The following is a 57,671-nucleotide window of genomic DNA, read 5'->3' on the forward strand; positions in this document are numbered from 1 at the left end:
ACTATTAGCTTTTCTGATTTATTCGTTGCATTGGTTTGATTGACATTACATCCTGATAAGGATAGTGTGATCGCGGCTAAGCCGAGGTAGATCGACAATTTTTTCATGAGTTCCTCCTAATATAAAAGCTGAGCGGGCTCGTTTGGTTCTGACAGAAAAATAAGGAAATATGACTGAGGTATTTTTTTCCTCATTCGTATTTCATCTTTTTTCCGAGGAACAAGCCCGATAAGCTAGATAATATAAAAGCTGAGCGGGCTCGCTTGGTTCTGACAGAAAAATAGGGAAATATGACTGAGGTGCTTTTTGCCTCATTTGTATTTCATCTTTTTTCCGAGGAACAAGTCCGATAAGCTGGATAATATAAAAGCTGAACGGGCTCGCTTGGTTCTGACAGGAAAATAGGGGAATATGACTGAGGTGCTTTTTGCCTCATTCGTATTTCATCTTTTTTCCGAAGAACTGAATCGCTCAACTCAATAATGTAAACCAAGTCTACCAAGCAAATGTTACAGAAAAATGCCAAAAGCAAATAAAAAGTGAGTGGGACATAACTCTTCGAGTCATATCCCACTCACGTGGAATCCAGATAAACGGTGGGAGCAGAAGCAATCCCTTCGGAAATAAGCAGAAATTTACAAAAATTTGAAGAGCAATTTTCGTGAATTTCTGCTTATTTCTCGGGATTAAACATTCCTGTCCCAACCTCTTTCAGGTTTATAAAAATGTAACACAAAGATCAAGGTCTGATGAACTAATCTAGCTTCAATCGTAAATCCATGTTCATCCATAATCGATTGAACGATGGATAAGCCTAACCCTGTTCCAGACAAGTTTTTATTCCGTGATTTTTCATGAACGTAAAAGGCTTCCCAAAGTTTATTTATATCAAAATCAGAGGTTAGAGAGGTTTGATTACTAATCGTAAATTCAATAAATGCTTCTGTTTCCCGCCAACTTGCTTGAATTTCTTTGTCAGTGGTATATTTGAGACTATTCGTTAGTAAGTTTTCAAACACTCGCTTGATTAAGATTGGATCAGCTTCGATTAATGGAAGAGGTGAGTCCGTATTTGCTTCTAACAATAGAATCTCCTCTTTTTCTAGGGTGGGTGTCAGCTCCATAACCGTTTGCTTCCAAGTATCTGATAATTGCATAGGAACTTTATTGATGGGTTGTTGTTGCTCTAATTTTGCATAATCTAACATCTGATCGACAATATCATTTAGACGCTGGGTTTGTTGTAAGATCACTTCTAAATAAGTTCCATCGTCTAATCCGTCCTCAATACCTGAACCATATGCTTTGATTAGAGCGATAGGTGTCTTCAATTCATGTGTCAAATCTGCTGTAAATTGTTTTAGCTGTTCATTTTTAGCAAGTAAGTTCTTTTGATAGGTTGCTAAGGCGTAACTCATTTTATTGATGCTGAGCGCTAATTCGCCGATTTCATTTGCTGGAATATCATCCGTTGTTACAAAAGTCAGTGTCGTGATTTCTTCTGCTACTTTCTTTAGGTTGACTAAAGGATCGGTTATTTTCCGGACAGAAACATAAATCAGTACAATGATTAGAATCAGTGTTAGGCTTAATGAAATAAAATTAAATGTATTGATCAGATTGGCTGTTTCAGAAAAATTCACAGTGGAGACGCCAACTAAATAGAAGGTGTTGTCGATTACCTGCATCTCAACCAAAAAACTAGATTTCTGTTTGCCTTGATCAAAATTTCGCTGAATCGGTTCAGGGGTATTTTTGAGCTGATCTATTGTTTCTTGTGTAACCCAAAAACGATTCAATGCGACTTTTTTTCTATTTAGTTCTACATTCAAGGACTCATTAAAATCATCAAGTGAAGTACCATCTAACTGTCGTGTGATGATGGTGACTTGATTGCTTTCTTCCAATTCTGCTAGTTGTTGTTCTGAACTAGCATGTTGTTGAATATCGGTCATAACCGAGGTGACTTTATGGTCCATTTTTGAAAAATAGTAATAAGGAACAATCAGACTATTTAAAAGAAACATGACGATAAAGCTGCCTATGATAATCGATGAAAAAGTCAAGGTGAGTGTAGTACTGATTTTTCTAGTTTTCTTTTTCAATGAGATAGCCCACTCCTCTTTTGGTGGTGATGATCTCATCGCCAATTTTTTCACGAAGTCTTCTAATATGTGTATCAACCGTTCGTTCTACACCCTCATAGTCCATTCCCCAAACGCCAACTAAAAGTTGTTCTCTTGTTAAAATACTTCCGCGATTATTGATGAGCATCATCAACAAATCAAATTCTTTTTTTGTTAAATCTAATGGTTGGTCATCTTTCCAAACGTTTAAATTAGTTGGTTGGATCAGCAAGTTTTTTACATAGAATGAATGGGTTAGGCCAAGCAATTTTTTGACGCGCAGTAATAGTACTTGTGGATGAAATGGCTTTGTGATGTAGTCATCAGCACCGCTGGATAAAGAAAGAAATTCATCTTCACCTGTTGATTTTGCCGTTAGCATGAGAACTTTCAATGAACTTTCAGCTTTGATCTTTTTAATGACTTCGATTCCATCCATTTTTGGCATCATCCAATCGATGATTGCTAAATCTAATTTTTCTTTATAAAAAATATCTAAAGCAGCTTCACCATCTAGCGCGGTAAATACTGTGAATCCGTCTTTTTTTAAATAGGCACTCACGATTTGTACCATTTCTGGACTATCATCTGCAACTAAAATATTCACATACAAAACTCCTTTTACAGCTTCGTTATTTTTTGTTTGAGTAAGAGAAATTGACACAGTAGTAAAAATGAAAAAATTCCGATCAACGGTAAATCTGCAAACATGACGAAATGGCTTGGTGCATACAACATATCTGAAAGCCATGAGTTGGATTGCTTAAAAAATAGTGTATAGAGATATTCTGTTATAATCAAGCCTAAAACACTACTGGGAATAATAAGTAATAAAGGTTCTATAAAAAGCTCACTAGTTACTTGGAGAGCTGTGCTACCTAACATTTTTTTGATAATCAGTTCTTTTTTATCCAATATCATGCTTCTTTGAAAAGAGATGAAAAGATAAAAAACGCCGAATAAAAACAAACCAATACTGAAAATAAGGAATGCGATGTTTAAACTATCCAATAAAGTAATTAAATTTTCGCTAGTATTTGATTGAGTAAAAGCGTCTAGCGAATCGATTTCTTCTATTCTTCTTTGTTCCTCTATTCTTCCGAAATGAACTGCGGTAATCCAACTATGGAGCAAAACGCTCAAAACAAAAAAATAAAGAACAGTAAAAATGCTTTTAAAAAAAGCAGCCCCCTTGTTTCGCAGGAGGCTATTGCCACTATCTTTTAAAATGTAGTAAACGTTATTCATCTCAATAATCTCCCAACAACAAGCATAACAACCTAAGATACGAAACAGTCTTTAATATGCTTTACTTATTTATCGTACTTATATAATTTAAATTCTTCAATTAATTGAATCAATTTTTCTGCATAGTCTGGGTCGGTAGCATAACCACCATTTTGCAAAGCAACAGCAGCTTCTTGATAATTCTTACTGGTTTTGATTCCTTCGTATGTGCCACCTTTTAAAAATTCCATGTGATCGACCATTGATTCTTGAACCGTCTCATATTTTTTAAACGAATCATCGATCGTAATCCGTTCACCATCAATAAACTCATCTGTGGGCATGATGCTAGACTGTTCATTAAAAGCTCCTTTGATCCCAAATAGATTTTTCGCTTCTACCGCTAAATCACTACGGCCCCAGTCAGATTCTAAAATTGCTTGAGCAATGGTGATACTGGCGAATAAATGAGTTTGTTTTTGTAAAATTTTGGCTTCAGATGCTATTTCATCAATAAAAATCTGCTGATAAGCAGTTGCTTCATCTTGGATTGGTTGTTCTTCTTTATTAAAAATAAGGAAAAGGCTAGCAAATGAAAGAAGTAGAATCAATAGTAATGGTAAAATATTTTGTTTTTTTAGAATGCCTTGATTCATGTAAGAACCTCTTTTCTTTTAGTGTTACATTCAGTATAGAGGTTCAATGTTACAAAAATATGCCAAAGAAGTTAATATTTGTTTGGCTTTCTTAAGAATTGCTTCAGTTTGGTTAAATTGATGCCTGTACAAAGGATGATAGAACTGGAAAAAGACGAGTGATAAGAAAAGTTGGAGTATTCTTTTTATTGATATGAACGAAATAGTATTTTTTTAGAGCTCCAAACAAACCCCTTTACAAGATCAGAAAAATCATTTATCATAACTCTTGTAAATACCCCTAAGGGTATAAAGGAGGAGCATATGTTTTCATTTTTAAAAGGAAATTCAATTAATACTACTGACCTTCAGCAAATGCTAGATTCAAAACCAATCATGATTGATGTTCGCGAAAAGAGTGAGTTTACGGCTGGTCATATCCCAAACGCTAAAAATGTTCCATTAAGTAAAATTTCAACCTATCAATCAAAAGAAAGCCAACCAGTTTACGTGATTTGTCAATCCGGAATGAGAAGCCGTCAAGCAGTCAAAAAATTAAAAGCAAAAGGGATCGATGCAATCAACGTCAAAGGCGGAATGAGTGCTTGGCGTGGCGTCGTCAGAGGAGGAAAATTATAATGCGTGTAGTGATTATTGGTGGTGTAGCAGGTGGCATGTCAGCCGCAACCAGATTAAGAAGACTATCAGAAGAGATAGAGATTATCGTTTTAGAAAAAGGTCCCTATGTTTCATTTGCAAACTGCGGATTACCTTACTATGTATCAGGAGAAATCAGTGAACGCTCAGAACTGATCTTGCAAACACCAGAACAATTGAAGAAAAGATTCAATATTGATGTTTATCCTGAAACAGAAGCAATTAAAATCAATCGAATAAATAAAACAGTATTAACAAACACAAACGGTAAAGAGAACACGTTCAGTTATGACAAACTGATCCTTTCACCAGGTGCGCAACCAGTGATACCAACAATTGAAGGGCTAGATGAAGCAACAAATGTCTATACCCTAAGAAACGTTCCAGATGTCGATAAGATCGTCGCAACTGTTAAAAATGAACAACCAAAACAAGCTGTTGTGATCGGTGCAGGATTCATTGGCTTAGAAATGGCGGAGAATTTAAGTCACCTAGGTATCGATGTTACGATCGTAGAAGCAGCTCCACAAATTTTACCGCCTTTAGATGAGGAAATGGCTGCCTTTGTTGAAAAAGAATTAAAGGCAAAAGGAATTACTGTTTATACTGGAGCTGGGGCAACAGCATTTAAAGAGGCTGGTCAAACAATCGAATTAAGTTCAGGTGAAACAATTTCAAGTGATTTCACAGTGCTATCGATCGGTGTTAAACCTTCTAGTGATTTAGCTGTTGCAGCGGATTTGAACACAGGCTTACGTGGTGGGATTCTTGTAGATGAAACCTATCAAACCAATGATCCAGATATTTATGCAGTAGGCGATGCAATCGTTGTGAAACAACAAATCACTGCAGAAGATGCGTTGATTTCGCTTGCGTCACCAGCTAATCGCCAAGGGCGCCAAGTAGCAGACGTGATCGCAGGCGTTGCTCGGAAAAACCAAGGAAGTATCGGGACGGCAATCGTTCGAGTATTTGATCTTGCTGCAGCAAGTACAGGATTGAGCGAGCGCCAATTACGCAACAGTAATCTAGAATATAAAGCCGTTCATACAACATCCAAAAGCCATGCGGGGTATTTTCCAGGAAGTCAGCCAATTGTGATGAAGTTACTTTTTCATCCTGTAACAGGTAAAATTTACGGAGCACAAGCGATTGGACAAGATGGTGTAGATAAGCGGATCGATATTATCGCGACTGCAATCAAAGCGGGAATGACCGTTATGGATCTGCCAGAGTTAGAATTTACGTATGCACCGCCATTTGGCTCAGCGAAAGACCCTGTTAATATGATTGGTTATGCTGCAACCAATATTGTAGAAGGTTTCTCTGACAATATTCAATACTACGAATTAAAAGAAGCATTGGCGAACGGAGCCTTTTTACTAGATGTGAGAAATCAAGGAGAGTTGAAGAACAATGGTTCATTATCTCAAGCTAAAAATATTCCATTGGACGAATTAAGAGAGCATTTAGCGGATCTTCCAACGGATAAAGAAATCATTGTTAGTTGCCAAAGTGGACAAAGAAGTTATTTAGCTGAACGTATTTTAAAGAATAATGGTTTCAATGTTAAAAATTTAGATGGAGCATTTCAAATATATAGTGCAATTTACCCTCAGGAGGTTATTAAATAATGTATAAATCAATCATGATCGATGAATTTGAGCAATTAGAGAAAAGAAATGAACTAGCTATCATAGATGTGCGTGAAGAAGATGAATACGTTTCAGGACACATCAAAGGCGCAAAAAGTATGCCACTAAGCATGCTACAAGAGACGGCAGAATCGTTGGATAAAAGCCAACATTACTATATTATCTGTCATGCTGGTGGTCGTTCACAAATGGCAAGTGAATATTTTGCTTCATTAGGGTATGATGTTACTAATGTGATGGGCGGTATGTCTGCCTGGAGAGGAGAAGTTGTGGATGGCTTGTGATCCTAAACTAGCGAACCGCTTAAAGCGTTCAGAAGGACAAATTCGCGGGATTTTAAAAATGATGGATGAAGGAAAAGATTGCCGAGAAGTTGTAACCCAATTGATGGCAGTTCGTTCAAGTATCGACAAAGTTATTGGACTTGTCGTAACTGAAAATCTAAAGCAGTGTATGGAAGATGAAAATATCGATCTGGCTGGCGAGGATATGGCGAAAGCGCTAGAAATGATCGTAAAAACGAGATAAATAAAGGGTTGCTTCTGTTTCCACCTTTTATTCATAAAGAAGTCGAAAATCAGTATGCTGCTGATTTTCGACTTCTTTATTTTAAAGTAATGGGAACTTTCTTTTTTAATAACCAGCCTTCTTTTTCCAGTTCACTTAAAGAAATTGACACTCTGGATTGTGATGTACGGCAGAATTTTGATAACACTTCTTGTGTAATAAATTTTGGTAATTCTAGTTGTTCATTCTCAGTTAAGATACCAATATGATCACTCAAATAGGTCAGTGCATGTTTAATTCGTTCTGTAGTTGGTAAATGAAGAAAATTGAAATAACCATAATGCCGTTGGAAGATATCAGCAAAATTAGATAGGAGTAATTCATAAAAGAGCGGTTCTTCATTTAATGAATGGAGAAGCCGTTCTTTTGATAAGCAAAAAACCGTAGCGTGTTCGCTAATCACTCGAATGCTGTGTTCTTTTTGTTTAAAAGTAGAAAAACTATCTAAGCCAAAAAAATCATTTTGAAAAATAAAAGAGGAGATATAACGTTTGCCATCATTAAGAATTTCAACACAAAGAACACCTTCGACAACATAATAGATATTTTCAGTTTTTTCATATTCATCGATGATCAAAGTGTCTTTCACATAAGTTTTTTCTGTCCAGTTATTCTGTAAATCTTCTTTTAAATAGTTTATTAAGCTCAGATTATCTTTATATAACTCGATTGTTTAGTCCTCCTTTTAGGTGAAAATAATTAAAAATTTTAAGTATAAAAAGTATAGCATAAACGGCTAGTTTTTTTGAGTTTATCCCATAAAAAGTCAAGAGTAGGCAATTTATATCATTGATATAAATTGTTTTTTTTGTTTCCTCTAAAATAGGATTTACCAGCTGAGTGTGTGGCTGATGTGGTACAGCATACAACTAGGAAAGGGAGGATGTAGGTGAATTATGACGGGAATAGACCCATCTACCAACAAATTATCGAGCAGGTCGAACATTGGATCGCTAGTAACCAATGGCAGCCAAATGAAAAAGTACCATCTGTCAGGCAATTGGCAGAAGATTTAGATGTAAACCCAACAACGGTTCAACGGGCTTATAGCGTTTTAGAACAAGAAGAAATTTTAATTAGTCAGAGAGGAATTGGAAAATTCGTGACAGATAAAACAGATAAGATCGCAGATTTACGCTTGCGATTGATCGAAGCACATATAGAGGCTTTCATCACTCAATTACAAAAACTTAATTTAACACAGAACGAAAAGGAGCACATCATTGAACGGATTGTGAGGAGTGCAAATGAATAAACTACAAGCAAAAAATATCGGGAAACGATATCAAAAAAATAGTTTTCAAGAGTTGTCTTTTACCTTGAATGAAGGACAAATTCTCGGCATTCTCGGAAAAAATGGTACAGGGAAAACAACGCTATTAGACTGTATTTCTGGACAAAAACAAATCAGCACTGGGATGATTCTGTATAATGACCAACCACAAAGTAGCACTGTATTTAAAACGAGCATAGCTTATGTTTCAACGATAAACTATTTTGAAGATTCCCAAACGATTAGACAAATATTGAGTGAGTATACATTGTTGTTTCCAGGTTTTCAGTTAGAAAAAGCCGTGGAGCAGTTGGAAATCTGGCATATCTCAGCGAAACAAAAATGGCAGGAACTTTCAGAAGGCAGTAAAGTCAAAGTTAAAATTGCTTGCGAATATGCTAAAGCAACCAGCATTTTTCTTTTGGATGAACCTTTTGCTTATTTAGATTATTCTTCCCGGATACAAGTGAAAAAAATGTTGAGGAAAGCTAGCGGTGAAAACAAAATAATTTTAGTTTCGACTAATTTTATTGAAGAGATGGATACTTTATTTACAGATGTATTGTTTATGAATCCCAATCGCTATTGCGAAGTAATCAATTTGGAAGACCTGCGGGAACGAAAAAGTTTGTCCCTAAAAGAAATCTATGAGGAGGAAGCCAATGATACGTTTATTTAATTTTTATCATGAAAAAAGTAAGAAGTTCTTTTTAAGTAGTTTGCTTTTGATCTTAACCAGCTATTTTGCTAAATATGTTTTTCAATTAACAATACCCGAATCTCAATGGGAACGTTTGCCGATTTTGCTCTCTGTTGTGGCATCTGTTATTTTAACTTGGCGCATCAATCAACTAGACATTCAATCGAATCATCGAACGTTAGCTAGTACGGCTAATCAGTCAACTTTTGAGAAAATTGTTGCAAAATATTTACTTTCCTATGTTCAGGTGCTTGTGATCGGTGCAATCAATTTAGTGTTTAATTTTACAACGATTTCTCTTGGTTTAGGGGAGCTGCTGCTATTGTCGCTAGAGTTAGCGGTTTACTTAGGAGGAATGATTAGTTATTTGATTTTACTTAGAGGTGTTATCTCTAAATTGTGGTTGCCAAACTTTTCCAAAACATTTGTAGTAGCGATTGCTTGGATCATGATCGTTTTATTGAATGACGTGGCACGTTATTATTTCCCTCAAAGCATAAATGTTACATTGCCAGTTAATAATGGAGCGTTTTACCCAAGTACATTTATTCTAAATGCGTGTCTATCAGCGGCCATTATATTTGTTTATCTTTGGCTAGACAAAAATCAATTGAAAGACAATGAATAGGGGGAGAAACATGTATCAACTAAAAAAAGTATCGAAAAGCTTTACGATCGATAACAAAAAAGAACCTGTCTTACATGACATAACGACTACATTTAAGGCTGGCGATTTTGCTTTGATATTAGGTGCAAGCGGCAGTGGTAAGACGACTTTGTTAAATATTATTAGTGGGTTGGATACAGATTATGAGGGAGACATTCTTTATGAAGGACAAAATTTAAAAACGGAAAATATGGATGATTTCCATAAAAATGAGATCGGTTTTGTTTTTCAAAGCTTTAATCTAGTTTCACATTTATCGGTACTTGAAAATGTCAAAAGTGCCCTTTATTTAGATAAAACACTAAGTCCATCTGAGCGTACAGATCGAGCGATCCAACTTTTGACCAAAGTTGGTTTAGCTGATCATTCAAATAAGTATCCTAGTCAACTTTCAGGAGGACAAAAGCAACGCGTAGCAATCGCCAGGGCCCTTGCTAATGATCCTAAAGTGATCATTGCAGATGAACCAACAGGGGCTCTTGATTCAGTAACAGCAGCTTCAATTATTGAATTATTAAAACAATTGAGCAATGAAGGAACATTAGTGATTACAGTGACTCATGATGAAAGTTTGATACGCTATGCCACTAAAATTTTAAGAGTCAAAGATGGTCGTATCTTAAGTGACGATCGCATCAAAGAACCGAATAGTAGTAAAAATCAGTCGCAAAAAAAGGTTCCATCAAGAGTCTCACTCTCTTTAGGTGCTACCTTACAGCTTGTGAGTAAAAATTTTTTTAGTCGGATTTTGAGAAATTTGTTAGTTGCTTTTGGAACATCCATTGGTATTACAGCCATTTTGTTGGCCTTAGGTATTGGCAATGGAATTACAGGAGTGTTGGGGGATTTTTTTCAAACAGCCTATTCTCCAAACCAAATCACTTCGTACTATCAAGATCCTGAGCGTGGCGGACCGCCGAGACCGTCAGAATTATTGAAAAATGAAGAAATCAAAATGCTGAAAGAGTTATATGAAAGTGAAGGAATCACAGAAGTATACGAGAGAGGCAATCTTGCAGGCATTCGTTTTAAATATGAAGATCAGTTGCTCGAAAAACTAGCACCAAGTCAAATGGATGAAGCAAATCTAAATAAAGAAAGATACAAAACAAATACGGTGGAAGAGGGTTACCTGTTAGCAGGGACATTTATCACAGCAGATAAACCTGGAATTGTTTTACCTGCGTCTGCGGCACGAGAAATAGTCGGATTGAAAAATTCAGAGTTAACTGAAGAAAATGTTAAACACTTGATCTCAAAACCAATCACTTTAGTTTATCAAGGTAGAGAACAAGGAATGACGAATACTCCAGTTGAAATTGAGACCGTGATTACAGGAATCACCTCACCAGAAGAAGAAGGCTTTGTTCAAGGATTTATGGCATCTAGCCAAACGTTTGATGAAATGGTCAAACGTATTGGTATCGAAAAACCAATTTATACGGTAGATGCATTTGCAGAAAATCCAGAAACCGCAGAAGCTTTTATTGAAAAATACAAAGACGATCCCAAATATGAAAATTATGCAATTACGAATGCTTCTTCATTTTTGGATACGTTCAAACAATTTACGGATATTATTGTTTACTTATTAGCCTTTATTGCTGGACTTTCTCTGATCGTTGCAGGTGTGATGATTGCAGTTGTTTTATATATCGGAGTGGTGGAAAGAACTAAAGAAATTGGTGTTTTACGCTCTATTGGTTATAAAAAAGGATATATCAAACGGTTATTTAGGATGGAAGCAATCTATATTATGCTCTTATCTAACGTTATCTCAGTCGTTTTTGCTTACCTAATCCAATTTATAGCAAATCCATTGATTGAATCCAATATAGGCTTTAACCAAGTTATTCAAATCGCCCCTCTTAATGCATTAGCTACATTAACTATTACTGGAATCCTAGGCGTGATTTTCGCTCTGTATCCAGCGGCAAAAGCAGCAAAATTAGATCCAATAACAGCTCTACGCTATGAATAAAAGAAGGAAAGTAGGAAAAATAAATGAAAAAGTTATGGAAAAATAAGCTATTTAAATATGGATTGATTAGCATCGTTTTAGTGGTATTAGGAGCAGCTGGATTTTTAGGCTATTATCGTATGGTCAGAGTTCAAGGAGTTCTTTCAAGTTATACAATCAATGAGACGTTAAAAGAAAAGTCAAATGCTCATAGAGCTGTTATTTACACCCAAGATCGTGCATTTAAAAATCAAGTAATCGAAGAACTTAAAAAAAATCTAGTGGACGAAAATATCTATGTGGAAGTGAAACCAGTTGAAGAGGTTGGAGAGAACAGAATCGAAGAATGGGACAAAGTGCTCATCTTATCTACAGTTCAATCAAGTGATCCTCCTAAAGTTGCATTAGATTATATTAATAAACATAAAAATGAAAAGAAATTAAGTGTGTATTTAACCGCTGATTCAAGTACATGGTCAAAAGATCCAGGACATCTTGACGTGACAACTGCCGCATCTAAATCAGAAAATGTCACCGTATTTAGTAGAAAAATGAAAGAATTTTTGTTGTATTAAGAGAGAAGAGTTAGGAAAAATAAACTAAAATTTATTTCGCTGTAGAATTGTCAAATCTAGTCCAATATTTCCATAAAATTCTTTTTCTATGAACAGTATGAGTTAAGATAATCTCCCTCATATTTAGTTTTTGAGAACGCATATAGATCTTAACTCCAGAAGAAATGCGCCAAAAAAAATGGCCACAAACTCAAATTGATGACTGAAAAATATTATTAAGTGCGTTTCTCAAAGCTGACAGACTGTTGTCAAACCTCCATGATAATATTGTTCTTGTAAGACACTTGTATCTAAATCAGGAGGATATTAAATGAAAAATAATAATGAATTTCCAACACCAACACTTATCGCAGTGAATGGAGTAGAGCTAGAGGTTTTTGAAGCTGGTCAACAAAATTTGGGGCGTCCTATCGTTCTCTGCCATGGATGGCCAGAGCATGCCTATTCTTGGAGACATCAAGTGACGCCGCTTGTAGAAGCAGGTTATCACGTTATTATTCCGAATCAACGAGGGTACGGGAAATCTTCTTGCCCTAAAGAAATCACAACATATGATATTGAACATTTAACGGGTGATCTTGTAGCCTTATTGGATCATTATGAATACAAAGATGCTATTTTTATGGGACATGATTGGGGGGCAAGCGTTGTCTGGAGCATGGCATTACTGCATCCAGAACGTGTTTATAAAATGATTAACTTATGCTTACCTTATCAAATTCGAGGTGAGAAACCTTGGCTTGATTTTATGGAAGAAGTGTTTGGAGATGATTACTATTTTGTTCATTTTAATAAACAACCTGGAGTTGCAGATGCAATATTAGATGAAAATACCTCACAATTTCTTCATAACTTATATCGAAAAAACGCGCCAGCACAAGGTCATGGTGAAGGAATGGAAATGATTAATCTAGCTAAAGCAACTAAACTATTAGGTGAACCTGTTATGAGCGATGAGGATTTTGCTGTTTATATTTCAGCATTCAATAAAACAGGTTTCACGCCAAGTATCAATTGGTACAGAAATTTAAATCGTAATTGGCATTTATTAGCCGATGTATCGCCTATCCTTCATCAGCCAACATTGATGGTTTACGGCGAGAAAGATAGTATTCCGCCACTTCCAAACATCAATAACTTTGTACCTAATATAGATATTAAGACTTTAAACACAGGTCATTGGATTCAAGAAGAAAGCCCTGCTGAGCTTAATCAAATGATTTTGGAATGGCTAGAATAATGAGTGAAGACTTATTTTTTAGTAATCAAACAGAATTTATTGATTGGTTGACTATTCATCATCAAACAACTAGTGAAATTTGGGTAGTTTTCTTTAAGAAAAAGACCAATAAAACAAGTCTTACTTGGTCTGAATCAGTAGATTGTACGCTGACGTTTGGTTGGATTGATGGGATACGAAAAACAGTGGATGAATCTAGCTATAAAATTCGATTTACTCCACGTAAGTCTAATAGTCTCTGGAGTGGAGTTAATGTGCAAAAGGTGTATAAATTGATAGAACTCAATCAAATGAGACCAGAAGGATTGGCTGTTTTCAATCAAAGAAAAGATCAAAATGGGTATTCAGCAGTTCATAGAAACATTATTCTAATGAAAAAATATGAGGATAAAATCAGAATAAATCCGAGTGCTTGGGAATTTTTCAATCAACTTCCGTCTTCTTATAAAAGAGATTCCATTTGGTGGATAATGAGTGCAAAAAAAGAAGAGACCAGACTAAGAAGACTGGAACGATTAATTGATTCATGGGAAGACGGAAAGAGGTTAAGACCTTAGAATTTTCACTTTGCTTTATTTTCGCTGAAACGGTCGTATATAAGAGAGTATGTCAATCAAAAAAACAATGGTTGTGAAATGAATAGACCTTGAATAAAAGATTAAGAGGCATGAACCCTAAAATTCTTTCGATAGCATGTCATTTAGTTTTCTTTGAGGCATATCTTTGTTGAATTAATTGATATAATCTTCGACTTATTCTATCTATACTTGCTCATTCGCTGCTTGTTTAAGAGAAGTTGTTCTAATTCTAGATGAGGCAGCTTCTCTAATTAGTTTTTTTATAGAGTAAGGATTTTTCTTATACTTCTTTAGCGATACTTTTATTTTTTTGCACATAAATTATACATTCTAGCTTGTAAAAAGAACATATGTTTGGTATCCTATTATTCATAAGGAGGGATAAGTATGAGTGTAGCATTTAGTGTAACAAAATGGGATGAAGAACCAATAGATAAGTCAAAGACTGACTTTCCAGTGAATCGGGTTCAGGCAGAGTACGAACTGGAAGGTGAGCTACAAGGAAAAGCTTGGGTGGAGTATCTTCTCTATTATTTGGAAAGCAACAAAGAAGATGGACACCTAGCAACGGCAAGAATCACGGGATTTCTTCACTTTGAAGGCGAATATAAAGGAAAAACAGGAACCTTTACAGCCGCTGAAAAAGGAATTTTTGATAAAGGCTCACTTGACTTTCCTGGTATGATCATTAAAAGCACTGGAGAGTTACAAGGGCTGACTGGTTCCTATCAATATGACTTTGTTGGTGAAAATAGTAAGCTGATTTTGGATTTTAAGGACAATGAATAATCTATCAAGATTGTTTTATATTATGCATTATCTGACGATGCACAAGAAAGCCAAGGCAACAATACTAGCAGAACAACTGGAAGTATCGACACGCACGATTTATCGAGATATTGATACGTTGTCTGCGTTAGGCTTTCCAGTGTACGCTCAAAGCGGACGGGATGGTGGGATTCGCTTGTTGGACACTCATCATTTGTCCGCTACTTTTGTGGATGATGAAGAGCAAGACCAAATTATATTAGCGCTGCAAAATTTAGCCGCGACTAATTTAAAAAGTGTTACTCCTTTAGTCAATAAGCTATCCTCCTTATTCAAAAAAGAAGTAGAACAATGGATCGATATTGATTTTTCCACTTGGGGACGAGAAGATGAAGCGAAAGCGATCGGATTGATTACCAAAGCTAAAAATCAAAAAAAGTGTATCATTTTTTCTTACACCAACGGAAAAGGAAATAAGACCACAAGAGAAGTAATGCCGAATAAATTGATTTTTAAACAAAATGCCTGGTATTTAGCAGGTTACTGTTGTGTTAGAAATACGACTCGGTTATTTAAATTAAGACGAATGACCGAGCTTGTAATTTCCGAAAATGATATTGATGAAGCCAATTTGATTAGAGATTATCAACCAGAATTTTCCAAGATATATGTAGAGTTTAAAATAAAAAATGAGCTATTTTATCAGGTAAAAGAAGACTTACTAGATATCGAAATAGAGCAAGATTCAAAATATACAATTGTAAAGACTTGGCAATCGGAAGGTTCTTGGCTAACATCTTACTTATTATCCTTTGGTGCTTCTGTTGAAGTGGTAAAGCCAGTTGAATTAAAAGAAAAAATCAAAGAAGAGGTTACGAAAATCAATCAGATTTATTTTTGATTCGTTTGTTCAAGCCTTTTTCAAGATACCTCTTGAAACAATGACTATTGATTGAGATAATAGCAAAGAAAAGAGGGATCATTATGGGACAAATTTGGCTTGAGCGATTGCTTCGCTGGAATGCAAAAATTCAAAAATTATTGGTGGGAAGATATGCTCGGATGGATCAATTGAACAATACCCTAATGAAAGGGAGTTTGGTCTTATTACTGCTTAATCTATTTTTACCGACATCAATCGCTTTTTGGCTAGCAGCGGCACTTTTATTATGGATAAATTATCGCTTTTTCTCGAAAAGAATTTATCCACGCTCAAATGAAAATACCCGCTATGTTTTAAAAGTACAACAATTAAAAAAGAAACTTAGTACGACAAAAGAAAAATTCCAAGAGCGTAAGACGTATGCTTTTTTCAAGTGCCCCAATTGTAAACAACAATTACGAGCACCTAAAGGAAAAGGGCTGATCAAGGTCACTTGTTCAACCTGTAAAGAGCAATTTAATAAAACGGTTTGAGTAAAAAACTTCTGAGAAGGTTCGGTAGATCTCAGAAGTTTTTTTGCTTGGAAGAAAAACGAACAATCATCCATTCCTAAAGATATTTGTTCTGTTTTTTTGTTATTAAATGAAAAACTTATGATATAATAGGAAAAACTTATTCAGGATTGTATTATCTAGCCTCATATAGCTATATGAGGCTGGATCCTCGGAAAAATGATTGTGGCAAGTAACGCCACCTTCATTTTTTGATCGGGGTAAATCAGAATGTTGTTACCATTTAAATTAGGAGGAAACGATATGCGCGCAGTATTGACAGTTATCGGTAAAGACAAGGTAGGAATTATTGCAGGAGTCAGTCAAAAATTAGCTGAATTGAATATGAATATTATTGATGTTTCCCAGACGATTATGGATAGTTATTTTACAATGATGATGGTATTGGAAATTTCTGAAGACAATAATAATTTTGAAGCAATTCGCTCTGAGCTAAATACTCTAGGAGAACAACTAGGTGTGACAATCAGTATTCAAAATGAAGAAATCTTCAATGTTATGCATAAACTATAGGAATTAATTTTGTGGTACTAGTTTTTATATTACTTAGCTTCAAGAGCTAATCTTTCGGGAAAAAGATAAAAAAATAAATGAGACAAAGAACGTCTCAGCCATTTTTTTCCTATTTTCCAGTCAAGGCTGACCAAGCTCTTTCAGCTTTTAAATTTAGGAGGAAACTTTTTGGAAACGAATCAGATTTTGGAAACGATCCGCATGATTGAAGAAGAAAATTTAGATATTAGAACCATCACAATGGGTATTTCATTGTTAGATTGTATTGATAGTGATAGTGACCGAGCCTGTCAAAAAATTTATGACAAAATCACTCGCTTGGCGAAAAATCTAGTTAAAGTTGGCGAAGAAATCGAATCTGAGTATGGGATTCCTATCATTAATAAGCGAATCTCCGTAACACCTATCGGAATTATTGCCGCTGCGAGTCCAGACAAGGATTATGTGAAATATGCTAAAGCTTTAGATAGTGCAGCTCAGGCTGTTGGCGTCAATTTTATCGGCGGATTTAGTGCGTTGGTTGAAAAAGGTTATCAACATGGCGATGAAATCTTGATTAATTCAATTCCGCAAGCCTTGGCGGAAACAGAATTTGTTTGTTCTTCTGTAAATATAGGTTCAACAAAAGCTGGAATCAATATGGACGCTGTTCGTCATATGGGACATGTGATCAAAGAAACTGCAGCAAAATCTGATATGGGCTGTGCTAAATTAGTTGTATTTGCGAATGCGGTGGAAGATAATCCATTTATGGCGGGTGCTTTTCACGGTGTTGGTGAAGCTGACTGTGTAATCAATGTGGGCGTTAGTGGACCAGGTGTTGTCAAAAGAGCTTTGGAAAAAGTCAAAGGTGAACCGTTTGATGTTGTGGCAGAAGTTGTCAAACAAACGGCATTCAAAATCACTAGAATGGGCCAACTAGTTGGGAAAATTGCGTCAGAGCGATTGAATGTTCCTTTTGGGATCGTAGATTTATCTTTAGCACCAACACCAGCCGTAGGCGATAGCGTCGCTTATATTTTAGAAGAAATGGGCTTAGAAAGTGTAGGGACTCATGGTACTACTGCTGCTTTAGCTTTATTAAATGATGCTGTCAAAAAAGGCGGCGTGATGGCTTGCAATCATGTTGGCGGATTATCAGGTGCATTTATACCTGTGTCAGAAGATGCCGGAATGATCGCTGCAGTTAATAATGGTGCATTGAATTTAGAAAAATTAGAAGCAATGACAGCCATCTGTTCGGTTGGCTTAGACATGATTGCTATACCAGGTGAAACTTCAGCTGAGACTATTGCAGCAATGATAGCAGATGAAGCTGCGATTGGTGTGATCAATCATAAAACGACTGCTGTTCGGATCATCCCAGCTAAAGGGACAAGTGTTGGTGATATGGTCGAGTTTGGCGGTTTGCTGGGTAGAGCGCCAGTTATGAAGGTCAACGACTATGCTTCAACCGATTTTATTCTCCGCGGTGGACGCATTCCAGCGCCAATTCATTCGTTTAAAAATTAAATTAGAAAAATGAGTATAAGTATTTGTGATAAAAAGATGTATGGTATAATAAAAAACATAGATAGACTATGTTTTGCCCAGTTTTTACCGGGTCTCAATAATAGTTATTGAACTTAAAAAAAAAGGAGATTTTAATTCATGGAAATAAAACGTCAACAAGAAGTCGTAGAGGCTTTTCATTACGATATGCGTACGCAAGATATGGAAGAAGTAGAAACAGATCTTAGAGTGGGCTTTTCTCCAATTGAATCAACAGATGAAAATTACCCAAAAGAAAATTCAATTATCGCAGCTCGCTTGGAGTTTCGTCTTGTTTTTGAGGAGTATGTTTTATCAGGTTCAGTGAGTCAAATCAACCACGTGATCAATCATAAAATTGAAAAACAAGAAGATATTTCACAAGAAGAAGTAGATGAATTAGTTAGTCCATTATTTAGCATTGTTCAACGTATGGCCTATGAAGTGACTGAAATTGCTTTGGATAAGCCGGGAATTCAGTTAAACTTCCAATCTGCTCCAGAATAATAAAGTCAGATTTTAAAATCGAAGAGTTTGTGATAGTTTTAAACTATCACAAACTCTTTTTTTCTATCATTACGGAAACAAAATAATATCTTTTGACCTATTAAATCAGGTACAATAGACGTATCACTGAAAATGAATTCATTTTATTTTTAGGGCGGATCATTGAAGAATGCTCCCCGGGAACCTTTACTTCCTTTGATGTACTTGTCATTTAACTTAAATTTAGGAGGGAAAAAAATGACAACACTCATCACTGTTTTAGTGGTCCTTGCATTTCTTGCAGTGTTATACGTCTTTTATCGTATGCAAGCAAAACACTATAAGTTTTCAACTCGTGTTTTTGCCGCATTAGGTGTCGGTATTGTATTAGGTGGAATTATTCAATTCGCATTCGGTACCCAAGACAAAGTCACAACGCAAGCAATGGAATGGATCAGTATTGTAGGTAATGGATATGTAGCGTTTTTACAAATGCTCGTAATCCCCTTGGTATTTGTTTCTATCGTAGGAGCATTTACTAAGATGAAAGAATCCAAGCAAGTTGGAAAAATTAGCTTTACTGTCCTAGCGACCTTGTTAGGAACAACGGCTATAGCAGCGTTGGTTGGAATTGGAACAACATTATTGTTTGGACTACAAGGTGCAAAATTTACAGAAGGAACGGCAGAAACGGCACGGATCGCAGAACTTGCGACACGACAGGAAACCGTTGAAAACCTATCGATTCCTCAACAAATTTTATCTTTTATTCCTAAAAATGTTTTTGCAGATTTTGCTGGTACTCGTCCAACTAGTACGATTGGTGTGGTGATTTTTGCTGCATTCGTTGGGATTGCCTATTTAGGTATTAAAAGAAAAGCACCGAAAGAAGCAGAATTTTTTGCAAACTTGATCGACAGCCTTTATAAAATCACGATGCGTATCGTAACATTGGTTTTACGCTTGACACCTTATGGGGTTTTAGCGTTGATGACCAACGTTGTTGCGACAAGTGATTTTGATGCAATCCTTAACTTAGGAAAATTTGTATTCGCTTCTTATACCGCATTGATCATTGTGATGCTGGTTCACTTAGTAATCTTGATGGCAGTCAAAGTAAATCCTGTAAACTATTTGAAAAAATCGTTTCCAGTGTTGAGTTTTGCTTTTACTTCAAGATCGAGTGCAGGAGCAATGCCTCTAAATATTGAAACACAAACAAAAGCTTTAGGTGTTGATGATGCTACAGCAAACTTTGCTGCAAGTTTTGGTATGTCAATTGGACAAAATGGCTGTGCAGGGGTTTATCCTGCGATGTTGGCAACAATCGTTGCACCAACTGTGGGAATCAATGTCTTTAGTTTAGAATTTATTTTAATGTTAGTTGCAATCGTAACAATTAGCTCATTCGGCGTTGCTGGTGTCGGTGGTGGGGCAACATTTGCTTCATTGATTGTATTAGGTGCGATGAATTTACCAGTTGCAATCGTTGGATTGGTTATTTCTGTAGAACCATTGATCGATATGGCTAGAACAGCAGTTAACGTTAGTGACAGTATGGTAGCTGGTATTGTGACTAGTTCACGCATCAACGAGCTAGATCGTGATGTTTTAAACGATAGCAATCTAGTTATTGAAGAAAATGCCTAAGAAGTGATTCACTTCTCTTCCCCAAGAGAGTTAAAAAAAGTAAGGTATGATCATTATTGATCGTACCTTACTTTTTAGTTTGAGTAGAGCAAATTTATTTTCATAAAACTTAGCATACGCTATGATAGAAAGTATATAATAGAAAAGAATGATATAAGAATAGGGGAGAAACTATGTTTACCAACCAAATCAAAATAATGTTATATGTAACGAATGTAGAAGAATCAAGCCAATTCTGGCAAAAAATTGGCTTTGTAGAAAAGGAAAGAGATGCTGTTGATGGCACATTAGTTGTAGAAATTGCACCAAGTGAAACCGCGGAAACAATGATTGTGTTATACGACCTAGAATTTATCCAACAACATTCACCAGAAGTTGCAGGAAATACACCTTCGCTGATGTTTTTTGCAGATGATGTCATTCGTTTATACAAAAACATGAAGGATGCTGGCGTGCGCGTCGGGGAACTAGTTCAATTACCTACTGGATTAGTGTTCAATTTTGCGGATAATGATGAGAATTATTTTGCGGTATCTGGACAATAAGAAGGAAACAAAACAGCCCAGGCTTTTCTTTTTGAAAATCCTGGGCTGTTTTGTTTCCTGACCTGTGCATTTATACACAAGCAAATAGCTCGCTTTTCTTATTTCTTTTTTTATATACTAAATACGTATGAATAGAAAAAGAGAACTGTATAGTTATTATGGAGATAGCAAAACAGTTTCTAAGAAAAAGGAGAAAGATAAAATGGATTACCGCGTATTACTTTATTATAAATACACGACAATTGAAAACCCAGAAGAATTTGCAAAGGAGCATTTAGCTTTTTGTAAGTCGTTGAACTTAAAAGGAAGAATTCTAGTAGCAACTGAAGGAATTAATGGGACTCTTTCAGGGACGATTGCGGATACTGATGCTTATATGGAAGCGATGTTAGCTGATGATCGTTTCAAAGATACCTATTTCAAGATCGATGAAGTAGCAGAAAATGCCTTCCATAAAATGTTCGTTCGTCCTAGAAAAGAACTTGTTTCTTTAAGCTTGGAAGAAGATGTGAATCCGTTAGAATTAACTGGGAAATATTTAGAACCGGTGGAATTTAAAGAAGCATTGCTAGATGAAGATACAGTTGTAATCGATGCTAGAAATGATTATGAATATGACTTGGGTCATTTCAGAGGGGCTGTTCGTCCTGACATTCGTAACTTTAGAGAATTACCACAATGGATTAGAGACAACAAAGAACAATTTATGGACAAAAAAGTTGTCACTTACTGTACTGGTGGTATTCGTTGTGAGAAATTTTCTGGCTGGTTGATCAAAGAAGGCTTTGAAGATGTCGCTCAACTTCATGGTGGAATCGCTGTTTATGGAAAAGATCCGGAGACAAGAGGCGAATTATGGGATGGAAAAATGTATGTTTTTGATGAACGAATTAGTGTTGAAATCAATCATGTTGATAAAAAAATCATCGGTAAAGACTGGTTTGACGGCACGCCTTGTGAACGCTACATCAATTGTGCCAATCCGTTCTGTAACAAACAAATTTTAGCATCAGAAGAAAACGAAGCGAAGTATCTTGGCAGCTGTTCAGATGAATGTCGCCATCATCCTGCCAATCGTTATGTAATGAGAAATGAACTGTCAGAACAAGATGTGAAGGCTAGACTTGAAGCCATTGCAAATTAATTAATTTAAATCCAAAACAATATTTCAACATAAAAACACCGACCTCTAAACGTCAGATTTCAGATTGAACGTTTGGGGGTCGGTTTAGTTTATTATTACTTTGCCTTGCTTTTTTATAATATAAAGCCAAAAAGCATGATGAAGAACAGTAAAAATACTACGTTTATGGCAGTAAACTGCCAAAGAAAAACTTTTGATTGTTTAGGATAGTACTCTTTATATAGTTTAAAACCAATCAAATTAGCTAATGAAGCAATGATCGTTCCTAAGCCTCCCACATTAACACCCCAAAAAAGTGCCTGAGATTGATCTGTAAATGGTGCAATCAAAATAGCAGCAGGAACGTTACTGATGATTTGGCTAACGAGAATACTACCAAAAAATGTTTGTGTATTGGTGGTGAATTGTTCTCTAATGAAAGTCGAAAGCAGTTCGATCTGAGCAAAATTACCCACAGCAATAAAGAAAAAGATAAAGGTCCATAACAGTTTATAATCAATTTGTCTAAGTACATTTTTATCATAAATGGTTAGGATGATCACGGCAATCGGAATTACAACATAATATGGGAGTATGTTAAAAATCCCTAAAAGAATGGAACAGCCAATGAAACTAAAAAATGGTATTTTTCTTTTGTCGATCTTGGGAACCAGAGTGTGATGTTTTGGAAGTACTCTTTTTTTTATGAATAGAAATGAAATCAATAAAAATATAATTGAAGAAATGAGTAGTACGATGGACCATTTAAAAAATGTCACAGTGGAAAGTGAATAATAAGAAAATAAGAACAGGTTTTGTGGGTTGCCAAAAGGAAAAAAACTACTACCTAAATTTGCGGCAACAATCAACAGGACGGCACCAAAAATTTTGTCGCCCATTTCTGGAAACTTCTTGATAATCGTGAGATAAATCGGCATCAATGTAAGAATCGCAACATCGTTTGTTAGGATCATAGAGCTGAAAAACGATAAAAAGACAATATTTCTGATTAGGTCACGAGAGGTCGAAGAAAAATCAATCATTTTATCAGCAAAATAGGTTAGAATACCAAATTTTTCAAGATTTTTTATGAATAGCATCAAACCAAGTAAACAAAAAATAACTTTAAAATCAATTGAATGTAACGAGAATTTACCGAAATAACAACTAATAATGGCTATCAAAAAAGACAGAGAAAATAATAAATCCTCGGTAAAAAAAGTATATAGTCGTTTCATTACAAGGCTCCTTTTTTGAGAATTATAGTCTAAAGACTGTTCAAATTTACTTTAAAAAAGAATAATTATCAAGTATAAAGTAAGTTCAAGCAATTTAAAAATGGATCACTCATTCATGAAGAGCGATCCATTCTTTATTTCTAAATATTAAGTACTTTATCCAAGAAATCTTTCGTCCGTTCATTTTGTGGATTTTCAAAGATTTGTTGTGGTGTACCGTCTTCTAAGAAATTACCGCCATCAATAAACATGACGCGATTGGCTACTTCTTTTGCAAAGCCCATTTCGTGTGTTACGATAACCATCGTCATTCCTTGTTTGGCTAATTTTTTCATAACATTCAACACATCACCGACCATTTCAGGATCGAGTGCAGATGTTGGTTCATCGAATAGCATGATATCAGGATTCATTGCTAAGGCACGAGCGATTGCTACACGTTGCTTTTGTCCGCCCGATAATGATTCTGGGTAACTATCTTTTTTATCGGCCAAACCAACAGTATCTAAAAGTTTGATGGCTTTTTCTTCTGCTTCTTTCTTTGACAAGCGGCCTAGATCCGTTGGTGCCAAAGTAATATTTTCTAAGATTGATAGGTGAGGAAACAAATTAAAATGTTGGAAAACCATTCCAATATGCTGACGCACTTTGTTGATATTCGTATTTTTATCCGTTAAATTTGCTCCATCGATGATAATATCACCGCTAGTGGCTTCTTCAAGCTGATTCAAACAGCGAAGAAAAGTACTTTTACCAGACCCAGAAGGACCAATGACACAAACAACATCGCCTTCTTGAATGGAAACGTTGATGTCGTTCAGTACGGTGTTATCGCCATATTTTTTTACTAAATGTTCTACAAGAATTTTTTCAGCCATATTATTTCACCTTCTTTTCTAAAACTTTCGCTAATTTCGTCAAGGCTGTAATCAAGATCAAGTACATCATTGCGATCACGAAGTATACCATAGTACTTTGTAAGTTTCTAGCAACAATGATTTTACCTGTTTGTAGTAGCTCAATCAAACCGATTGCAGATAGAATCGTTGTATCTTTTAAAGAGATAACAAATTGATTGACGAAAGAAGGAATCATGATTTTGATTGCTTGCGGTAAAATGATTTTTTGCATGGTCCGATTATAAGAAAGTCCTAAACTACGAGAAGCTTCCATTTGTCCAACGGGTACTGCATTGATCCCACCACGGACGATTTCAGAGATATACGCACTTGCGTTTAAGGTCAGAGTAATGATCCCTGCAAGAAAAACAGGAATGTTGAAACCTAAAATACCTGGTAAGCCGAAGTAGATGAAGAAGGCCAATACCATTAAAGGAATACCGCGAATGATATCTACATAAATAGTGGAGATCACGCGTAATGTTTTAGAAGGAGAAGCGCTGAATAACCCAAAGATCACTCCAACGATCAACGCTAAAATAAATGAAATCAGTGTTAACTGAATAGTCATCCATAAGCCGCTTAATAGACGTTTCCAGTTATTTTGAATCATACCAGTGAAGGTTGATTCATCGACTTTATTTTCGGTAGAACCATCTTTTACGTATTTTCCGATGATTTCGTCATACTCGCCAGTACGTTTTAATTCAGCTAAACCTTCGTTGAACATTTGAACCAATTCAGGATTTTTGCCTTTTTTGACTGCGAAACCATATTTTCCACCTTCTTCACGAGGAATCGGTGTTGCTAATGGTTGTTTTTGAGCGACGCCATAGCCGATTACTGGATAGTCATCCATCATTGCATCGATTTCACCTATTTCAAGCGCGCTATACAACGCATCCGTTGTATCTAAATATTTGACTGAGTAGCCATATTTAGTTTTATTCGCTTCAAGAAAATCAGCACTTTCAGTTCCAATTTTAGCACCAACTTTTTTGCCTTTTAAATCTTCGTATGAGTGAATATCATCATTGCCTTTTTTGACAGCGATTTGAATGCCGCTGTTAAAATAAGGAGTAGAGAAGTCAAATGATTTCTCACGTTCATCTGTGATTGTCATTCCAGCGATCATAGCGTCTGCTTGTCCAGATTCAACTGCTTGGACGGCAGAACTAAAACCGATAAATTTAAATTCGATAGTAAAGTCTTGTAATTCAGCAATGCGGTTAACTAAATCCACATCGATTCCCTCATACTTACCATTCGAATTTTGGAATTCAAAAGGAGCAAAAGTCGAATCACTTGCGATTACGTATGAGTCTTTTTTAGGTTGAATCTTCTTCATTTTAGAGTCAGAATCGGTTTTTGTCTCAGTTCCAGTAGAAATATATTTAGCTAAAATATCTTCATACTTACCTGAGCTTTTTAGTTCTTTCAAACCAGCATTGAACTTTTCGATCAATTCTTTATTTTGTCCTTTTTTTACAGCAAAGCCGTAAGAACTGCCTGTTTCTTTTTTACCAACTAATTGTAGATTTTGACCATTTGTTACGGCATAACCTAAAACGGGATAATCATCAAAAATCGCATCTGCTTCGCCATTTTCCAGTGCTTGATAAAGTCCTGTTGCATCATCAAAGTTTTTGATCGTATAATTATATTTATCTTGGTTTTTTTCTAAGAAAGTGGCACTTTCGGTTCCCACTTTAGCTGCTACCGTTTTTCCTTTTAGATCTTCATAGCCTTTGATTTTGTCACTGCCTTTTTTGACAGCCATCTGCAGACCACTATCAAAATAAGGTTCTGAAAAGTCAAATGATTTTTTTCGTTCATCTGTTATACTCATTCCAGCAATCATACCATCCACTTGTTTTGATTGGACGGCTTGGATGGCACTATCAAAGCCAAGAGGTTTTAAGTTTACTTTAAAGTCCTGATTATCAGCAATCGCATGAAGCAAATCCACATCGATTCCAACATACTCACCTTTAGAGTCTTGAAATTCAAAAGGTGCAAATGTCAAATCTGTTCCTATAGTATATGTTTTTTCCTCAGCCTGCGCATTCTGCCCAAGGGTAAATGTTAGTAGACTTACCATCATTACAACGAATGAAAGTAAAAAATGTTTCCTTTTCATAAAATACCTCCTATATTTGCATATTGGATAATTATATAGTAATAAAAGGCAAAAACACAAGTCATTCACAATGGGAAAGTCAAAAAAAAATGATTTTCTAACATTGTATGTAAAAAGACCTAACATGGTAAGGGTGCTTTTTAGATCAGAAATGGCATCTAATACATATCATTTCAAAAAGTATGCAAACAAAAGATTAAATAAAATGTAAATTAGCGAAAATTACATATACGCAAACTATTCTAAAACTAGCGAAAATATGTTCGGTATGTTAAAATAATTGTAGAAGTTTCTTTTCAATTTTAAAGTGAAAATTCTTCTATAACTAGAATAATTGATCAAGTCAAAAAAAGTTTTTGTGGTGGTGGTTCATCACAGATTCTTTGTTTAGACTAGTAATTTTCCTTGTTTTGATTGAATTGAATCAACAACTATTTAAGGGAAGAGGAGGATGTTGGATGATAGAAAGAGAGACCTCCAATACATTTGACTTAGTATCGAAATATAAGCCGGATGGAGATCAGCCAGAAGCAATTAAAAGGTTAGTCGAAGGAATTGAAGGCGGGGAAAAAGCACAAATTTTATTAGGTGCTACAGGAACGGGTAAAACATTTACAATGTCCAATGTTATAAAAGAAGTAAATAAACCGACATTAGTCATTGCTCATAATAAGACATTAGCTGGACAGCTTTATGGAGAATTTAAAGAATTCTTCCCGAATAACGCGGTCGAGTATTTTGTTAGTTATTATGATTATTATCAACCAGAAGCATATGTTCCTTCTAGTGATACATATATAGAAAAAGATGCCAGTATCAATGATGAAATCGATAAATTACGGCATTCGGCAACCAGTTCATTATTAGAAAGAAATGATGTGATCGTCGTTGCATCCGTTTCTTGTATTTTTGGATTAGGAGATCCTAAAGAATATAGTGAACAAGTGGTTTCTATTCGCGTAGGAATGGAAATGGACCGCAGTCAGCTATTGACTGATTTAGTCAATATTCAATTTGAGCGAAACGATATAGACTTTCAACGTGGACGTTTTCGTGTAAGAGGAGATGTTGTTGAAATTTTTCCTGCGTCACGAGATGACCATGCTTTACGAGTTGAGTTTTTTGGTGATGAAATTGAACGTATTAGAGAAGTAGATGCATTGACTGGAGAAGTAATGGGGGAGACCGAACATGTAGCGATTTTCCCTGCAACCCACTTCGTAACAAACGAAGATCATATGGAACATGCCATTTCTCAAATTCAAGAAGAGTTAGAAGATCGATTAAAAGTATTGCATAGCGAAAATAAATTATTAGAAGCGCAACGCTTAGAGCAACGGACGAATTATGATATTGAGATGATGAGAGAAATGGGCTATACATCTGGTATTGAAAACTATTCTCGCCATATGGACGGACGCTCCGAAGGTGAACCACCATATACGTTAATCGATTTCTTTCCAGATGATTTTTTGCTTGTGATCGATGAGTCTCATGTATCGATGCCTCAAATTCGTGGCATGTATAATGGGGACCGTGCTAGAAAGCAAATGCTAGTAGATTACGGTTTCCGTTTGCCTAGTGCTTTGGATAATAGACCTTTACGTTTAGAAGAATTTGAAAAACATGTCCATCAAGTTGTGTATGTGTCGGCAACTCCGGGGCCTTATGAATACGAACAGACTGATACCGTCATTCCGCAAATCATTCGACCTACAGGGCTGTTAGATCCATTGATCGAAGTACGTCCGATCATGGGACAAATCGATGATTTAGTTGGTGAGATCCATGAGCGTGTAGAAAAAGATCAACGTGTATTTATTACAACTCTAACCAAGAAAATGTCTGAGGATTTAACCGATTATCTTAAAGAGTTAGGGATTAAAGTTAAGTATCTTCATAGTGATATCAAAACATTGGAACGAACAGAGATTATTCGTGATCTGCGTTTAGGTGAGTTTGATGTATTGATTGGCATCAACTTGCTTCGTGAAGGATTAGATGTACCGGAAGTATCCTTGATTGCCATTTTAGATGCAGATAAGGAAGGTTTCTTGAGAAGCGAGCGGTCATTGATTCAAACAATAGGACGTGCAGCAAGAAATGCAGATGGTAGAGTCATCATGTATGCAGATAAAATGACAGACTCTATGCAAAAAGCTATTGATGAAACTGCTCGTCGTCGCTCGATTCAAGAAAAATACAATGAAGAACACGGCATTATACCGAAGACGATCATTAAAGATATTCGTGAGCTGATTTCGATTTCTAAGACGAATGAAAAAGGTGAAACGATTAAGATCGATAAGTCTTATCATGAATTGAGCCGTCAAGAGAAAGCTGATTTATTGATGAAACTAGAAAAAGAAATGCGAGATGCTGCTAAAGCATTAGACTTTGAGACTGCGGCAACTTTACGTGATACCATATTAGAATTAAAAGCAGGAGAGTAAGAAATACTGTGACGCTAAGGGAGTTAAGATTCTTATAAGGACATCGATTGAGATGGTTAGAAATTATAAGGATCAACATTCCAAATGGTCACCTCACACTGTTTAAGAATGTCTATCTAGGACGAGTCTTAAATGAGATAGCATCAACTTATAAGAATACTCGCTGTCTTTCACAGCAAAGGAGAGAAGTAATGGCAAATGATAAAATCGTCATTCATGGCGCACGCGCACATAATTTAAAAGATATAGATGTTACGATTCCTCGTGACAAAATGGTAGTAGTGACTGGATTATCTGGTTCAGGAAAAAGTTCGTTGGCTTTTGATACGCTATATGCAGAAGGTCAGCGTCGATATGTGGAGAGTCTTTCAGCTTATGCAAGACAATTTTTAGGTCAAATGGATAAACCCGATGTCGATAGTATTGATGGATTAAGTCCAGCGATTTCGATCGATCAAAAGACAACAAGTAAAAATCCCCGTTCAACAGTTGGAACAGTTACAGAAATCAATGATTATCTAAGACTGCTATTCGCTCGTGTTGGGCATCCGATTTGTCCTAACGACGGGACTGAAATCACCAGTCAATCTGTTGAACAGATGGTAGACAAAGTCTTAGAGTTGCCAGAAAAAACCAAGCTCCAAGTATTAGCACCAGTAGTTGTTAAGAAAAAAGGGCAGCATAAAAAAGTATTTGAAATGATTCAGCGAGAAGGTTATGTTCGGATGCGGGTTGATGGTGAGACGTATGACGTAAGTGAAGCACCTGAACTCGAAAAAAATAAAAAGCATGATATTGCGATCGTGATTGATCGTATCGTGGTAAAAGAAGGGATTCGTTCTCGTTTATTTGACTCGTTTGAAGCAGCGTTACGATTAGCTGATGGTTATGCATTAGTAGATGTGATCGATGGAGAAGAAATGCTGTTTAGTGAACATTATGCATGTCCTTACTGTGGCTTTACAGTGGGGGAACTAGAGCCAAGACTCTTTTCATTTAATGCGCCATTTGGTGCATGCCCTGATTGTGATGGATTAGGGATAAAATTAGAAGTCGATCGTGATTTAGTGATTCCAGACTCGACGAAAACTTTGCGTGAAGGCGCAGTCGCACCTTGGAATCCGATTAGCTCTCAGTATTATCCTCAAATGCTAGAACAAGCAGCTGACAGTTTCAATATCGATATGGACACACCGTTTAACGAACTACCAGAAGAACATCAAGATATCATTTTAAATGGATCGAATGGCGAACCATTCCATTTCCATTACGAAAATGATTTTGGTGGAGTTCGTGATGTGGAAGTACCATTTGAAGGAGTTTTAACCAATATCAAGCGTCGATACCATGAGACAAATAGCGACTTTACTCGTGACCAAATGCGTTTATATATGACTGAGTTAACCTGTCAAACATGTAAGGGATATCGTTTAAATCCTCAAGCATTATCAGTCAAAATCGATAATACGAATATTGGTCAAGTCAGCGAATTAGCAATCAAAAATGCTGTACAATTCTTTGAGACAGTTACATTATCTGAACAAGAACAAATGATTGCAAAACCTATTTTAAAGGAAGTTGAGGATCGTTTGAACTTTTTGAAAAATGTTGGACTGGATTATTTGACCCTTAGCCGGGCAGCTGGAACACTATCTGGTGGAGAAGCACAGCGAATTCGTTTAGCAACGCAAATTGGTTCTAATTTATCTGGAGTATTATATATATTGGATGAACCTTCAATCGGACTCCATCAAAGGGATAATGATCGTTTGATCGAATCCCTTAAGAAAATGCGAGACTTAGGAAATACATTGATTGTAGTAGAACATGACGAAGATACGATGCGAGCATCTGATTATTTAATTGATGTTGGACCAGGTGCTGGACATTTAGGTGGTGAAATAGTAGCTTCTGGAACACCAGATGAAGTAGCCAAAAATCCAAATTCTTTAACGGGGCAATATCTTTCAGGAAAAAAAGTGATTCCTGTTCCTAAAGAACGACGTACAGGCAATGGAAAAAAAATCAAAGTAACCGGTGCTGCTGAAAATAATTTAAAAAATGTTACAGTAGAATTTCCACTAGGAGAATTTGTAGCGGTGACGGGTGTTTCTGGTTCTGGAAAGAGTACCTTAGTCAACCAAATTTTGAAAAAAGCTTTGGCACAAAAAATCAATCGTAACTCGAATAAACCAGGGAAACATAAGAGTATTACTGGGTATAAACATATCGAAAAAATAATTGATATCGATCAAAGTCCGATTGGTCGTACACCACGGAGTAATCCTGCAACCTATACGAGTGTTTTCGATGATATTCGGGATTTATTTGCAAAAACCAATGAGGCTAAAGTCCGTGGCTATAAAAAAGGTCGCTTTAGTTTTAATGTTAAAGGCGGACGCTGTGAAGCATGTCGTGGCGACGGAATTATTAAAATTGAAATGCACTTTTTGCCAGATGTCTATGTACCTTGTGAAGTTTGTCATGGGAAACGATATAATTCTGAAACCCTAGAAGTTCATTATAAAGGAAAGAACATTTCTGATATATTAGATATGACGGTTGAAGATGCAGTAGAATTCTTTCAACATATCCCTAAAATCCATCGCAAATTAAAAACAATCGTTGATGTAGGATTAGGCTATGTCACTTTGGGACAACCAGCAACTACATTGTCTGGTGGCGAAGCTCAACGGATGAAACTAGCTAGCGAACTGCACAAAAATTCAAATGGTAAAAACTTCTATATACTTGATGAACCGACGACCGGACTTCATACAGATGATATTGCACGTTTACTAGTTGTTTTGGAAAGATTAGTTGAAGCTGGAAATACAGTCCTTGTGATTGAACATAATTTAGATGTAATTAAATCAGCGGATCATGTTATTGATTTGGGACCAGAAGGTGGCGACGGTGGGGGAACGATCGTAGCAATTGGGACACCGGAGGATATTGCTAAAGTTAAAGCGAGCTATACTGGTAAATATTTGAAACAAGTATTGTAAATTGGTATACTCCATTTTGAAACAGTAGTATTGTTTTTAAAGAAAGTATGAAGTTTGAAATAAAATGATTTATTGCTATTGATTTCTTTAAGTCTTTAAAGTAAAATCACATTCAGATAGATATATTGTTCAACCTAATTGGTATATATCTTTCCTTCTATAAATGATCCGTTCAAAAAGAAAAGCGCAACCTTCACTGATGAAGGTTGTCTTTTTTTTGAACTTTTATATTTGTGAAAAATATAATATAATTATTATATAAATAAAAATGAGAATTAAATGATAAGGTAAATGAAAACTTATGTTTTTTAATCACTTTAATTTAAAATAAGTCAAAAAAAGAAAGTATTTATACGTAAGTTGAATGATATTTTATTGAAAAGCATGATATTCTATAAATATCAAAAGAGTATGAAAGGATGATTTTTCTTGGAAAAAAGAGAAGTAAAGATTGGTGAACATTATGTTTGTCATGGATCAAATTTTTCTTGGTTTTTTGTAGGGGAAGCAATCTCCAAAAAGGAAAAAGATGTACAAATTAAAGTGATTAAATGCCATCCTTCTGATCGTCCAGTCATAAGTTGTGATGATCCTATTTTGAATTTAGCATACTTCGATGTAATTGAAGGAGCATAACAAGATAAAGAATACGTAATTAAACTTATTTTATTTGGGCAAAATATAAACAAGAGATCAAAACAACTATTTGTTTTGATCTCTTGTTTATATTTTTGTGATTATTTTAATAATATTTACTCGAATAATTAATTTTTTTATTATTTTTTAATAAGAAGTCAAAAGTACTTTGATGACTAGTCGATGCATGACACTGTGGATTATATTCTACTTTTGTAAGTTTATTAATTGATAAAAAGAGAATACTAGGCGCTATTACTTCTAGTAGATAGCCAAAATAAGAAGGAGTTATTTTTTAGTTGATGTTACGAATAACGTACACTTTAAGACTGCATAGAATGACACGACTGATCTATATGGTTAAGGATTAGGAAATCAACAAAAAGTGAATCATCAAAACTCTTTAAGCGAAAATGTTATTAATACGAGTAATATCAATACTGGCTACAGATGGCAAACAGATAGTATCGAAATAATGAACAGGTAAGTGAATAATAATTTTGAGCAAAACAACTAGACAGTCTTGCAACGTTTTATTGAGTTCGATTCATAAGAAAGCCTGAATAAAATGGTAGAATTGTTTGAAAAGCTTTCTTTGATACGCCCGGGATGCTATAATTAGTAAAATGTTTCCAAAGGAGCGCTAAAAAATGGCTGATAATTTACAGTTAGTAATAATTACTGGAATGAGCGGAGCAGGTAAAACTGTCGCTATTCAAAGTTTTGAAGATATGGGGTATTTTTGTATTGATAATATGCCTCCTAGTTTGATTCCAAAGTTTTGGGAGTTGATCAAAGAATCTGGAAAAGTAACGAAAATAGCATTAGTGATCGATTTACGTTCACGTAACTTTTTTAGAGAAATTCAAGATATGCTAGTTGAATTGGAAAACACCAATTTGATCGATACAACTATCATGTTTTTGGATGCGACAGATGAAGAACTTGTTTCACGCTACAAAGAAACTCGTCGTGCCCATCCATTAGCTATGGATGGTCTAATTACAGAGGGCATCAGAAAAGAGCGAGCGATACTTGAAGAAATCAGAGGGGATGCTCAACTGGTAATCGATACAACTGATTTATCTCCAAGGCAGTTACGCGAAAGAATCAACGAAGAATTTAAATCGAGAGATACACACGAATTTCGCGTTGAACTTGTTTCATTTGGATTTAAATACGGGTTACCAATTGATGCCGATATTGTAATGGATGTTCGCTTTTTACCAAATCCACACTATATTCCAGAACTGAGACCGCTGACAGGCCAGGATCAGTCTGTATATGATTATGTTATGAGTTTCCCCGAGACTGAAAATTTTTATACGCGATTTATTGATTTATTAAAAAATGTGATGCCAGGTTATGAAAAAGAGGGGAAATCAAGTATAACGATTGCAATCGGTTGTACGGGAGGTCAACATCGTTCAGTTGCACTAACAGAGCGTGTTGGTAAAGAGCTTGGTAAAGAGTATCATGTCAATATTACGCATCGCGATAAAGGAAAGAGAAAAGAGACGGTGAACCGCTCATGAAAATGAAAACTTATCGTATTAGAAAACCTAAAATTGTTGTTGTTGGTGGTGGAACGGGGTTACCAGTCATCTTAAAAAGTTTACGGAATCAAAGTGCTGATATCACGGCTGTCGTAACGGTAGCAGATGATGGAGGAAGTAGTGGTGAAATTAGAGAATCGATGAATATGACACCACCAGGAGATCTCCGAAATGTCTTGGTGGCCTTATCTGATATGCCACAGCTTTATGAAGACATTTTTCAATATCGTTTTGATAAATCAGACAACTATTTTGCCAATCATGCCATTGGTAATTTAATCATTGCGGCAGTGTCAGAAATGCGTGGCAGTACGTATGAAGCAATTCAACTGCTTTCAAAAATGATGCATGTTGATGGTCATATCTATCCTTCGTCAGAAAGACCATTGACCCTTCACGCTGTTTTTAAAGATGGTACAACTGCTGTTGGAGAGTCCAGTATTGCTGTTGATCGAAAAACAATCGATCATGTTTTTGTTACCAATACCAATGACAATGAACAACCTAAAGCTGCTCGAAAAGTTGTTAAAGCAATAGAAGAAGCGGATATGATCGTTTTAGGACCTGGGAGCATGTTTACAAGTATCTTGCCTAATTTGGTGATCGACGAGATAGGGGATGCGATTATCAATGCGGAAGGGGAAGTAGTTTATATTTGTAATATCATGACACAAAAAGGGGAAACGGAGCATTTTACGGATGCTGATCATGTTTGTGTGTTACATGAACATTTGAATAGTAAATTTGTTGACACTGTTTTGGTCAATACTGAAAATGTTCCTGACGATTATATGGATCCAGAAATTTATGATGAATATTTAGTTCAAGTAGAACATGATTTTCAAAAATTACGTGATGAAGGTTGTCGAGTCATTTCTACGGACTTTTTAAAATTACGTGATGGCGGAGTGTTTCATGATGGGGATAAAGTTGTAGATGAATTATTCCGGATTGTTTTTGGTGCAAGGTATTAACGAGTAAAAATAAGAGAGGAGGTGCTGAGGTTGTCTTTTGCAGCAGATGTGAAAAAAGAACTGACAACATTAGAAGTACATCGTGAACATGCTAGAGCAGAATTGGCTGCCTTGATTCGAATGAACGGGTCATTAAGTATTGTGAATCAGCAATTTGTTTTGAATGTTCAAACAGAAAATGCGGCCATTGCCAGACGAATCTATTCTCTTTTGAAAGATCATTATGATGTTCGATCGGAATTGCTGGTCCGAAAAAAAATGAAACTTAAAAAAAATAATGTTTATATTGTACGACTAAAGCAAGATACAAAAAGTATTTTGGCAGATTTAGATATATTAGATGGGATGATGTTTAATACTCATGTATCAGAGGATATTATTGGAAATGCTCAAAAAATGAGATCCTATTTGAGAGGAGCTTTCATGGCTTCTGGATCAGTCAATAATCCGGAAACGAGTCGTTATCATCTGGAAATATTTTCAATTTATGAAGAGCATAATGATGATATTTGTCAGATGTTAAACTATTATGACTTAAATGCTCGAACATTGGAACGGCGAAATGGGTATATTTCTTATTTGAAAGGTGCTGAACGAATTGCCGATTTCTTGACGTTGATCGGTGCAACTAATTCAATGTTAAAATTTGAAGATGTTCGAATCGTTCGTGACATGCGTAATTCAGTGAATCGATTAGTTAACTGTGAAACTGCCAACCTGAATAAAACTATTGATGCTGCATCGAAACAAATTGAAAATATTCAGTATATCGAAAGTGTTGTGGGACTCTCAGCCTTGCCAGAAAAATTACAGGAGATTGCTGAATTACGTTTAGAATATCCTGAAGTTAGCTTGAAAGAGTTGGGAGAAATGATTCCTTCAGGAGCGATTTCAAAATCAGGCATTAACCACCGAATCCGTAAAATCAATGAATTTGCAGAGAAATTAAGAGAACAAAGTGCATGAAATCCTCAGAATTTTTGTGATTAAATGATAGTTATAAAGTAAATAAGGTGAGAGTTTAGCGGAACGCTTTTGTAGAAAAGAAGATGTGGATCTGGTTTTAAATTTAGGGCAATATACCCCAAATAGGTTGAAGATGTCGTAGAGAAAAGTTGTACTCTAATTATGAAAAATAAACAAAGTGAGTGGGATATAACTCGAAGAGTTATATCCCACTCACGTGGAATCCGGATAAACGGTGGGAGCAGAAGCAATCCCTTCGGAAATAAGCTGAAATTGCTGTAAAACACAACGAGGAACGAGTTGATGTTGCACAGTACCTACTTGGTCACAAAAATTTGAAGAGCACCGATTAGGAATCATTCAACATCTGAATTAAAAATTCCGTGTTTCTTGTCATTTTCGTGAATTCCTTCTTATTTCTCGGGATTAAACACTTCTGTCCCATCCTCTTTTGTTTAATGACCTTCGATGTAACGAATTAATTCTTCTTTAGTCACTGATTCATCAAAAATGTGCTCTCCAATTATGATTGTTGGGACAAATTTGATATTAGCTGCTTCTGCTTCTGCAATGATCTCTTGAATGATCTTAGGTTCTTCTTTTTTTGATAACTGTAGATTATCTTCAGCAAATACCGCGACATCTTCTAAAGAAAGATTTCCCCACTGATCTTGTGTATCATACATTTGTTTCAAATCAGTCAAAGCTTTTTCAGGTAAATCATAGTTGATATGATGATGCATGACATTTCCGCGTTGCAAACTTTCTTTCTCTTTATCAAAGAGTTTAATGATTCGTTGAACTTTGCCATCTTTAACATACTCATTCAGCAAATCAAAGGACTCTTCAAACCACTTTTTACAATAAGGGCAGCGGACGTTCATAAATTCTACCATTTTTATTGGCGCTGAGTCTTGTCCAATTGCCAAACCATTTTTTGTTGTTACTTTTGTTGCATCAATAACTGAAATATCCATCTTGTTAACATCCTTTCATTTCTTCTAATCTAAGTGTATCTCTTTTTATCGTTAGATTAAATAAAAATGCCCAAAATTTTCAAAAGAAATTTTGGGCAAGTTATTATTTGCTTAAAGAGCTACTATTTTCCATAACTTCATCGATCAAACCGTATTCTTTTGCTTGTTGAGCAGTCATAAAATTATCACGATCTGTGTCTCGTTCAATAACTTCAAGTGGTTGACCAGTGCGTTCTGCTAAAATTTTATTTAGACGGTCGCGAGTGTCAAGAATGTGTTTAGCTGCGATTTCAATCTCAGTTGCTTGACCTTGAGCGCCACCTAATGGTTGATGGATCATGATTTCAGCATTAGGCAAAGCAAATCGTTTGCCTTTTGTACCAGCGGTTAACAAGAAGCTGCCCATAGAAGCGGCCATACCAAGTACAATTGTTTGCACATCGGCTTTAACAAAGTTCATCGTATCGAAAATTGCTAATCCAGCAGAAACACTTCCACCTGGTGAATTGATATAAATATAAATATCTTTTTCAGAATCTTGTGCATCCAAAAATAATAATTGCGCAATGACTGAGTTGGCAACATTATCATCGATTGGACCACTCAACATAATGATTCTATCTTTTAATAAACGTGAATAAATATCGTAGGCTCTTTCTCCACGAGATGATTGTTCAATGACTGTTGGTATTAAATTCATAGTATATTCCTCCTATATAAAAAACTCTTCAAATCATTTTATCACAAAGCATACCTGAATGCTTAAAAAAAGTATACTTTATTGGTCAAAAAAGGTCAACGTTAATGCTCGTAAAAATTCAATAGATTTAATGTTTAAATCTTTGTTTTTCTTCTCTTATTTTTTTGCGCATATGAAAGAGTATGTTATACTAAAAAAACAAGAACAAAAAGAGTGAGGGATCCGAATGGTTGTTTTTATTGCAGGGATAACGGGCGTTTTGATTGGAGCAGTTATTGTATCAGTAGGTGTAGCTTTACGCGTAACCTATGAAGAACGTAAATCGGTACGTTATCGAGAGTTAGAAAACTTTGTTAAGGAAATAGAGACACTGAATTTGTTGAATAAAAAAATCAATGAGATTTTACAAAAAAGAGATATTTATGTAGATAAATCAGTGAACTTTATTTCAATGGATGATTGTTATATCAGTATTGATGATTTTATTTATCTAGAATCATTTTCGGCTCAAAATAATTTTTATTTGCCTACATATTTGATTGAAGAGTTTTTCAAGAAAATTGCACACAGAAAAGTCATTTTAACACCAGATGAAGTAATTTCAATGGGCGGTAGTACGTATAAAGGCGGTCGTGTTATCTTAGAAAGCTTTTCTGAAGAGTTACTTTCTATCATTGAAGACAAGAAAAGACAAATGAAGCGTTTAACACATAAACCGTTATATTATTTTCAAAGAGGTTAAATCTAACTGTCCCTCCAATTATTTGGAGGGGCTGTTTTTTTATAGTCAAAAAAGACTGAATAAGAATAGAAAGATTTTTTGTTTTTAGAATTTTCTGAATCTTTTTATCAAATTTTATTGACATTCTCATTTTTTAGGTTTATAGTTAACAAAAGCTTTTGTTTATCACATGATATTTTAATCTTTATAGATTTTTTGGAAAAAGGAGACCATTGCCATGAAAAAGACAAACAACAATCACGTATTAGTCATTATTTTATCGTGTAGGACTTAGAACACTGAGAAATTTCGCAGATGTTTGAGTCCTGTTTGTCTTTGGTAGATGGGGTTCTTACTAAGACATCCCATTTAATTGATGGGGTGTTTTTTTTGTAGAAAGAGCTGTAAAGAAACAAAAGGAATAAAGAAAAAAATCATAAGAAAAATAAATATGTTCTTTTGATGATAACAGAATTGGAGTGGATGAAAAATGCGTAGTGACCAAATCAAAAAGGGGATAGAAGCTGCCCCGGCTAGAAGTTTGCTTTATGCAACTGGACAGGTAAAAAATGCTAAAGATATGAACAAACCATTTATTGCAATTTGCAATTCTTATATCGATATTGTTCCAGGTCATGTGCATTTAAGAGAGCTGGCTGATGTCGCAAAAGAAGCGATCCGTGAAGCAGGAGGTATTCCTTTTGAATTCAATACGATCGGTGTTGATGATGGCATTGCTATGGGACATATCGGTATGCGTTATTCATTGCCAAGCAGAGAAATCATTGCGGATGCTGCAGAAACTGTGATTAATGCTCATTGGTTCGATGGTGTTTTTTACATTCCAAACTGTGACAAAATTACTCCAGGAATGTTGATGGCTAGTGTTCGAACCAATGTTCCAGCAATTTTTTGTTCTGGTGGACCGATGAAAGCAGGTGTTGATCCAAGAGGACATACCACGACATTATCGAACATGTTTGAAGCAGTTGGTACCTTTAAAGAAGGCAAAATGACTGAGGAAGAATTTAATTTTATGGAACAAAATGCTTGTCCGACTTGTGGGTCATGTGCTGGCATGTTTACTGCCAATTCTATGAATTGTTTGATGGAAGTATTAGGAATGGCTCTTCCTGGAAATGGCACGATTTTAGCAGTATCAGATGAACGTAGAGAATTGGTTAGACAATCTGCTTTTCATTTAATGGATCTAGTTAAAAAACAAATCAAACCAAGAGATATTATTACGAAAGAAGCTATTGATGATGCTTTTGCATTAGATATGGCAATGGGCGGTTCTACAAATACTGTATTGCATACTTTAGCAATTGCTAATGAAGCTGAGATTGATTATAACCTGGAAGAAGTTAATGCAATTGCGGAGCGCGTTCCCTATCTTTCTAAAATAGCGCCATCATCTGCGTATTCAATGCATGATGTTCATGAAGCTGGAGGTGTTCCAGCTATTATGAAAGAACTGGTTGATTTAGGAGACGCGATTCATCCAGACCGAATTACCGTTACTGGGAAAACAATTCGGGAAAATGTTCAGGATGCAGTGATCAAAAATGAAGAAGTTATTCATCCAAAAGAAAATCCGTATAGCCCGGTTGGCGGCTTATCGATCCTTTATGGAAATATTGCACCAAAAGGCAGTGTCATCAAAGTTGGCGGAGTGGACCCTTCAATTAAAAAATTTGTAGGTAAAGCGATTTGCTTCAGTTCTCATGATGAAGCCGTAGCTGCAATCGATGATCATACTGTCAAAAAAGGGCATGTTGTCGTGATTCGTTATGAAGGACCAAAAGGTGGTCCAGGCATGCCTGAAATGCTTGCTCCAACATCAAGTATTGTGGGCCGTGGTTTAGGGAAAGACGTTGCTTTGATTACGGATGGTCGTTTTTCAGGCGCAACACGAGGAATTGCTGTAGGACATATTTCACCAGAAGCTGCTGCGGGTGGTCCAATCGCATTAGTTAGAGACGGTGATGAAATCGAAATTGATTTAATAAACCGAACGTTAGAATTACATGTGTCTGATGAAGAATTGGCAAAAAGAAATGACCAATTGCCGCAATTCAAAGCGAAGGTGAAAACAGGATACCTAGCTCGTTATACGGCATTAGTGACTTCAGCACATACAGGAGGAATCATGCAGATTCCAGAAGATTTGCTAGACTAGAGGAGGGAAGCTCATGGCAGAACAACAGAGAAAAATGAAAAATGGTTCAAAAATTTTGATTGATGCGTTGTTGAAGCAACAGGTAGAAATGATTTTTGGTTATCCCGGTGGAGCAGTTCTTCCTTTATATGATGCCTTGTATGACGGTGATATTCCTCATATCTTGACTCGCCATGAACAAGGAGCCGTTCATGCGGCAGAAGGTTACGCCAAAGCGACTGGTAAACCTGGCGTTGTGATTGTAACAAGTGGACCTGGTGCTACAAATGCGATCACAGGCATTGCAGATGCGATGAGCGATTCGATTCCATTGGTTGTTTTCACAGGTCAAGTGATTACGGATGGTATTGGAAAGGATGCGTTTCAAGAGGCAGATGTGATTGGATTGACGATGCCGATTACTAAAAATAATTATCAAGTTCGAGAGACTAAAGAACTACCAAGAATTATAGAAGAGGCCTTTCACATCGCAACAACGGGTAGAAAAGGACCTGTTGTAATCGATTTGCCAAAAGACATAACGATAATGGAAACGGACGTAGAAACTGATGTAAAGTTGAACTTGCCAAGCTATCAGCCAACCGTAAAACCAAACAAACTTCAAGTAAAAAAACTCATGGAGGCTCTAACTAAGGCTAAAAAACCTTTAGTATTGGTTGGTGCAGGTGTTTTACATGCGGATGCTGGTAAAGAATTAGTAGAATTTATTAATAGATACCAAGTGCCAGCATTGAGTTCTTTACTAGGATTAGGGGCTGTTCCGACTGACAATGAATTATTCTTAGGAATGGGTGGAATGCATGGCTCATTTGCAGCTAACATGGCATTGACAGATTGCGATTTGCTAATCAATATTGGTTCTCGTTTTGATGATCGATTAGCCAGTGCACCAAAAGAATTTGCTTCAAATGCAATTATTGCCCATGTGGATATTGACCCAGCAGAAATCGGTAAAATTATAGATACTCAAATTCCGATCGTGGCCGATGCCAAAGAGACCTTAAAAGAAATGCTGAAAATTGACGCAGAATGTATCGATACAACTGATTGGAAAAAACTAAATCTTTCCAGAAAAAGATTACATCCGTTCAAATATGATAATGAACAAAGCGTGGAAATCAAACCTCAGAAAGTAATTGAGTTCATTGGGGAGTTGACTAACGGAGAAGCGATTGTAGCAACGGATGTAGGTCAGCACCAAATGTGGGCAGCGCAGTTTTATCCATTTAAAAATGAGAAGCAACTAATAACAAGTGGTGGACTAGGGACAATGGGCTACGGTGTTCCTGCTGCAATCGGTGCAAAACTGGGCTGTCCAGAGAAAGAAGTCGTTCTTTTTGTTGGTGATGGTGGATTCCAAATGACAAATCAAGAATTAGCTATTTTAAATATTTATAATATTCCAATCAAAATCGTGATTTTAAACAATCAATCTTTAGGAATGGTTCGCCAATGGCAGGAAAGTTTTTTCAATGAGCGCCGTTCAGAATCAGTTTTCGAAACTCAGCCGGACTTTGTAAAAATGGCAGAAGCCTATCATATCAAAGGTGTTAGACTTGAGGATCCAGCAACTGTTGAGTCGGACTTGGTGGAAGCTTTTAAGGAAACTGGTCCCATTTTGATTGAAGTGATGGTTTCACCGACGGAACATGTATTACCGATGGTTCCTGCGGGAAAAGCAAATTATCAGATGCTGGGGGTGGACTAAGATGAGACGTATCATTACCGCAACAGTCAATAATAATTCCGGTGTTCTAAATCGCTTTAGTGGAGTATTAACACGTAGGCAAGTTAATATAGACAGTATTTCTGTTGGACCAACAGAATTAGACAATGTATCACGAATCACGATTGTGGTCCAAGTCGCAGATTTGAACGAAGCAGAACAAGTGATCAAGCAATTAAATAAACAAATTGATGTAATCAAGGTCTCTGATATTACGGATGAGCCGCATTTAGAAAGAGAATTAGCATTGGTTAAAGTAAATGCCCCCGCAGCCGTTCGAGCTGAACTATTTTCAGTGATCGATCCATTTAGAGCAAATGTTATCGATGTCGGTACACGCTCTGTAGTGATTCAAGTCACAGGTACCAGTGAAAAAATCAGTGCGTTCGTTGATGTTGTTGCACCATATGGCATCAAACAACTAGCGCGAACAGGTGTTACAGGTTTTACTAGAGGAAACAACTAAAAACGGGTCTTAAAGCATACGCTTATAAGCATAAAAAATTTGGAGGGTTCAACAATGGCAAAAGTATATTATGATAACTCAGTAGAAAACAATCAATTAGAAGGAAAAACAATCGCAATTATTGGTTACGGTTCACAAGGACATGCACATGCGCAAAACCTTAGAGATAATGGTAATCAAGTAATCATCGGAATTCGTGAAGGAAAATCAGCAGAAGCTGCTCGTAATGATGGTTTTGATGTATTATCAGTTGAAGAAGCATCTAAAAAAGCAGATGTAGTCATGATTTTAGCTCCTGACGAAATTCAAGGAGATCTTTATGACAAAGAGATTGCACCAAACTTAGAAGCTGGCAATGCGTTAGCATTTGGTCATGGTTTCAATATTCATTTTGATGTAATTACCCCACCAAAAGATGTGGATGTTTTCTTAGTTGCTCCTAAAGGACCAGGCCACCTTGTTCGCCGTACTTTTACAGAAGGATTTGCGGTACCAGCATTATTTGCAGTATATCAAGATGCAACAGGCAAAGCGAGTGATGTAGCCTTATCATATGCTAAAGGAATCGGTGCAACACGTGTTGGTGTATTAGAGACAACATTTAAAGAAGAAACAGAAACAGATCTATTTGGTGAACAAGCAGTATTATGTGGTGGTTTAACAAGCTTGATTGAAGCTGGATTTGAAACACTGACAGAAGCAGGTTACCAACCAGAATTAGCATATTTTGAAGTATGCCACGAATTGAAATTGATCGTTGACCTTATTTATGAAGGAGGATTTGAGAAAATGCGTAACTCTATCTCAAATACTGCAGAATACGGTGATTACGTTTCAGGTCCTCGCGTTGTTACAGCAGAAACAAAAGCGAATATGAAAGACGTTTTAACAGATATCCAAAATGGCAAATTTGCTAAAGGATTTATCGATGATAACAAAAATGGTTTTAAAGAATTTAATCAAATGCGTAAAGAAAATGCTGGACACCCAATTGAAAAAGTTGGAGCAGAATTACGTAAAATGATGCCTTTCGTTTCAAGAGAAGACTAAATTAGAAACTAAACAAGAGGCTGAGAAACTAGCTGAATGCTTCCATCTCAGTCTCTTTTTTTATTACATAATAAAGGTGGGGAGAATTTGTTGAAACTAACAAAAGCAAAAGTTGAAGAAGCATACGATACGCTAAAAGATGTAGTAACGAAAACACCATTACAGTACGATTTGTATCTATCGCAAAAATATCAATGCAATGTTTATTTAAAAAGAGAAGATTTACAAAAAGTTCGTTCATTCAAATTAAGAGGGGCGTATTATGCGATTAAACAAACTCCTCATGATATGTTAAAAAATGGTGTTGTTTGTGCTAGTGCAGGAAACCATGCTCAAGGAGTAGCATTTACTTGTCATGAAATGAAAGTTGCTGCTACGATTTTTATGCCAACGACAACACCTCAACAAAAAATTTCTCAAGTAAAATTTTTTGGAGGAGATGAAGTAACTGTAAAATTGATTGGAGATACTTTTGATGCTTCTGCAAAAGCGGCCAAAGAATATGCCCAAACCAATAACCAAGCATTTATTGATCCTTTTAATGATTTAAATATTATGGCTGGGCAAGGAACTGTGGCAGTTGAAGTATTTCAAGAAGCAAAAGAATCTGAATTTCAAGTAGATTACTTATTAGCAGCAATCGGCGGTGGTGGATTAGTTAGTGGAGTTTCAACCTATACCAAAAGTGTCAGTCCTACCACAGCTGTAATTGGCGTAGAACCACTTGGTGCTCAATCAATGCGGGCTGCATTTGATGAAGGCAAACCAGTAATGCTAGATAGTGTGGAAAAATTTGTTGATGGAGCAGCAGTTAAGCAAGTTGGAAATTTAACGTATGAACACGCGCTTGAGTATGTTGATGAACTGGTGGCCGTTGATGAAGGACAAGTGTGCTCAACGATTTTAGAACTCTATACCAAACAAGCAATCGTTGTAGAACCAGCTGGTGCGTTAAGTGTCTCAGCTTTAGAGTTGATTAAAGACGATATTAGAGGGAAAAATGTGGTTTGTATCATCAGTGGAGGCAATAATGATATTAATCGTATGGAAGAAATTGAAGAACGTTCATTGATCTTTGAAGGGTTGAAACATTATTTCGTCATAAACTTTCCTCAACGTCCAGGCGCATTGAGAGAATTTGTAACAGATATTTTAGGACCAAATGATGATATTACCCGTTTTGAATATACAAAAAAAGTTAACCGTGGTACTGGGCCAGTTGTTTTGGGAATTTTACTACAAGATAAAGAAGAACTACCGAATTTACTACAAAAAATGGTAGCATTTGATCCAAAATACATTGATCTTAGCGATAATCCATCATTGTATGCACTACTTGTTTAACTATTAAAAATACGGTAAACAACTACTGGTGAAGCGTGAATGCTACATTAAAGAATCCCAAATAATCAAGGAATAGTTGAAGAGCCATTAACTGACCGATCAAGTCTGAGGTTTTAGATTGAAACACTAGCTTCACTAAAAACAGCAGTCTCACTTTAAGAGGAAATCAAACAGGAACGGCTATTTTTCTGTGGAGGTCAGTATAGATGAACTTGCGTTGTTTGGACATTGAAAAATAGATCGTAAATAACAAGGCAACATGTTAGCTGAGATTGGATAATTTACTTGAGTAACTTCTTGTAAATTATTCAATTTTTTTGTATAAAAAAAATTGTCTAAAATTTACTTAAAAAAGAAAAAAATGGAGAGAGAGTTCTTGCCATTTTACAAGAAAGAACGTATATTTAACTTACTACATTAATTCGGTCAGAAAAACACCGACCGTCAAAGATCATGAGCCCGATAGAAATTTTTTTACACTTCAACAGACCACCTTTTTCTGGTCAAACACGACTTATTTTTTCTATCACCTATCATTTTAATCATGCATCCTTTGTTAAAATTTACTCGAAAAATAAAAAAGAATATTAGTAAAGTTGGAAAATATAAATGAATAATAATAAAAGATTAGAAAATCGCCGTTATATTACCGGGTTCGATGGGATTCGAACGATTGCGGTTGTTGGCGTGATTCTGTATCACTTGTTCCCTAATATAATGCACGGGGGCTATTTAGGTGTCCCTATCTTTTTTGCAGTCTCTGGTTATTTAATTACTGATTTACTTAGGCAAGAATGGTTACAAACTGAAACAATCGATATCAAAAGTTTTTATATTCGCCGTATGAAACGGCTCTATCCAGGCTTAGTTGCCATGCTGGTAGCAGCTTCAGCCTATATTGTATTTTTCCAGCAAGATTTACTCAATAATTTACGTAGTGTGTTTGCCAGCAGTGTATTGTACTATAATAATTGGTGGCAGATATTTAGAGGGTTTTCCTATTTTGATCGATTTACAACACAGTCTCCCTTTACACATATCTGGTCACTAGCCGTTGAGGCACAGAATTATTTGATATGGCCTTTGTTATTTATTGTTCTTAAAAAGTACGTGAAACACAGCGGTAAAATAGTTGGTTTGATTATGGCCATGGCAGTCGGATCGGGTATCTTGATGGCAGTGTTGTACACTCCAGGTGCAGATCCAACAAGAGTTTACTATGGAACGGACACAAGACTATTTTCAATCTTAATGGGAAGTGGATTAGCTTTTGTTTGGCCTAGTTTTCGTTTGAAAGAGGAAATTCCAGTAAAGGCCAAGAACTTACTAAATGGAGTGGGCATTGCCTCATTAGTTGTCATCTTGATGTCCTTCTTGTTTTTAGCAGACCATCTAGCTTTTGTTTATTACGGCGGAATGTTTATTGTCAGTATTTTTGCTACGATTCTAGTGGCAGTCACAGCTCATCCAGGGGCTGATTTGAATCGTTGGTTAACGAATCCTGTATTTACCTGGTTTGGAAAAAGAAGTTATGGGATTTATCTATATCAATTTCCTGTTATGATCTTTTATGAAGCGAAGATAAAGAATTTGAGCGATCATGTATTTTTACATTCATTGATTGAGATTGCCTTGATTTTAGGAATCAGTGAATTGTCATATCGATTTATTGAAAAACCCCTAGGGAAATTTTATTATCAATACACTTGGTTTGCTATTAAAGATTTTTTCCGCAAACCGTGGGTCACTGTACCAAAGATTACCGCGTTGATTAGTGTAGTTTTGTCTTGTTTTGCTCTTTTTGCTCTTGCTATTGCACCTTCAAATGAAGTAACTGCTGACCAAAAGCAACTACAAAAGAATATTGAAACAAATAAAAAGAAGGCAGAGCAAAGAAAAGCTGAAGAAAAAGCCAAAAATGAAGGTAAAACTTCAGATTCAACAAGTCGATCAACTCAAGTACCAGAAACTAACTTCGATTTAACGGTGGAAGAAGTTAAAAAAGCACAAGAAATGGAAATCACTGCTTTTGGAGATTCGGTCATTTTAGATGCTGCAGCTGGATTGCAAGAAATTTTTCCTAAATTAATCGTTGATGGTGAAGTCGGCAGACAACTTTATACGAGTACACCGATTATTGAAAAATTAGATAAAGAAAAGTTATTAAAAGAGAACGTTTTAGTTGGTCTTGGAACGAATGGTTCCTTTACTGAGGCTCAATTTGATGAGTTCATGACAGCAATCGGTTCTAAACGAAAAGTTTATTGGATCAATGTTCGTGTCCCAACACGTAGATGGCAAAATGAGGTCAATGCTATGTTGGAAACGATGAAAAAGAAATATAAAAATCTGGAAGTTATTGACTGGTATGGTTATAGCAACGAACATGATGAATGGTTTTACGATGATCGGGTTCATCCGAATGTAGATGGTCAAGTGAAATATTCAAGTTTTATTGCAAAGCAGCTTGTAAAATAAATATTAATGAGGATGGAGCAAAACGGATGTCTAGTTTTATTCCATCCTCTTACTTTATCGTAAAACTGACATCCAGTGAATAATTAGCAACTATGTTTAATACGAAAAAAACTAGTTAGTAAAGGCTTTTTTTATAGCTAGAAGAATAAGAAAGGTCCAATAACTAAAAACACTGAAACAAATGTCCTATGATTTGTTTCAGTGCTTTTAGTTAGCTTAGTATCAATTGATATGCGATTCGATCACCATCCAGAACGGGTAATAAAATTTCTCCTTGATAGTTGAAACCTGCTTTTTTTATTAGTCGTTGCATTGTGTCATTTTTGGGGTGTGTGTCGATTCGAACATCTAGATAGTTATTTAGTCTAGCAGTTGTAATGAGGTAATTCATTAAAAGCAACGCTAAACCATTACCTTGATAGTTTGGATCAAGAGCTACACGATGGATTGTCGCATAAGGTTGATTAGTTTTTTGCCACTGGCCATTTGTGATTTGTTCATAAGGGAGTTCAATATCAGTTGAAAGAATCCCCAGACCTGCTATTTCATGGTCAACAATTAATACATAACATTGTTGAACTAAGATATCTTGCTCTAGTTGCTCTTTACTGGGACCATCACCATTTTGCCACTGCGGAATATTTTTATCATGGAGGAGTTGTCTTGCAGAGGTAATAATTTCCATGATTTTATTAAGATCGTTGGGTACAGCTTTTCTTAAATAGACAACCATATTATTGTCCCTTCTTATTGGTAATTATTTTTTGTATGAATCTTCTGGTCTCAACTGATATATTTTTGAAGGTCGACCAATCCCTACAGGCCGTTCCCCAATCTCTTCAAAGTGATGGAGCATTGCTTTTTTAAAGTTGGAGTGATCGATCGTTTTGTAATCCACACCAGAAAACTTAGCAAAAACTTTGCGTGCTTCTGTGATTGTAAAGTCATTGCCTAAAACTTGAAGTACTTGGGGATCATGCTCCATTTTATTGGCTACTCGATTGAATGCTTTTAGAATGATTTCACTATGGTCAAAAGCTAGAGTATCTTTCCCAGTCGAAGCTCCTGTGTTGAGATCTAGAATAATTTCCACATCACCATTAGTAAGAGCTAGGATATTTTCTTTTCGATCCATTGTAAACCAGCGAACTTCTTTTGCATCATCGCCAGCTATTAACGGCTCTTCACCAATAAAGGCTAGATAGCTAACAGTCACGACCCAGCCACGTGGATCACGATCAGGTCGGCTAAAACTATGAAGTTGTTCAATATTATCTTTAGAAATAATTACGCCAGTTTCTTCTTGTGTCTCTCGTAGAACACTTTCTCCAGTGGATTCATTTCGATTTACAAACCCACCAGGTAAAGCCCATGAATTTTGATAGGGATGACCTTTTCTTTTGATTAGTAGGATTTTTAATTGATCTTCTTCTTTGTTATAGCACATCAATACAATATCTACAGTCAGAGAAGGTTTTTCGTATTCAGGAAGTTCTTGTTGATGGTACCATGTCAAAAACTTAGCTTCATCCGCTTGTTGTTCGTAATATTGTTTTTCTTCTTCCTTAGAATTAAAGTATGTCAAGTTATTCATCCTCTCTACATTAGATAAAAGTACTTTTTACTTTATTGTATCATTATCAACAAGAAAAACAACTAAAGACTATGAGTTCGTGAAAGAAAAAGGGAATATTGTTCGGATAAAATCTATAGACATACAGATGAATAATGATAGGATTTTCTTTCTCCAAGAGTTGTTTGTAATAAAACTTCATAACAAGGTGTGAACAATATGAATAGAACCATTGAATCAATAAATAGATATTTTTTATTTTAGTTAACTATAAAAAAAAAGAGGTTGACATTAGTGGTGTAACATAGTATTTTAAAATTATAAAATATTATTAATAGTTTGGAGAGAACGAATGAAAACGAAAGATATCACGAAAATCGCTATTATGATTAGTATTATTATTGTTCTAGGATTTTTTCCGCCGATACCAATTGGTTTACTACCAGTACCTATTGTGATTCAAAATGCCGGATTTATGCTTAGTGGTTTGCTACTGGGAAAAAAGAATGGAACGATTGCAACATTGCTTTTCCTAGTACTTGTAGCTATTGGTTTTCCTGTACTGGCTGGAGGACGAGGAGGGGTCACGGTTTTTCTTGGGATTACAGCGGGGTATCTTTTTGCCTATCCTTTTGCAACGTTTTTAATAGGTTGGGCAAATGAAAAGTTCAATCCTAATAATCAAAACGTTATATATGCTTTTGGAATCAGCTTCGTTTTTGGTGCATTATTTATTGATCTTTGTGGAGCAATTGGGATGACGCTATTATCTGATATGAGTTTATCAAAAAGTTTGATAGCGAATCTAACATTTATCCCAGGAGATACGGTCAAAGCGTTTTTAACTGCTTTTATAGCACAAAGAATTTCAAAATCTCTTAGTCAAAGGAGAGTAAATGGATGAAAATATATGGTGCAACGATTGATAATGAAGGACGATGCCTGCATTATCAATCGTCCGTGGATATCGTGGCCAATAAATGCTATTTTTGTAAAAAATATTATGCTTGTTTTCATTGTCATGATGAACTAGAAGACCATCTTTTTTCAGCTTGGCCAATCTCAAAGGATTCAAATGAAAAAATAGTTCTTTGCGGTGTTTGTCAAAGTGAAATGACAGCCAAAGACTATCAAGAGCATGCTAAATGTTTAAATTGCGGGCATTTATTTAATCCTGGTTGCTCATTACATAGTCAGATTTATTTTTGTTCATCAATAAGAGCTTGAGATAGAAAGGAGCAATCTGGAAATAAGTGAGTCATGATTTTTCAACCATTTTTACGTAGTTATTGGGTGAAAAAAGTGAATGACGAACGGATGTTGGATAGTCTCTACTTACTTATACGAGCTAGGCGCATTTATCCCAGTTTTTCCTATGATAAGTCAGATAGAAAATAACTAAGGGGAGTTCAATTATTGTAGACTGATGCTCGTAATAAATACCTCTCATACTCATTTGTTTTTAGAATCAGAAAGTAAAGTTAAACTTCTTTTCATTCTTCATAATAAATCCAAAAAAAGAAAATAGAGGAGGCTGGGACATAACTCTACGAGTCACATCCCGGCCTTCTCTATTTTTAGTTTATTATTGAGTGAGCTCTAATAATTTACTCTTTAAATCTTGTTCCATATGACCCAATTCGATTTCAGCAGCACGGCGTTTTTCTTTACCTTCTTGCTGAATTCTCAAGGTTTCTTGGATTGTTTCAACTAAATCATTTTGTGTTTTTTGTAGAGTTTCGATGTCAACGATCCCGCGCTCATTTTCTTTAGCTGTTTCGATTGCAGAGATTTTCAGCATTTCAGAATTTTTCTTTAACAGGTCATTCGTTGTTTCAGAAACTTGACGTTGCGCAGTAACCGCATCTTTTTGACGTAAAAGTGTCAAAGCAATCACTACTTGGTTTTTCCAAAGTGGAATTGCGGTGTTGATAGATGCTTGAATTTTTTCTGCCAAAGCTTGATTTGTATTTTGAATCAAACGAATTTGAGGTGCTTGTTGGATCGTGATTTGACGTGCTAAACGTAAATCATGCGTTCGTTTATCTAAACGGTCTAAAAATTGTGTATAGTCATTAGCAATTTGAACATCCATTTGATCACCAGATTCTTCAGCTTTTTTCATGGCCTCAGGGATGATCGTGGTTTGTAATTCTTCCATTTTTAATTCGCCAGCCGCAATATAAATATTCAATGCATCAAAATAGTCTTTATTTTTATTATATAATTGATCCAGCATTAAGTTATCTTTCAAAAGACCATTTTTTTCGTGGTCTAATTTTATCGATATTTTATCGATTTGGGCCCCGATTTTTTGATATTTAGCAGTGATCTCGAAAACTGATTGTTTTACCTTACCAAGCATTTTTGAAAAGAAATTTCCTTCTCCAACTCTAAGCTGATCAGGATTAGCTTCGCTTAAACGGTACATTAAGTCAGTTAAAGAGTCGCCAACTGGGCCTATGTCTTGTGCTTGGACATGGTTTAACATTGATTGCGAAAATTCACTTAATTTCGTTTGGGCGGCAGAGCCATAAGTAATCACAGCTTGCGAATCTTGAACATCGATTTTTGAAGCAAGTTCTCTTGCTTGAGCTTGTCTGTCTGCAGGTAATTTATCGACTAAGCGATCAGCTACTTGCTGATCTTGCAGCGCAGAAATTTCACTTTGTTGCGTTGTTGTCAGCGAATCAACAGGCGTTGAAAAGGGATTATTTAATAAATCATCCAGCGTATCATTTACTGGTGTTACATCTTTTTGATTATTTTCCATTATTGGTCCTCCTAAATTTAAAAGCTGAAAGAGCTTGATCAGATTCAACACAAAGAGAGATAAAAAATAACGGATATGCATTTGTCTTATTTATTTTTATCTTTTTTCGGAAACCTCAATATTCAGAGTTTTAATTCTTTTGAATTGATGAGATTGAAACTGAGCGTAGTGGCTAGCCTGTAAAGCTAGATCATATAGTAGCTACAAAATTTCTGCAGACTATTCCTGATTATTACTACTTTCATTATCTCTTTTTAAGCTGTTTTTAGCAACAGAAATCTCAACATCTAAGTCTTCTAAATCTTCTGCTACAAACTGTTCGTAATCTTTTTTGATCAGTTTTGAGACTTGATCAATGATTTGCGCACTTTCTTCTAACTTTTCATATGTTTGTTTGTTTTTAATCTCATGAGCGTCTATTTCTAAGTACTTGCTCGTTAAATCAACTAAGTTTGGTAAATGCGTGTACAGAAAGTGATTGGCCAAATGCAATTTCTTTGGTTCTTTCACTAATTCTTTAAAGAGCGCTTTTGAAACTTTTAATGTATCATTACGCAAATCGATTGCTCTTAATTTAGTAGAGGCATTCATATTCTCTTGTAATCGAACGATTTGTCTCTTAGTACTATTCATTGTATCTCGGAAAAAGTCGATCTCTTGATCGGTCATCCCTAATTGTGCATAGTGTTCTTCTTTGGTTTTTGTAAGATTAGGTAATGGATTTTCCGTTTTTCTCGTTTTTTTCTTTGACCCAACAAAAAGTAAAATCAGTGCGATCAAAAGAACCACAGCAATAACTGGTGTGTGGATATCAGTAACAAGGCGCAAAATCAAACCTATTAAAAGTAAACCTGCAACTATTTTGATACTGTTTCTATTTCTCATTCAAGTTCCCTCCAATCATTCATTCCATCGGAAGCGACGAGCCTCCGCTACATAAGTTATTTTAGCACATTCTTATGTATAAAGAATATCAGTCCAAAGGTTGATTTTGATATTTAGAGAAAATGTAAGAATTGGCAAGGGAAAATCGTGTTTTTTCCTACTTTAGATGTAGTGTGAATGAAATTGTTCACAAAAAAGTCAAAAGAAAAAAGAGAAAAAATTAAAAACGTGATGTATAATAGAAGATAACGATTTTGGTAAAAAGGAGAAACATTGTGAAGAAAATAAAAATCATAACGATATTTTTAATAGGATTGTTGGTCACAGGATGTTCTTCACATAAAGTGGAGGAAGAAGAAGATTTCGACGTTTTTAGAGATCAAACTAGTTCAAGCATTGAGGAATCAAGTTCATATGGTGACGATGAAGTATTTTATGAACCTCGTGATAAAACGACAAATGATACTGTTGATGAAAAGACTTCAGCGACAGAAGAACCTAAAGAACAACCTAAAGATCCAAAAGGCAAAATAGAAGTTATTAAGACTAAAAATGGCAATTTTAAAATAGAAATGACAGATGGCTGGCAGACAGTTGAGGCAAAAGAGTTGAGTGATAATGCTGATGTCAGTTTGAAGAATGCCGTTAATGAAGAATATTACATGGTTTTAAGTGAAGCTAAAAAAGGTTTTGACAACTTCGATGGGTTCAAAAACTCGGTTGATTTATCTGACTTGGGAGAGACCAAAAACGAAAAAAAGGAAGAGATTAGCTATCATGATTTAAAAGGAGAACGCCGTATGTTTACAGCGGTTAAAGATGGCGTTGAAGTTTATTATATCTATGATTTAATGGAAGGAAAAGATCATTATTTACAATGTATCAGTTGGACTTTAGGTAGTAAGAAAAGTGCTAATGAAGCTGATTTAATTAAAATCATGAACTCTCTAGTCGAATTGGAAAAATAAGAAAAGAATCAAAAATCAAGATATTTAGAGAGTAGTAAGACTGATTTTAGTTTTATTTCTCTCTATTTCTTCTGAAATGATTTAAATAATCGCAAAAATCTCTATTTAAGGTCTATAAAGGATTCACAAAAAGATCGATAAGTGATAAAATTTCAAAATTGAGGTATTATATCCATAGAAAGATTGGTGAACTGCATGATGAACTTCAAAGAGTTTGAAGAAAAGACGATTTCTAGAAAAGAGATATTTAAAGGTCAGATCATTGACGTTGTTTTAGATGAAGTCCGCTTACCAAACGGTGAAACAAGTACCAGAGAATTAGTTTTCCACCCTGGCGCTGTGGCAGTCATTCCGATTACAGCAGATAACAAGATGATCATGGTTAAACAATTTCGTAAACCAATGGAAAAAGTCCTTCTAGAAATTCCAGCTGGAAAGATTGATCCTGGTGAGCAGGATCATCCGAAAGAAACTGCAGAACGGGAATTGGAAGAAGAGACTGGTTATCGTGCGGATACATTTACGTTTGTAACATCTATGTATGTTTCTCCAGGTTTTGCAAATGAACTCCTTCATATTTATTATGCTGAAGATTTACAAAAAGTTCCCGATCCTCGTCCTAAAGATGATGATGAAATTTTAGAACTATATACCTTAACCTTAAATGAAGCAAAAGCAGAAATTGAAAGTGGCTTGATTTGTGATGCAAAAACAATTTTTGCTGTACAATATTGGGAATTACAACAACTGAAGAAGCTGTTGAAGGAGGATGGACAATGAGTAAAGGTCCGCTGATTACTCGGACGGAATTGCGGAAACGAAAAGAAGAAGAAGAGAAAGCCGCACAAAAACTATTTGAGCAAGAACAAAAATTAGCGGACAAAGAGTACCGTAAAAAGGAAAAAGAAATTTCTAATTTTTATCGAAAAGAGCATAAAAAACAAAAAGAAATAACCAAGTCACGTTCAAATGAGCAAACAAAAATTCGTGAACGCAGTAATACGTTAACTAAAGCGATCATTGTTGTGGCGATTTTGTTAGCTATTGTAATATTTATAGTATTGAATTTATAGAGAAGAGGATGTCACAATGAAAATTGGAATTATCGGTGCGATGGATCAAGAAGTGAAAATTTTAAAAGAAGCGTTATCTGATACTCGATCTTGGGAAAGAGCAGGTGCATTATTTATTTCAGGTTCTTTGGGACGTCACGAAGTAATTGTTGTTCGTTCTGGAATAGGCAAAGTGTTGTCTGCTGTAACCACGACGTTATTGATTCATCAATATGGTGTAAACATGGTGATCAACACAGGATCTGCTGGTGGTATTGGAAAAGGTTTAGCGGTTGGGGATGTAGTGATTGCAGATAAACTAGCCTATTTCGATGTAGATGTGACAGGCTTTGGCTACGAACTTGGCCAATTACCTGGCATGCCTTTGTATTATGAATCCAGCGAGTATTTAAAATCAGAAATGAAAAAAGCTGCTGAAAAAACAGGAATGTCGATTCATCATGGATTGATTGTAACGGGAGATTCCTTTGTGAATGATAAGGAAAAAGTGAAGGACATCATCACTGAATTTCCAGAAGCGCTAGCGTGTGAGATGGAAGGCGCGGCTATCGCTCAAGCTGCAGCACAATTCAATATTCCATTTTTAGTGGTTAGAGCGATTAGCGATACTGCAGATCATGAAGCTTCTCAAACGTTTGATGAATTTATTGAAGAAGCAGGAGAAAAATCTGCTCAAATGGTGATTCATTTTGTAGAGCACCTTGTTTAGGCCATTATACTAATTGGAGGATCTGGAATGAAAGCGTTGATTTCAATTGATTATACGAATGATTTTGTTGCAACGGACGGGGCATTAACGACTGGTGATGCAGGACAAGCAATTGAGCAATCACTCGTTGCTGTGACTAAAATGTTTACTGAAAATAAAGATTTTGTGGTTTATGCGGTTGATCGGCACGAGCAAAATGATCCCTATCATCCAGAAAATGCTCTATTTCCAGCCCATAATCTCGCGGATACGATCGGTCGAAAACTGTATGGAAATCTTGCAAAAGTTTATGAGGATAGTCGTGAACAAGCAAATGTTTATTGGCTTGACAAACGTCATTATTCAGCTTTTAGTGGAACTGATTTAGATATTCGTTTGCGAGAGAGAAAGATTTCAGAAGTTCATTTAGTCGGTGTTTGCACAGATATTTGCGTTCTACACACGGCTGTGGACGCTTATAATTTAGGCTATAAAATTGTTATCCATAAAAATTCTGTTGCAAGTTTTGATCCAGTGGGACATGAATGGGCTTTAACGCATTTTAAACAAACACTTGGTGCAGAGATAGTAGAATAAATAGAAACAGACTAAGAATAGAGGGTAAACCCTGTACCGACCCCAAAAAGTTAGATTTTTAGGTCTAACCTTTTGGGGTCACTACACTTATCAACGGGTGAGTTCCCCTCTATTCTTGGTTTGTTTTTTTGACGACAAAAAGACACTATTTTTGTATTAACTAGGCAATCACGATTATAATAAAAATGAACGACGATAACTATCAATCAGAATGGAAGTGATCGAATGCAGGTGCTAAAAAAAGAGGTTTCCGAGTTCGAACTGTTTTATGATTTGATTTTTGCCTATGCAATTAGTCGCATTGCATCAATTTTATTTGTTGGTGCAAATCAATTATTTTCTTTCCAAAGTTTAGGTGAATTTTTGATGTTGACACTGGTCTTTTGGACCATTTGGACCTATCAAACAGTTTTTGCTAATCGCTTTTCGATCAAAAATAAAATCAGTGCATTATTTTTATTTTTTGATATGTTTTGGGTAATTGTTTTGGCTCAATCGATCAATGTTGATTTTGAGAAGACACATTTCACCTTCGCGGGAGCGACTTCGATTTTATTTTTCAGTATCGCTTTACAATATTATTTAAAAATGAAAAGTACCGAAGATCTTGTGGTAAAAAAGTTATGTTATCAATTAGCGATTGTTTTATGTGCAAGTGGATTGATTGGATTTATTACTATTTTACCGTGGGGAGCATATGCTATTCGTTTTTCTTTGTATGCGTTTTCTATTTTTATCACAGCCTTTTTCCCAATTGTCATGAAAAAAGCTTTAGAGGATTTTCCTACAAATTTTGGGCATTTGACGGAACGGTATAGTCTGTTTACACTATTATTGTTCGGTGAAGCCGTGATTGCTGTAGCTAGTACGATTGTTTTTAATAAGATAAGTATTGGTAGTGTTTTGTTCTTTCTATTTGTTGTCGTGATGTTTCTTTTTTATAATGCAGTTTACAAGTCAGGAATCGATCGGCAAAAATCAACGGCGGGTTTAGTATTGATCCATTCTCATTATTTTATTTTTGTGGGTCTAGGCTTATCAATCGTTTTATATGAAAATTATGTGAATGGTGAGATCCAACCGCTCTTTTTTTCATTATGTTTGGCAATAAGTTTGGTTTGTTTCTTAGGTGGAACGCTTGCCAATATGATTATTTATAGTAAACGAGAGCATAACTATTTACCATTCATCAGTAAAAGTGTTCTGTATTTTGCTGCTTGGGTCGTGGTAAGTTTATTGTTAAAGGATTTTATGATACCATTTTTAGTTGCTAATAGTACATTCTTACTATTTTTACTTTATAAGGTCAAACAAGAGCTAGTATAGATAATCGTCCAAAAAACGCAGTCGAAAGAAGCAGATTGCGTTTTTTGGACGATTTGTTTTTTCATATGGATATAATCATTTTTATCTTCTCTTATATCATTGTTTTTTATTTGAAACACTAAGAGGGAATAGGATTTTTCTGCTAATTTAGCTGTAGGAACTTCGATTTGCTCTGAGATGAAAACCATTTTTTTCCAGTTGCTTCATAATAATTTCTGACAAGTTTCTTTTTAAAGGTAGGAAAATTTGAGCAGCATCTGTGTTAGTGAATGGCCGCATTATTAATCCCATTCTTTAACTCCCTGTTCTTGCAAATAAGTGATTTTCTGTTTTCTCGTTAATTT

The 57,671-nt window shown here is 35.7% G+C and carries 57 protein-coding genes and 1 pseudogene (2 of these 58 cut by a window edge); 41 read left to right on the forward strand and 17 right to left on the reverse strand.

Annotated elements, in window-relative coordinates; genetic code table 11:
* From I580_RS01020 to I580_RS01040, 6 genes and pseudogenes are all read right to left on the reverse strand, one after another.
* On the reverse strand, positions 1-107 hold the start of the coding sequence (locus tag I580_RS01020; protein ID WP_010773180.1) for a glycoside hydrolase. 2,230 nt of this gene lie to the left of the window's left edge; the window shows 107 of its 2,337 coding nt (coding positions 1-107); the start codon lies at positions 105-107; the stop codon falls past the left edge of the window.
* 481 nt (positions 108-588) lie between these two features.
* Positions 589-705, reverse strand: a pseudogene (locus tag I580_RS17360) (DUF3788 family protein); the annotation flags it as partial.
* Positions 687-2,105, reverse strand: a complete 1,419-nt coding sequence (locus tag I580_RS01025; protein WP_010773179.1) for a sensor histidine kinase — start codon at positions 2,103-2,105, stop codon at positions 687-689. The gene I580_RS01025 and the pseudogene I580_RS17360, both read right to left, overlap by 19 nt.
* Complete coding sequence (locus I580_RS01030; protein WP_010773178.1) at positions 2,089-2,733, reverse strand: response regulator transcription factor; 645 nt, start codon at positions 2,731-2,733, stop codon at positions 2,089-2,091. Before I580_RS01030 ends, I580_RS01025 begins: the two co-directional genes overlap by 17 nt.
* 14 nt (positions 2,734-2,747) lie before the next feature.
* Positions 2,748-3,374 carry an FtsX-like permease family protein gene (locus I580_RS17365; protein ID WP_010773177.1) on the reverse strand — a complete coding sequence of 209 codons (627 nt, stop codon included), beginning with the start codon at positions 3,372-3,374 and terminating at the stop codon, positions 2,748-2,750.
* Positions 3,375-3,439: 65 nt separating this feature from the next.
* Positions 3,440-4,009 (reverse strand): glycoside hydrolase family 73 protein, encoded by a 570-nt coding sequence (locus I580_RS01040; protein ID WP_010773176.1) that lies wholly within the window; start codon positions 4,007-4,009, stop codon positions 3,440-3,442.
* Between the two features lie 303 nt (positions 4,010-4,312).
* Here I580_RS01040 and I580_RS01045 point away from each other — a divergent pair, with 303 nt between their 5' ends.
* Genes I580_RS01045 through I580_RS01060 form a run of 4 tightly spaced genes read left to right on the forward strand, consistent with a single transcriptional unit; the run spans position 4,313 to position 6,828 of the window.
* Positions 4,313-4,627, forward strand: a complete 315-nt coding sequence (locus tag I580_RS01045; protein WP_010773175.1) for a rhodanese-like domain-containing protein — start codon at positions 4,313-4,315, stop codon at positions 4,625-4,627.
* Positions 4,627-6,279 carry an FAD-dependent oxidoreductase gene (locus tag I580_RS01050; protein WP_010773174.1) on the forward strand — a complete coding sequence of 551 codons (1,653 nt, stop codon included), beginning with the start codon at positions 4,627-4,629 and terminating at the stop codon, positions 6,277-6,279. The genes I580_RS01045 and I580_RS01050 overlap by 1 nt, the downstream gene beginning before the upstream one ends.
* On the forward strand, positions 6,279-6,584 hold the full coding sequence (locus I580_RS01055) for a rhodanese-like domain-containing protein (protein ID WP_010773173.1): 306 nt from the start codon (positions 6,279-6,281) through the stop codon (positions 6,582-6,584). The genes I580_RS01050 and I580_RS01055 overlap by 1 nt, the downstream gene beginning before the upstream one ends.
* Positions 6,574-6,828, forward strand: coding sequence for a metal-sensitive transcriptional regulator (locus tag I580_RS01060; RefSeq protein ID WP_010773172.1), 255 nt, complete (start codon positions 6,574-6,576; stop codon positions 6,826-6,828). Before I580_RS01055 ends, I580_RS01060 begins: the two co-directional genes overlap by 11 nt.
* Before the next feature lie 76 nt (positions 6,829-6,904).
* On the opposite strand, the gene I580_RS01065 is transcribed toward I580_RS01060, so the two are convergent.
* Complete coding sequence (locus I580_RS01065) at positions 6,905-7,456, reverse strand: Crp/Fnr family transcriptional regulator (RefSeq protein WP_010773171.1); 552 nt, start codon at positions 7,454-7,456, stop codon at positions 6,905-6,907.
* 300 nt (positions 7,457-7,756) lie between these two features.
* On the opposite strand from I580_RS01065, the gene I580_RS01070 reads away from it, so the two are divergent.
* The 16 genes from I580_RS01070 to trhO all read left to right on the forward strand — a co-directional run bounded on the left by I580_RS01070 (position 7,757) and on the right by trhO (position 21,951).
* Positions 7,757-8,122, forward strand: a complete 366-nt coding sequence (locus I580_RS01070; protein ID WP_010773170.1) for a GntR family transcriptional regulator — start codon at positions 7,757-7,759, stop codon at positions 8,120-8,122.
* A complete protein-coding gene (locus I580_RS01075) occupies positions 8,115-8,819 on the forward strand; it encodes an ATP-binding cassette domain-containing protein (protein WP_010773169.1) in 705 nt (234 codons plus the stop codon). The genes I580_RS01070 and I580_RS01075 overlap by 8 nt, the downstream gene beginning before the upstream one ends.
* Positions 8,803-9,468 carry a hypothetical protein gene (locus I580_RS01080; protein WP_010773168.1) on the forward strand — a complete coding sequence of 222 codons (666 nt, stop codon included), beginning with the start codon at positions 8,803-8,805 and terminating at the stop codon, positions 9,466-9,468. Before I580_RS01075 ends, I580_RS01080 begins: the two co-directional genes overlap by 17 nt.
* 10 nt (positions 9,469-9,478) lie before the next feature.
* Positions 9,479-11,488 carry an ABC transporter ATP-binding protein/permease gene (locus tag I580_RS01085; RefSeq protein WP_010773167.1) on the forward strand — a complete coding sequence of 670 codons (2,010 nt, stop codon included), beginning with the start codon at positions 9,479-9,481 and terminating at the stop codon, positions 11,486-11,488.
* 23 nt (positions 11,489-11,511) lie between these two features.
* Positions 11,512-12,042: a hypothetical protein gene (locus I580_RS01090; RefSeq protein ID WP_010773166.1), complete on the forward strand. Its 531-nt coding sequence runs from the start codon at positions 11,512-11,514 to the stop codon at positions 12,040-12,042.
* 310 nt (positions 12,043-12,352) lie between these two features.
* A complete protein-coding gene (locus I580_RS01095; RefSeq protein ID WP_010773165.1) occupies positions 12,353-13,282 on the forward strand; it encodes an alpha/beta fold hydrolase in 930 nt (309 codons plus the stop codon).
* Positions 13,282-13,839 (forward strand): YdeI/OmpD-associated family protein, encoded by a 558-nt coding sequence (locus I580_RS01100; protein ID WP_010773164.1) that lies wholly within the window; start codon positions 13,282-13,284, stop codon positions 13,837-13,839. The genes I580_RS01095 and I580_RS01100 overlap by 1 nt, the downstream gene beginning before the upstream one ends.
* A 408-nt stretch (positions 13,840-14,247) precedes the next feature.
* Positions 14,248-14,649: a DUF3224 domain-containing protein gene (locus I580_RS01105; protein ID WP_010773163.1), complete on the forward strand. Its 402-nt coding sequence runs from the start codon at positions 14,248-14,250 to the stop codon at positions 14,647-14,649.
* Positions 14,642-15,529: a helix-turn-helix transcriptional regulator gene (locus tag I580_RS01110; protein ID WP_010773162.1), complete on the forward strand. Its 888-nt coding sequence runs from the start codon at positions 14,642-14,644 to the stop codon at positions 15,527-15,529. Before I580_RS01105 ends, I580_RS01110 begins: the two co-directional genes overlap by 8 nt.
* Positions 15,530-15,612: 83 nt before the next feature.
* Positions 15,613-16,044 carry a hypothetical protein gene (locus tag I580_RS01115; protein ID WP_010773161.1) on the forward strand — a complete coding sequence of 144 codons (432 nt, stop codon included), beginning with the start codon at positions 15,613-15,615 and terminating at the stop codon, positions 16,042-16,044.
* Between the two features lie 282 nt (positions 16,045-16,326).
* Entirely contained in the window at positions 16,327-16,596 is a 270-nt protein-coding gene (locus tag I580_RS01120; protein ID WP_010773160.1) for an ACT domain-containing protein, read from the forward strand.
* 168 nt (positions 16,597-16,764) lie between these two features.
* Entirely contained in the window at positions 16,765-18,108 is a 1,344-nt protein-coding gene (locus I580_RS01125; RefSeq protein WP_010773159.1) for a PFL family protein, read from the forward strand.
* A gap of 138 nt (positions 18,109-18,246) precedes the next feature.
* On the forward strand, positions 18,247-18,633 hold the full coding sequence (locus tag I580_RS01130) for a DUF1149 family protein (protein ID WP_010773158.1): 387 nt from the start codon (positions 18,247-18,249) through the stop codon (positions 18,631-18,633).
* 237 nt (positions 18,634-18,870) lie between these two features.
* Positions 18,871-20,262: an L-cystine transporter gene (locus I580_RS01135; protein ID WP_010773157.1), complete on the forward strand. Its 1,392-nt coding sequence runs from the start codon at positions 18,871-18,873 to the stop codon at positions 20,260-20,262.
* Between the two features lie 173 nt (positions 20,263-20,435).
* The gene (locus I580_RS01140) at positions 20,436-20,807 is read left to right on the forward strand and encodes a VOC family protein (protein ID WP_010773156.1); all 372 of its coding nucleotides are present in this window, start codon (positions 20,436-20,438) and stop codon (positions 20,805-20,807) included.
* A gap of 202 nt (positions 20,808-21,009) precedes the next feature.
* Positions 21,010-21,951 (forward strand): oxygen-dependent tRNA uridine(34) hydroxylase TrhO, encoded by a 942-nt coding sequence (trhO, locus tag I580_RS01145; protein WP_010773155.1) that lies wholly within the window; start codon positions 21,010-21,012, stop codon positions 21,949-21,951.
* 113 nt (positions 21,952-22,064) lie between these two features.
* Here the strand turns inward: trhO and I580_RS01150 are convergent, their stop codons facing one another.
* From I580_RS01150 to I580_RS01160, 3 genes are all read right to left on the reverse strand, one after another.
* A complete protein-coding gene (locus I580_RS01150) occupies positions 22,065-23,168 on the reverse strand; it encodes an SLC13 family permease (RefSeq protein ID WP_010773154.1) in 1,104 nt (367 codons plus the stop codon).
* 140 nt (positions 23,169-23,308) lie between these two features.
* Positions 23,309-24,046 carry an amino acid ABC transporter ATP-binding protein gene (locus I580_RS01155; RefSeq protein WP_010773153.1) on the reverse strand — a complete coding sequence of 246 codons (738 nt, stop codon included), beginning with the start codon at positions 24,044-24,046 and terminating at the stop codon, positions 23,309-23,311.
* A gap of 1 nt (position 24,047) precedes the next feature.
* A complete protein-coding gene (locus I580_RS01160; RefSeq protein ID WP_010773152.1) occupies positions 24,048-26,207 on the reverse strand; it encodes an amino acid ABC transporter substrate-binding protein/permease in 2,160 nt (719 codons plus the stop codon).
* Positions 26,208-26,665: 458 nt separating this feature from the next.
* Here I580_RS01160 and uvrB point away from each other — a divergent pair, with 458 nt between their 5' ends.
* From uvrB to whiA, 6 genes are all read left to right on the forward strand, one after another.
* The gene (uvrB, locus tag I580_RS01165) at positions 26,666-28,660 is read left to right on the forward strand and encodes an excinuclease ABC subunit UvrB (RefSeq protein WP_010773151.1); all 1,995 of its coding nucleotides are present in this window, start codon (positions 26,666-26,668) and stop codon (positions 28,658-28,660) included.
* Between the two features lie 191 nt (positions 28,661-28,851).
* Positions 28,852-31,668, forward strand: coding sequence for an excinuclease ABC subunit UvrA (gene uvrA / locus I580_RS01170; protein ID WP_010773150.1), 2,817 nt, complete (start codon positions 28,852-28,854; stop codon positions 31,666-31,668).
* A 429-nt stretch (positions 31,669-32,097) separates the two neighbouring features.
* A complete protein-coding gene (locus I580_RS01175) occupies positions 32,098-32,304 on the forward strand; it encodes a hypothetical protein (protein ID WP_010773149.1) in 207 nt (68 codons plus the stop codon).
* A gap of 650 nt (positions 32,305-32,954) precedes the next feature.
* A complete protein-coding gene (gene rapZ, locus I580_RS01180) occupies positions 32,955-33,839 on the forward strand; it encodes an RNase adapter RapZ (RefSeq protein WP_010773148.1) in 885 nt (294 codons plus the stop codon).
* Positions 33,836-34,834, forward strand: coding sequence for a gluconeogenesis factor YvcK family protein (locus I580_RS01185; protein WP_010773147.1), 999 nt, complete (start codon positions 33,836-33,838; stop codon positions 34,832-34,834). Before rapZ ends, I580_RS01185 begins: the two co-directional genes overlap by 4 nt.
* A gap of 30 nt (positions 34,835-34,864) precedes the next feature.
* Positions 34,865-35,800 carry a DNA-binding protein WhiA gene (gene whiA, locus I580_RS01190; RefSeq protein WP_010773146.1) on the forward strand — a complete coding sequence of 312 codons (936 nt, stop codon included), beginning with the start codon at positions 34,865-34,867 and terminating at the stop codon, positions 35,798-35,800.
* A gap of 455 nt (positions 35,801-36,255) precedes the next feature.
* On the opposite strand, the gene I580_RS01195 is transcribed toward whiA, so the two are convergent.
* Complete coding sequence (locus I580_RS01195) at positions 36,256-36,777, reverse strand: DsbA family protein (RefSeq protein ID WP_010773145.1); 522 nt, start codon at positions 36,775-36,777, stop codon at positions 36,256-36,258.
* Positions 36,778-36,880: 103 nt separating this feature from the next.
* Entirely contained in the window at positions 36,881-37,477 is a 597-nt protein-coding gene (clpP, locus tag I580_RS01200; protein ID WP_010760682.1) for an ATP-dependent Clp endopeptidase proteolytic subunit ClpP, read from the reverse strand.
* A gap of 226 nt (positions 37,478-37,703) precedes the next feature.
* Here clpP and I580_RS01205 point away from each other — a divergent pair, with 226 nt between their 5' ends.
* The 7 genes from I580_RS01205 to I580_RS01235 all read left to right on the forward strand — a co-directional run bounded on the left by I580_RS01205 (position 37,704) and on the right by I580_RS01235 (position 47,444).
* A complete protein-coding gene (locus tag I580_RS01205) occupies positions 37,704-38,219 on the forward strand; it encodes a hypothetical protein (RefSeq protein WP_010773144.1) in 516 nt (171 codons plus the stop codon).
* A 469-nt stretch (positions 38,220-38,688) separates the two neighbouring features.
* A complete protein-coding gene (gene ilvD, locus I580_RS01210) occupies positions 38,689-40,380 on the forward strand; it encodes a dihydroxy-acid dehydratase (protein ID WP_010773143.1) in 1,692 nt (563 codons plus the stop codon).
* A 13-nt stretch (positions 40,381-40,393) separates the two neighbouring features.
* Positions 40,394-42,088 carry a biosynthetic-type acetolactate synthase large subunit gene (gene ilvB, locus I580_RS01215; protein WP_010773142.1) on the forward strand — a complete coding sequence of 565 codons (1,695 nt, stop codon included), beginning with the start codon at positions 40,394-40,396 and terminating at the stop codon, positions 42,086-42,088.
* A gap of 1 nt (position 42,089) precedes the next feature.
* A complete protein-coding gene (gene ilvN, locus I580_RS01220) occupies positions 42,090-42,572 on the forward strand; it encodes an acetolactate synthase small subunit (protein WP_010773141.1) in 483 nt (160 codons plus the stop codon).
* Between the two features lie 54 nt (positions 42,573-42,626).
* A complete protein-coding gene (ilvC, locus tag I580_RS01225) occupies positions 42,627-43,622 on the forward strand; it encodes a ketol-acid reductoisomerase (protein ID WP_010773140.1) in 996 nt (331 codons plus the stop codon).
* A gap of 90 nt (positions 43,623-43,712) precedes the next feature.
* Positions 43,713-44,966 (forward strand): threonine ammonia-lyase IlvA, encoded by a 1,254-nt coding sequence (ilvA, locus tag I580_RS01230; RefSeq protein ID WP_034860484.1) that lies wholly within the window; start codon positions 43,713-43,715, stop codon positions 44,964-44,966.
* A gap of 609 nt (positions 44,967-45,575) precedes the next feature.
* The gene (locus tag I580_RS01235) at positions 45,576-47,444 is read left to right on the forward strand and encodes an acyltransferase family protein (RefSeq protein ID WP_010773138.1); all 1,869 of its coding nucleotides are present in this window, start codon (positions 45,576-45,578) and stop codon (positions 47,442-47,444) included.
* 211 nt (positions 47,445-47,655) lie between these two features.
* On the opposite strand, the gene I580_RS01240 is transcribed toward I580_RS01235, so the two are convergent.
* Both I580_RS01240 and I580_RS01245 read right to left on the reverse strand, forming a co-directional pair.
* On the reverse strand, positions 47,656-48,177 hold the full coding sequence (locus I580_RS01240) for a GNAT family N-acetyltransferase (RefSeq protein WP_010773137.1): 522 nt from the start codon (positions 48,175-48,177) through the stop codon (positions 47,656-47,658).
* 24 nt (positions 48,178-48,201) lie between these two features.
* On the reverse strand, positions 48,202-49,029 hold the full coding sequence (locus I580_RS01245) for an NUDIX domain-containing protein (protein ID WP_010773136.1): 828 nt from the start codon (positions 49,027-49,029) through the stop codon (positions 48,202-48,204).
* Positions 49,030-49,369: 340 nt separating this feature from the next.
* Between I580_RS01245 and I580_RS01250 the strand changes: the two genes are divergently transcribed.
* Both I580_RS01250 and I580_RS01255 read left to right on the forward strand, forming a co-directional pair.
* The gene (locus I580_RS01250) at positions 49,370-49,921 is read left to right on the forward strand and encodes a biotin transporter BioY (RefSeq protein ID WP_010773135.1); all 552 of its coding nucleotides are present in this window, start codon (positions 49,370-49,372) and stop codon (positions 49,919-49,921) included.
* Positions 49,918-50,244, forward strand: a complete 327-nt coding sequence (locus tag I580_RS01255; RefSeq protein ID WP_010773134.1) for a CHY zinc finger protein — start codon at positions 49,918-49,920, stop codon at positions 50,242-50,244. Before I580_RS01250 ends, I580_RS01255 begins: the two co-directional genes overlap by 4 nt.
* 358 nt (positions 50,245-50,602) lie before the next feature.
* Here I580_RS01255 and I580_RS01260 read toward each other — a convergent pair whose 3' ends face one another.
* Together I580_RS01260 and I580_RS01265 are read right to left on the reverse strand one after the other, a co-directional pair.
* Positions 50,603-51,790, reverse strand: a complete 1,188-nt coding sequence (locus tag I580_RS01260) for a toxic anion resistance protein (protein WP_010773133.1) — start codon at positions 51,788-51,790, stop codon at positions 50,603-50,605.
* A gap of 219 nt (positions 51,791-52,009) precedes the next feature.
* Complete coding sequence (locus I580_RS01265) at positions 52,010-52,675, reverse strand: 5-bromo-4-chloroindolyl phosphate hydrolysis family protein (RefSeq protein ID WP_010773132.1); 666 nt, start codon at positions 52,673-52,675, stop codon at positions 52,010-52,012.
* 275 nt (positions 52,676-52,950) lie between these two features.
* Between I580_RS01265 and I580_RS01270 the strand changes: the two genes are divergently transcribed.
* From I580_RS01270 to I580_RS01295, 6 genes are all read left to right on the forward strand, one after another.
* Positions 52,951-53,643: a hypothetical protein gene (locus I580_RS01270; protein ID WP_010773131.1), complete on the forward strand. Its 693-nt coding sequence runs from the start codon at positions 52,951-52,953 to the stop codon at positions 53,641-53,643.
* Positions 53,644-53,838: 195 nt separating this feature from the next.
* Entirely contained in the window at positions 53,839-54,423 is a 585-nt protein-coding gene (locus tag I580_RS01275; RefSeq protein WP_010773130.1) for an NUDIX domain-containing protein, read from the forward strand.
* Positions 54,420-54,716: a cell wall synthase accessory phosphoprotein MacP gene (macP, locus tag I580_RS01280; RefSeq protein WP_010773129.1), complete on the forward strand. Its 297-nt coding sequence runs from the start codon at positions 54,420-54,422 to the stop codon at positions 54,714-54,716. The genes I580_RS01275 and macP overlap by 4 nt, the downstream gene beginning before the upstream one ends.
* Positions 54,717-54,732: 16 nt before the next feature.
* Positions 54,733-55,425, forward strand: coding sequence for a 5'-methylthioadenosine/adenosylhomocysteine nucleosidase (locus tag I580_RS01285; protein WP_010773128.1), 693 nt, complete (start codon positions 54,733-54,735; stop codon positions 55,423-55,425).
* A gap of 27 nt (positions 55,426-55,452) precedes the next feature.
* Entirely contained in the window at positions 55,453-56,001 is a 549-nt protein-coding gene (locus I580_RS01290; RefSeq protein WP_010773127.1) for a cysteine hydrolase family protein, read from the forward strand.
* Between the two features lie 225 nt (positions 56,002-56,226).
* Positions 56,227-57,327, forward strand: a complete 1,101-nt coding sequence (locus I580_RS01295; RefSeq protein ID WP_010773126.1) for a low temperature requirement protein A — start codon at positions 56,227-56,229, stop codon at positions 57,325-57,327.
* Between the two features lie 281 nt (positions 57,328-57,608).
* Here the strand turns inward: I580_RS01295 and I580_RS01300 are convergent, their stop codons facing one another.
* Positions 57,609-57,671 carry the 3' end of a GIY-YIG nuclease family protein gene (locus I580_RS01300; protein WP_010773123.1) on the reverse strand. The gene runs 213 nt beyond the window's last position, so 63 of the gene's 276 nt are visible here — the last part of the coding sequence; its start codon lies beyond the right edge, outside the window; the stop codon is at positions 57,609-57,611.

The sequence above is a fragment of the Enterococcus caccae ATCC BAA-1240 genome, assembly GCF_000407145.1.
Lineage (GTDB): Bacteria > Bacillota > Bacilli > Lactobacillales > Enterococcaceae > Enterococcus_L > Enterococcus_L caccae.

Bases quoted from the DNA above. Each gene is read 5' to 3' on its own strand.
- I580_RS17365 (WP_010773177.1), bottom strand. From the start codon at position 3,374: ATGAATAACGTTTACTACATTTTAAAAGATAGTGGCAATAGCCTCCTG.
- I580_RS01040 (WP_010773176.1), bottom strand. From the start codon at position 4,009: ATGAATCAAGGCATTCTAAAAAAACAAAATATTTTACCATTACTATTG.
- I580_RS01045 (WP_010773175.1), top strand. From the start codon at position 4,313: ATGTTTTCATTTTTAAAAGGAAATTCAATTAATACTACTGACCTTCAG.
- I580_RS01050 (WP_010773174.1), top strand. From the start codon at position 4,627: ATGCGTGTAGTGATTATTGGTGGTGTAGCAGGTGGCATGTCAGCCGCA.
- I580_RS01055 (WP_010773173.1), top strand. From the start codon at position 6,279: ATGTATAAATCAATCATGATCGATGAATTTGAGCAATTAGAGAAAAGA.
- I580_RS01060 (WP_010773172.1), top strand. From the start codon at position 6,574: ATGGCTTGTGATCCTAAACTAGCGAACCGCTTAAAGCGTTCAGAAGGA.
- I580_RS01075 (WP_010773169.1), top strand. From the start codon at position 8,115: ATGAATAAACTACAAGCAAAAAATATCGGGAAACGATATCAAAAAAAT.
- I580_RS01080 (WP_010773168.1), top strand. From the start codon at position 8,803: ATGATACGTTTATTTAATTTTTATCATGAAAAAAGTAAGAAGTTCTTT.
- I580_RS01085 (WP_010773167.1), top strand. From the start codon at position 9,479: ATGTATCAACTAAAAAAAGTATCGAAAAGCTTTACGATCGATAACAAA.
- I580_RS01090 (WP_010773166.1), top strand. From the start codon at position 11,512: ATGAAAAAGTTATGGAAAAATAAGCTATTTAAATATGGATTGATTAGC.
- I580_RS01095 (WP_010773165.1), top strand. From the start codon at position 12,353: ATGAAAAATAATAATGAATTTCCAACACCAACACTTATCGCAGTGAAT.
- I580_RS01100 (WP_010773164.1), top strand. From the start codon at position 13,282: ATGAGTGAAGACTTATTTTTTAGTAATCAAACAGAATTTATTGATTGG.
- I580_RS01105 (WP_010773163.1), top strand. From the start codon at position 14,248: ATGAGTGTAGCATTTAGTGTAACAAAATGGGATGAAGAACCAATAGAT.
- I580_RS01110 (WP_010773162.1), top strand. From the start codon at position 14,642: ATGAATAATCTATCAAGATTGTTTTATATTATGCATTATCTGACGATG.
- I580_RS01115 (WP_010773161.1), top strand. From the start codon at position 15,613: ATGGGACAAATTTGGCTTGAGCGATTGCTTCGCTGGAATGCAAAAATT.
- I580_RS01120 (WP_010773160.1), top strand. From the start codon at position 16,327: ATGCGCGCAGTATTGACAGTTATCGGTAAAGACAAGGTAGGAATTATT.
- I580_RS01130 (WP_010773158.1), top strand. From the start codon at position 18,247: ATGGAAATAAAACGTCAACAAGAAGTCGTAGAGGCTTTTCATTACGAT.
- I580_RS01135 (WP_010773157.1), top strand. From the start codon at position 18,871: ATGACAACACTCATCACTGTTTTAGTGGTCCTTGCATTTCTTGCAGTG.
- I580_RS01140 (WP_010773156.1), top strand. From the start codon at position 20,436: ATGTTTACCAACCAAATCAAAATAATGTTATATGTAACGAATGTAGAA.
- trhO (WP_010773155.1), top strand. From the start codon at position 21,010: ATGGATTACCGCGTATTACTTTATTATAAATACACGACAATTGAAAAC.
- I580_RS01150 (WP_010773154.1), bottom strand. From the start codon at position 23,168: ATGAAACGACTATATACTTTTTTTACCGAGGATTTATTATTTTCTCTG.
- I580_RS01155 (WP_010773153.1), bottom strand. From the start codon at position 24,046: ATGGCTGAAAAAATTCTTGTAGAACATTTAGTAAAAAAATATGGCGAT.
- I580_RS01160 (WP_010773152.1), bottom strand. From the start codon at position 26,207: ATGAAAAGGAAACATTTTTTACTTTCATTCGTTGTAATGATGGTAAGT.
- uvrB (WP_010773151.1), top strand. From the start codon at position 26,666: ATGATAGAAAGAGAGACCTCCAATACATTTGACTTAGTATCGAAATAT.
- uvrA (WP_010773150.1), top strand. From the start codon at position 28,852: ATGGCAAATGATAAAATCGTCATTCATGGCGCACGCGCACATAATTTA.
- rapZ (WP_010773148.1), top strand. From the start codon at position 32,955: ATGGCTGATAATTTACAGTTAGTAATAATTACTGGAATGAGCGGAGCA.
- I580_RS01185 (WP_010773147.1), top strand. From the start codon at position 33,836: ATGAAAATGAAAACTTATCGTATTAGAAAACCTAAAATTGTTGTTGTT.
- I580_RS01195 (WP_010773145.1), bottom strand. From the start codon at position 36,777: ATGGATATTTCAGTTATTGATGCAACAAAAGTAACAACAAAAAATGGT.
- clpP (WP_010760682.1), bottom strand. From the start codon at position 37,477: ATGAATTTAATACCAACAGTCATTGAACAATCATCTCGTGGAGAAAGA.
- I580_RS01205 (WP_010773144.1), top strand. From the start codon at position 37,704: ATGGTTGTTTTTATTGCAGGGATAACGGGCGTTTTGATTGGAGCAGTT.
- ilvD (WP_010773143.1), top strand. From the start codon at position 38,689: ATGCGTAGTGACCAAATCAAAAAGGGGATAGAAGCTGCCCCGGCTAGA.
- ilvB (WP_010773142.1), top strand. From the start codon at position 40,394: ATGGCAGAACAACAGAGAAAAATGAAAAATGGTTCAAAAATTTTGATT.
- ilvN (WP_010773141.1), top strand. From the start codon at position 42,090: ATGAGACGTATCATTACCGCAACAGTCAATAATAATTCCGGTGTTCTA.
- ilvC (WP_010773140.1), top strand. From the start codon at position 42,627: ATGGCAAAAGTATATTATGATAACTCAGTAGAAAACAATCAATTAGAA.
- I580_RS01235 (WP_010773138.1), top strand. From the start codon at position 45,576: ATGAATAATAATAAAAGATTAGAAAATCGCCGTTATATTACCGGGTTC.
- I580_RS01240 (WP_010773137.1), bottom strand. From the start codon at position 48,177: ATGGTTGTCTATTTAAGAAAAGCTGTACCCAACGATCTTAATAAAATC.
- I580_RS01250 (WP_010773135.1), top strand. From the start codon at position 49,370: ATGAAAACGAAAGATATCACGAAAATCGCTATTATGATTAGTATTATT.
- I580_RS01255 (WP_010773134.1), top strand. From the start codon at position 49,918: ATGAAAATATATGGTGCAACGATTGATAATGAAGGACGATGCCTGCAT.
- I580_RS01260 (WP_010773133.1), bottom strand. From the start codon at position 51,790: ATGGAAAATAATCAAAAAGATGTAACACCAGTAAATGATACGCTGGAT.
- I580_RS01265 (WP_010773132.1), bottom strand. From the start codon at position 52,675: ATGAGAAATAGAAACAGTATCAAAATAGTTGCAGGTTTACTTTTAATA.
- I580_RS01275 (WP_010773130.1), top strand. From the start codon at position 53,839: ATGATGAACTTCAAAGAGTTTGAAGAAAAGACGATTTCTAGAAAAGAG.
- macP (WP_010773129.1), top strand. From the start codon at position 54,420: ATGAGTAAAGGTCCGCTGATTACTCGGACGGAATTGCGGAAACGAAAA.
- I580_RS01285 (WP_010773128.1), top strand. From the start codon at position 54,733: ATGAAAATTGGAATTATCGGTGCGATGGATCAAGAAGTGAAAATTTTA.
- I580_RS01290 (WP_010773127.1), top strand. From the start codon at position 55,453: ATGAAAGCGTTGATTTCAATTGATTATACGAATGATTTTGTTGCAACG.
- I580_RS01295 (WP_010773126.1), top strand. From the start codon at position 56,227: ATGCAGGTGCTAAAAAAAGAGGTTTCCGAGTTCGAACTGTTTTATGAT.